Here is a 56910-nt window from a genome sequence, read left to right as displayed (position 1 = left end):
GGCCTGCGGATCGACATAGATGTTGAATTCTGCGGTCGGCGTGACATTGCCGCCTTCGAAGAAACCGCCGCCCATCAGTACGATTTCCTTGATGCGCGGCGCGATCTTCGGCTCACGGATCAGCGCCAGCGCGACATTGGTGAGCGGGCCGAGCGCGCACAGCGTGATCGTGCCGGCCTCTTCCCTCATCAGCGTCTCGACGATGAAGTCGACCGCATATTGGCCCTGCAGCTTCATCTTCGGATCGGGCAGTTGCGGGCCGTTGAGGCCGGTCTTGCCATGCACTTCCTCGGCGGTGACCAGTTCGCGCGCCAACGGGCGGATGGCGCCTGCATAGACCTTGATATCGGGCCGTCCGGCCAGTTCGCAGATTTTCCTGGCGTTCTTTTCGGTCAATTTCAGCGGCACGTTGCCGGCAACAGCAGAGATGCCGACGATCTCCAGCTCGGCGCTGCCCAGCGCCAGCAATATGGCGACGGCATCGTCCTGGCCGGGATCCGTGTCGATGATGATCTTGCGGGTCTGGGGCATTTCATTTCCTTATGCGGGGGAGTCTTTTTGGCGGGGGTGTTCGGCGGCTTGAACTTGGCCGCGGCGCGGACCATATCAAGACCATCGGGAAAAATGCCATCCGGGTTTTTCCAGTTTATGTCGCTCCAAAGAGGACAGTGTAACATGAGCCGAATGACGCCCTTCTCCAGCCCGCTTCTCCTTGGTTTCGATGCCATGGAAAAGACCCTGGAACGACTGGCGAAATCCGGTGACAGTTATCCTCCCTACAACATCGAGCGCCTCAGCGGTGCCGACGGCAAGGCCGAAAGGCTGCGCATTACGCTGGCTGTCGCGGGTTTCGCCGAAAGCGATCTCGATGTCACCACGGAGGAAAACCAGCTGGTCGTGCGCGGCCGTCAAACCGACGACACCGAGCGCGAATTCCTCCACCGCGGCATCGCCGCGCGCCAGTTCCAGCGCTGTTTCGTGCTGGCCGACGGCATGCGGGTGATCGCAGCGGAACTGAAGAACGGCCTTTTGTCGATCGATCTCGATCGGCCGGATACCGAACGGCTGGTACGGAAAATAAATATATCGGTGAAAGACTGATCTTTACCGATGGCTCTCATGCGGGATGGCCTTGAGCGGCGTCCTCGCGCCAAGGAGGCTTGAAATGACCAGAACTGACGAAACCATCATCATGACCAGCGGCGAATTCGCCCATCTCGGCGAAGGCTCGGTCGCTTATCTGCGCAAGGTCTCGAGCGACGAATTGCTCGGCCGCTTCCCCAATCTGGGCGAAATCGCGCCCGGCATGGTGCTGTGGGCGCTGTTTGCCGCCAACGGCCAGCCGATCCTGCTTTCGGATGCGAAGGACCGGGCTTTGGCCGGCGCCATGGAAAACGACCTGACCACTGTCGCCATTCACTAAGGCGACCGCTGGCGGTTGAAATGGAGAGGGCCGCCTTCGGCGGCCCCTGGAAGACTTAATTCCAAAGAACTTCAGGCGGCGTGCGAGGCTTGCGTGTCCGACAGCAGAGCGTGGATGGCGACCGCGTCGCGCGTGCCTCTGATCTTGGCCACCGTGTCGGCGTCGCGCAAAACCCTGGCGATGCGCGACAGTGCCTTGAGGTGATCGGCGCCGGCGCCTTCCGGGGCCAGCAGCAAGAACACCAGATCTACCGGCTGGTCATCCAGGGCCTCGAAATCGACCGGCGTCTCCAGCCGGGCAAAGACACCGGCGATGCGCTTCACCCCGGCGAGCTTCCCGTGCGGAATGGCGATGCCGTTGCCGACGCCGGTGGAGCCCAGCCGTTCGCGCTGCAGGATGGTGTCGAACACTTCGCGCTCCGGAATGCCGGAAATCGCCGCCGCTCTCTCGGACAGCAACTGCAGAAGCTGCTTTTTGGAGTTCGCCTTCAACGCCGGCAAGATCGCCGGAACGTTGAGAAGATCGCTCAGATCCATGTTTGAAATCCCTTATTCGCCTGCCGTCGCCAGTCCTCGCCCCTCGCGCGGCTGGCTATTATCCCTGTGCGACCATTGTCGTCACCTGTGCGACCGTTGTCGTTGTCGTCACGCCTGTGCGACTTTGGTCGTCGACGGGTCGATCCAGCCGATATTTCCGTCCGGCCGCCGATAGACGATGTTGAGGTGGTCGTTTCCGGCGTTGCGGAAGACGAAAACCGGGCTGTCCTTGGTGTCGAGTTCGATAACCGCCGACGCCACCGACATGGTCTGCAGCGTCATGGTTGATTCGGCGACGATGGCCGGGGCGTAGTCCTCCGGAATGTCCTCATCGTCATCGGTCAGCGGCGCCATCACCGTATAGGCGATGTCGGTGATTTCGCCATTTCCACTGCCTGAATTGTGCGATTTCAGACGGCGTTTGTAGCGCCGCAGCCTGGTTTCGAGGCGATCCGCGGCCGCCTCGAAGGCAAGTGTCGGATCCTGGGAATCGCCGGTTGCCTGCAGCGAAGCGCCGGAATCCAGCCTGATCATGCAATCGGCCGAGTAACGCGACCCCGATTTGATGACCGTGACGTGCCCTGAAAAACCGCGATCGAAATATTTTCCAATCGCCTCGCCGACACGATCGGTAATGCGCGTACGCAACGCATCGCCGATATCCATGTGTTTACCCGATATGCGCAATTTCATCTGAAAACTGACCTTCCTTGCTCAGGCTTCAAACTGGCCAGAGTTTATACTCGTGATCCGTGCGCACAAGCTTTGCGGCGTCAACTCGCGCCGATTTTAGATCCGAACTTTCCGGTTGATCACAATCCGCCTTCTTGGCCGTCCCGTGGCCTTCGTCGTGACGGACCATCCGCATGCGGGCCGCGAGCCCGTCTCATGCGGGCGGGCTTCTAGACACTTCATTGCAGCTTGTCAATTAATGCATGTCGCCCAGAAGTGCGCTGCGGTTCTGGGACAACGACATGCATCAAAACAAAGACTTAAAGCGCGTCGTATGAATCCGTTTCAGCGCGATGCGCTTTAAGGTCGGAAAGTTGTGGAATCCAGCCATAGCAAAAGCCCTTGTCGGGCAAGCAGAGCTAGCGCCCCGCGCTCGCCAGAGCGCGCTTTTCACGCCGCCGCTGCACCGACGAGGGAATATTCATACCCTCCCGGTACTTGGCCACCGTGCGCCGGGCAATATCGACGCCGCTTTCCTTCAACATGTCGACGATTGCGTCATCGGACAGCACATCGGCGGGCTTTTCCTCGTCGATCAGCTGCTTGATGCGGTCGCGCACCGCTTCCGAGGAATGCGCATCACCGCCGCCCGACGCCGCGATCGAAGCCGTGAAGAAATAACGCAGCTCGAACACGCCACGCGGCGTCAGCATGTATTTGTTGGCCGTCACCCGGCTGACGGTCGATTCATGCATGCCGATGGCATCGGCCACCGTGCGCAGGTTGAGCGGCCTGAGCTGGCGCACGCCATGGACGAGAAAAGCGTCCTGCTGGCGCACGATTTCCGACGCCACTTTCAGGATCGTCTTTGCCCGCTGGTCGAGGCTGCGCGTCAGCCAGTTGGCATTCTGCAGGCATTCGGCCAGGAAATCCTTCTCCGCCTGATTCTTCGCATGCGGCGAGACCTGGGCGAAATAGATGTGATCGACAAGCACGCGCGGCAGCGTCTCGGCATTGAGCTCGACCGTCCAGCTGCCGTCATTGGCGGCGCGGACTTCGACATCGGCGACGATGGCGTCGCTGGCGCCGCCCGAAAACGCCATGCCCGGGCGCGGGTCGAGCGCGCGGATTTCGGCCAGCATGTCGAGGAGATCCTCCTCGTCGACCCCGCAAAGCCGCTTCAGCGTCTGGAAATCGCGCCGCGCCAGGAGTTCTAGGTTGCCGATCAGCGTCTTCATCGCCGGATCGAGACGATCGCGCATGGCAAGCTGCAGCGACAGGCATTCGGCAAGGTCGCGCGCAAACAGGCCGACCGGCTCGAATGTGTGGCAGGCTGCCAGCACGTTGGCCACCGTCGCCTGATCGGCGCCGAGCCGTTTGGCGATCTCGGCGGGATCGGCGCGCAGATAGCCGGCCTCGTCCAGGCCGTCGGCCAGTTCGGCTGCAATCAGCCTTGCGGCCGGATCGGCAAAGGCAAGTGCGATCTGCTCGCCGACATGCTGGCGCAGCGTGATCGCCGCGGCGGCCATGTCGCCGACGTCGAAGCCTTCGGAAGAACCGGACGAACTATTGCCGGTGGCCGACTTCCACTGCGCCGTCAGGTCCGGGCCGAGCCGCTCGCTGGTGCCGGGATCGTCGGGGAACAGATTTTCCAGCGAGCTGTCGAGCTTGTCGGAGATCGCTTCGGCGCTCCACGCCGTCTCGTTTTCGAACCAGTCGCCATCGGCGGCAGGCTCAGGAGCGGCATCGCCCTTCTGCACCTGGTCGCTTGCGGCGTCATCCTGGGGCTCGGCGCGCTCCAGCAGCGGATTGCGCTCGATCTCGTCGTCGATGAAGTGGTCGAGCTCGACATGGGTGAGCTGCAACAGCCTGATCGACTGCATCAGCTGCGGCGTCATCACCAGCGACTGGGATTGTCGTAGCTGTAGTTTCGCCGCCAACGCCATGGTTCGGTTTCAAACGCCCTTCTGCACCCGGAAGCCTACACATCAGAAGCTGCCGGAAAATGAATTTTTCCGACCTTCCATAGAAACTGGCCCGGCTTTTGCTTGTCAAGGCGAACGATGGCAAAAGGCCCCTACCGAAGCATTATCTCACGCAAAATCGGAGAAAAAAGCCCGGCGGGGCGGCAAAAATCACGTCAGGAAACAAATTTCACGCTCAGAGCGTGAAACCTTCGCCGAGGTAGAGCCGGCGCACATCGGGGTTCGCCACCACCTCGTCGGCACGGCCATGAGTCAGCACCTGGCCGGCATGGATGATGTAGGCGCGGTCGATGAGGCCGAGCGTTTCGCGCACATTGTGGTCGGTAATCAGCACGCCGATGCCGCGCGCCGTTAGATGACGAACCAGCTGCTGGATGTCGGCGACGGCAATCGGGTCGATGCCGGCGAACGGCTCGTCGAGCAGCATGTAGGCCGGGCGCGTCGCCAAAGCTCGGGCGATCTCAAGACGCCGCCGCTCGCCACCCGACAGCGACATGGACGGCGACTTCCGCAGATGGCTGATGTGAAATTCCTCGAGCAGTTCGTCGAGATTGCGCTCGCGCACCTTGCGGTCCTTCTCAACCACTTCGAGCACGGCGCGGATGTTCTGCTCGACATTCAGGCCGCGGAAGATCGAGGCTTCCTGCGGCAAATAGCCGATGCCGAGGCGGGCGCGGCGGTACATCGGCATCGAGGTGACGTCGAAACCGTCGATCTCGATCGTGCCCTCATCGACCGGCACCAAGCCGGTGACCATGTAGAAACAGGTGGTCTTGCCGGCGCCGTTCGGCCCGAGCAGCCCCACGGCCTCGCCGGCGCGCACGCCGATGGTGACACCGCTGACCACCTTGCGGCCCTTGTAGCTCTTGGTCAGACCCTTGGCGATCAGGGTGCCCTTGAACTTCGAGGAATCAACGGTGACTGTGGCCGGTGCTGCAAGTTTACTGGCCGCCCGTCCCGGAAGGCGGGTCAGCAGCGAAGACACGCCAGTCATTCGGGCTTCGGGGCCTCGGATTTCGGTGGCGGCGTCATCGACATGATGACGCGCCCGCCGCAGCCATCGACCTGAGCAAGGCCGCTTTTCATCTGCACGGTGAGCTTGCAGCCCTTGAGGACGTTGGGTCCTTGGGACAAGACGACCTCCTTGCCCGACAGAACTAGTACCTGCGTCTTCATGTCGAACGTGGCGTTGTCGCCGGTGGCGATCTGGTCATTCGACTTGATGTAGACTTTGTTCTTGACCACCAGATGGTCGATATTGGCCGAACCGGTCATCGCCGAAGCGCCGGCGGCAGCACCTTTGGCGGCGTTGGGGTCCTTGACGTAGTAGACCTCCATGCTGCCGGCCTTGAGCAGCGTTGGCCCTTGCGTGACGGTGACGTTGCCGCTGAACAGCGCCATGCTGTCGGCCTGGCGGACCTCAAGTTTGTCGCTCTCGATCTGGATCGGCTGGTCGCCCGACAGTTTGAGCCCGGACTGGCTGCTGGCGCTGGACTGAGCCCAGGACGGCGCCATACCCAGCAACAGCAAGGCCGAAGCTGCGGCGACTAGCCGTGCCGAATTACTGGGACGCATTCGTTTCTCCGCTCTTTGCCTCTGCCGCCTTCATAGTGGCCGGATCGATGTGAACGCTTACCTTGTTCTCGAAAACGATGACCTTGCCATTGTCTTCGACCGACATTGAACCCGCGGTGATCCGCGAGCCGTTACGGCTGACATCGACCGCATCACCTGTCTTCATAGAGCCTTTGCCCATATCGAGGAAGACCGATTTGAAGATGGCAGCGACGCCGTCGGTGGTGGTGACGGTAACGTCGCTGGTCATGTCCATCGTGTTGGCGTTTCTGTTGTAGATCCCGCGCTTGGCGTCGACGGTCGCCACATTGTCGGCCGTCAGCGGCAATTTGGCATGGATGCCTTCGAGTTCGATGATGTCCTGCTTGCCGACATCCTGGATGGCGCGCAAGGCCGTCAGCGAATAGGGCAGCTTGTCCTTGGTGAAGCCGTTGAGCTTCGGATTGGCCATCACCAGCTTGCCATCCGCGAAAGCGGTGCCGTCTGCCTGTATCGAAATGTTGATCGGCGCCGCCAGATAGGAATAGACCGGAAACGCAACCGCGATCCCGGCGGCAAGCACCGGCACGGCAAACTTAAGCACGCGCACGCGGCGCGAGTGGCGCTGGGCGCGGTCGAAGGCGTCGCCGCGCGTGCCCGCTGGCGCCGTGGGCGCCAAGGCCGCATCGGCATTGGTCGGTTCGTTCGATCGCGCAAGCATGACTGACTTCTAATAAACCCTTGTCCGCCAAAACACCTGCTATAGGTGGGTTGCCGGCCCCCGCAAGCAAGCACAAGCGGAGGAAAACCGCAAAAATGTGACGGCCGCTGTTTTACAGACGGAACTCAGGCGACACAATTTCGTCACTTCATAGCAGAAACGAACGCGCCGCGTCATTTTTTCCTGAAATGCCTCCGTCGTGAAGGTCGCTTCGTCGCAGGCCCTTGAGGAAGAGGTAGCCGGGCGCGGACGCTTGCTTTAAAAGCATCGCTTCCCACCGACTGTGAGGCAGACCATGGCACTGAGAGCCGACGACCTGATCGACCGCCGCCGCTTGCGGCGCAAGCTGACCTTCTGGCGCGGCGCCGCCATTGCCGTCGTGGCCCTTGGGGTGATTGCGCTTGCAAGCTGGTTCTATGGCGGCGACCTCGGCGGTTCTTCCGTCGACCACATCGCCAAGGTCAGGATCGAAGGCACAATCACCGAGGACGAGGAACTGATCAAGCGGCTGGAAACCATCCGCACGTCCTCGCAGGTCAAGGGCGTCATCCTGGCGATCGATTCGCCCGGCGGCACCACGGTCGGCGGCGAATCGATCTACGAGGAGGTGCGCAAGCTTGCCGCCGACAAGCCGGTGGTGGCCGAGGTCGGCACGCTGGCCGCATCGGCCGGCTACATGATCGCCAGCGCCAGCGACCATATTGTTGCCCGCAAGACGTCGATCGTCGGCTCGATCGGTGTGCTCATCCAGTATCCCGATGTCAGCGGTCTGATGGACAAGGTCGGCATCAAGCTCGAGGAAGTGAAATCCTCGCCGCTGAAGGCATCGCCCTCGCCCTTCAAGCCGACCAATGAAGACGAGCGAGCCATGGTCCGCAAGCTCATCCTCGACAGCTATGACTGGTTCGTCGGCATCGTCGCCGAGCGCCGCAAAATGACCCGCGATCAGGCACTGGCCCTTGCCGACGGCTCGATCTTCACCGGCCGCCAGGGCCTTGCCAACGGTCTGATCGACGCTGTCGGCGGCGAGAGCGTGGCGATCGACTGGCTGGCGACCAAGGGTGTCGACGCCAAGCTCAAGGTGGTGGAATGGAAGGACACCGAGCGGCGTGGCGGCTTCCTGTTCTCGAAAGCAATAGCGCGCAGCGTCGGCAGCGCGCTCGGCCTGTCGGAGGCCGGCAGCGACGTGCTTCACGAAATTGGCGCGGATCGCTTGTTTCTTGACGGTCTCGTTTCCGTCTGGCACCCTTGATCTGCCGGTTGGGGCGAGTAAAAAAGCAAATAAAATCATCCTGATAATTTGACCGCAGCGCTTTCACGGGGACCTTTCTGATGATCAAATCCGAGCTTGTGCAGATCATTGCCACGCGCAACCCGCATCTTTTCCTGCGCGACGTCGAAAACATCGTGGGAGCGATCTTCGACGAGATCACCGATGCCCTGGCGGAAGGCAATCGGGTCGAGTTGCGTGGCTTCGGCGCTTTTTCGGTGAAAAATCGCCCTGCCCGCACCGGCCGCAACCCGCGCACCGGCGAATCCGTCGAGGTCGAGGAGAAGTGGGTGCCGTTCTTCAAGACCGGCAAGGAATTGCGTGAAAGGCTGAATGGCGGCAAGTAGGCGCGGACCAACGCGCCGGCGTTATCAAGGCCTGCCTTCTCCAGGGAATTTCTATGTTGAACCGCTTCATACTTATCGTGGTCTTCGTGCCGCTCGCCGTCATCCTGATTGCGCTGGCCGTCGCCAACCGCGAGCTGGTCGCCTTCACGCTCGACCCGTTCAACCCCGGCAATCCGAAACTGACGCTGACCTTGCCGCTGTTCATCTTCCTGTTCGTGGCGCTCGCCATCGGCATGGTCGTCGGCAGCCTGGCGACCTGGGTCAAGCAGGGCCGCTACCGCAAGCTGGCGCGCCAGCGCGGGGTCGAGGCCGAGAATTTGCGCCAGGCGGTCAGCCGTATACCCGCCGTGCAGCAGGGCGCGGCCACCGGGCCGGCGCTGCCGAAGCCAACGGCCTGAAGCCGGCGCTTTTATCTTCGCGGAGTTTTGCATGCTGACCATTTCGGCCGACGCTGTCGACCAGGCGCTGACCTTTCCCGGGCTGGTCGAGACATTGCGCGCGGCCTTCCGCGAGGGTGCTGTGCAACCCGTCCGCCATCATCACGGGGTCGAGCGGCCCGACGGTGCCACATCCACGCTGCTTTTGATGCCGGCGTGGACCGACTTCCATGCGGCCGGCACATCGGTCGGGGGTCATATCGGCGTCAAGATCGTCACCGTATCGCCCGACAACAACGCCATCGGCAAACCGGCGGTGATGGGGCTCTACCTCCTGCTCAACGGCACCACCGGCGAGCCCGAAGCGCTGATCGACGGCCAACGGCTGACACAGTGGCGCACCGCTTGCGCCTCGGCGCTGGCCGTCTCCTATCTCGCCCGCGAGGACGCATCGCAGCTTCTGGTGGTCGGCGCCGGCGCGCTGTCGCCGTTCCTCGCCAAGGCGCACTCCGCGGTGCGGCCGATCAAGACCATCCGCATTTGGAACCGCACGCCCGCCAATGCCGAAAAGGTCGCGGCTGATTTGCGCGCGGACGGTTTCAACGCCGAGGCCGCAAGCGATCTCGACGCCGAACTCGCCGAGGCCGACATCGTCTCATCGGCGACGATCACGACGACGCCGCTGGTCAAGGGTGCGCTGCTCAAGCCGGGCGCGCATGTCGATCTGGTCGGCGGCTTCACGCCGACCATGCGCGAGAGCGACGACGACGCGATCGCGCGCCCGCGTCTATGTCGACACCCGCGCCGGCGCCACCAAGGAAGCCGGCGACATCGTCCAGCCGCTCGCCTCCGGCGTGCTGAAGCCGGAAGCCATCGTCGCCGATCTGCATGAGCTGGCGCGCGGGGAAAAACAGGGCCGGCAGAGCCCCACTGAGGTCACGCTGTTCAAGTCGGTCGGCGCCGCGCTTGAGGACCTTGCCGCGGGCATTGCCGTCTACAACGCGCTCAAGCAGTAGCGTCTGCGCCGGTTCTGCGATCGAACTTCCTGATCGCTTCCGCGCTGACCGGGGTGAAGAAGTTCACCAGATTGCCATCGGGATCGCGCAGCAGCAGCGACCGGTTACCCCATGGCATCGTCGTCGGCGTCTGTACGAAATCGCCGATAATTTTCGCCAGCCTGCTGTACTCAGCATCAACATCGGCGACGCGAAACTCGATGATCGCTGAGCGATTGGCGGCCGGCTGCGCCACATCAGTTCCGAACAGGGCCAGCGTGCGGGTGCTGCCGATCGCCAGTGTGCAGGACGGCGTTGCCAGTTCGGCGAAATCGTCTGTGAACCAGGTTGCGGTAAGCCCGGTGATCGTGTCGTAGAATGCCACCAAGGGCTTGATCTGATCGGTAATGATGCGGATCGAGACGAAGTCCATCTTATTCTCCTGGGGCAAGCGCGACGCTATCTGAAGACAATCGCTTGTCGCACAAGGCTGCTGACAACTTGGTGTCAGCAGCCTTGTCACGGTGCCTTGCCGATCCGGCGGCTGGATGCTTCAGCCTGCCTTCATGGCAGCGCCCATCGCCTCGGCGATCAGCGCGAAATCATGCGCCGTAATTTCGAACAGGCCAAAGCGCAGTTGATAACCCCAGTTCGATTTGCCCGCGGTGAAGTCGAGCTGCTCGAGCAGCGGCTTGATCGGCGCCTCCTCGGCCTTGGCCCATTCGACATCCCTGCGGAACGGCGTGAAGCCACCGCCCATGTCGCCCTGATAAGGCTCGCCTTCGCGCACGGTGCCGATTGCCGTGAAGGCCTGCAGGCCGTCCTTCTCGCGCAGAATTGTGGTCGGCGAGTAGTAGATGATGCCGTCGCCGGGCTTGATGCGGCGCAAAGGTGCCGCCTTGCCGTGGTTGACCTGCATGAAGCCGGCCTCGCGGCCGCGCCGGACATGTTCGGCGGAAGCGACCGCGATCCAGTGCGCACTCATTTCTGTTCTCCATTGGCCTGTTCCCCATTGGCCTGTTCTCCGTCGTTCAGCCAGTAGACGCGCAGCCGGTGCTTGTCGGGATCGAGCGCAACGAAGGTGCGGCCGAAGTCCATGTCGGTCGGCGTCTGCAGAACGGTCAAGCCGCGTCCTGCCCAGTCCGTGTAGGCGGCGTCCACCGCATCAGGCCGGTCCAACGCGAAGACGAGCTCCGCACCGCCGCCCGCGGCCGCGGCCGACGGCTCCACCGTGTGGCGCGACCACAGGCCGAGCTTGAAGCCATTGTCGAGCACGAACAGCACGAAGGTCGGCGACGTCTCCACCGGCTGGCGTCCCAGCAGCGCACCGTAGAAGGCGCCGCTCCGCTCCGGACTGTCGACATAAGGATGACGAAATTGGGGGTGTTCATGTCTGCTCTCCAGGGTTTCGATTGGAGGAGCATAGGTGACCCCACTGTCAGATTCTGGCAGCAGCGTCTTGTGGGAGCGTGGAAAGGAGCATTAAGCGCCAGGCTGGCGCTTCGGTGCGTCCAGCGTCGCGCGCCATTCCTTCAGCAGCGCCTGCCGACGACGCGGATAGCGGATATACGTGGTGTTGAGCCCCGACATCCGGTCGGCGCGAAAATGTCTGAAATCCTGCCGCGTCTCGCACCAGGCCACCACCACCCGCACCTTGTCGAAAAAGCCGAGCGCGAATGGCCAGATCAAGCGCTCGGAGGCGGCGCCGCCGGCGTCGCGGTAAAGAAGCCGAGTTTTCTCTCGTTGCGGATCGCCTGGCGCACCAGGCCAAGGTCGATGCTTTCGACAGCATCGCCGTGCGGCCCGACCAAAAGCGCGGTCGCATCGAGGTCCTCGCGCAGATCATCCGGCAGCACAGCGGCGATCTTGGCCAGCGCGTCGGTGGCGGCGGCCGACAGCCGCTTGTCCGGTTGTCTGGCAACCCAACGCGATCCCAGAACGATGGCCTCGATCTCCTCGTCGGTGAACATCAGCGGCGGCAGCATGAAGCCGGGTTTCAGCACATAGCCCAGCCCAGCCTCGCCCTCGATCGGCGCGCCTTGCCCCTGCAGCGTGGCAATGTCGCGGTAGAGCGTTCGGATCGAAACGTCCATCTCGCCGGCAAGCGTGCGACCGCTCACCGGCCGGCGATGCCGGCGCAGGATCTGGATCAAGTCGAGCAGGCGTTCGGAACGGGACATGATTCCAGATTTGCCTGTTTCCTCAGCGAGGTCCACCACCTCAGACATTCGCACGCTGGACCATTTTGTTTGCGCAGCCGGTGACCCTATGTCAAAAGCGGCCTGCCGCCTCCGGAGACGCTCCTGCTTGAAGTCTTTTCGCGACAAACGCCGCGACAACCGTCCGCCCGCAAAGGGCAGGACCGAACACGCGCGGCCGCAGCCGGGCACCGCACCAGTCCGACCCGAAGCCAGACAGCCACGCCACGAAACAAAACCGGACGACCGGTCTGATCCGAAGCCCGCCCCCCGTATCCTGGCGCGTCGCGAAGGCGTCCTGCCCACTGAGCGCCTGCCGGTGATCCTCGAAGTTGCGCCAAATCAGGATTATGCACTGCTCGACAGCGGCGCCGGCGAAAAGCTCGAACAATACGGCCCCTACCGCATCGTGCGGCCCGAGGGACAGGCGATCTGGCAAAAGGCCTTGCCCGCCAGGGACTGGGACCGAGCCGACGCCATCTTCACCGGCGATACCGACGAAGAAGGCATCGGCCGCTGGCGTTTTCCGAAGGTGCCGCTGGGCGAGACCTGGCCGATGAGGCATGACGGCATCGACTATCTCGGCCGCTTCACCTCGTTTCGCCATGTCGGCGTCTTCCCCGAGCAGGCTTCGCACTGGGACCATATGGCCAGCCAGATCGTGGCGGCCAAGCGCCCGGTCAAGGTGCTGAACCTGTTCGGCTATACCGGGCTCGCGTCTCTGGTGGCCGCCCGTGCCGGCGCCGAGGTCACCCATGTCGATGCCTCCAAGAAGGCGGTCGGCTGGGCGCGCGAAAACCAGGAAATGGCCGGTCTCGGCAGCAAGCCGATCCGCTGGATCGTCGACGATGCTGTGAAATTCGCCGAGCGCGAAGAGCGCCGCGGCAGCCGCTACGACATCATCCTGTTCGACCCGCCCGCCTATGGCCGCGGCCCCAAGGGCGAGGTCTGGCAATTGTTCGAGGACCTGCCCGGCCTGACCGATCTTTGCCGCGCGATCCTGACGCCGAAACCGCTCACCGTGGTGCTGACCGCCTATTCCATCCGCGCCTCCTTCTTCGCCATCCATGCCTTGATGCGCGACACCTTTGCCGGCATGGGCGGCACGGTTGAATCAGGCGAACTGATCATCCGCGAGCAGTCCGCCGGGCGGGCGCTGTCGACATCGCTGTTTTCGCGCTGGGTGGCCTGAATGCCCCGGAGACCTGAATGCCCGGGAGTCCCGAATGAATGAGCGGCACATCGGCGCGCCCGGGCAGGTCAAGGAAGTCACCAGCCTTGCCAATCCGCTGATCAAGGACATCAAGGCGCTCGCCCAGAAGAAATTCCGCGACCAGCAGAACGCCTTCATGGCCGAAGGGCTGAAGCTGGTCATCGACGCCCTCGACCTCGGCTGGTCGATCAGGACGCTGGTTTTCGCCAAGGCCGGACGCGGCAATGCGGCGGTCGAAAAGGTGGCGGCGCGCACGGTTGCCGCCGGCGGCACCGTGCTCGAAGTGTCCGAAAAAGTGCTGGTGGCCATCACCCGCCGTGACAATCCGCAAATGGTGGTCGGCGTCTTCCGGCAAAAACTGCTGCCGCTAAGAGACATCCGCGCTCACGACGGCGACGTCTGGGTGGCGCTCGACCGGGTGCGCGATCCCGGCAATCTCGGCACCGTCATCCGCACCGTCGATGCCGTCGGCGCCAAGGGCGTCATCCTGGTCGGCGAGACTACCGATCCTTTTTCTGTCGAGACCGTGCGCGCCACCATGGGCTCGATCTTCGCCGTGCCGGTGACCAAGGCGACGCCGGAAGCATTTCTGGCTTGGCGAAACAGCTTCTCGGGCCTGGTGGTCGGCACCCATCTGAAGGGTGCGGTCGACTACCGCTCGGTCGATTTCTCCCGAGGACCGGTGCTCTTGATGATGGGCAATGAGCAGCAGGGCCTGCCCGACAATCTGGCGGAAAGCTGCGACCGGCTGCTGCGGATTCCGCAGGCCGGCCGCGCCGATTCACTCAATTTGGCGGTCGCCACCGGAATCATGCTGTTCGAGATCCGGCGCGGCGCGCTGAAACTTGCCCCCGAGGACGCCACATCGTGAAATCATGGTCTCCCTATGCGCTGCTGGTGGTGGTGGCAATCGCGCTCGACCAGTGGATAAAGCATCTGATCGAGACCGGCCTCGGCTTCCAGGAAAAGCTCGACATGGTGCCATTCCTGGCGCTGTTTCGCACCTACAATACCGGCATCGCCTTCTCGATGTTCTCGTCCTTCGGCGACACCGGCCTGGTCGTCATCGCGGTCGTGGTCGTTGCCTTTGTGCTTTACCTCGCAACGCGCACCCCCGCCGGCCATGTGCTGGCCCGCATCGGCTTTGCATTGATCATCGGCGGTGCGATCGGCAATCTGATCGACCGCGCCGTCTACGGCCACGTCATCGACTATATATTGTTCCACACGCCGGTATGGTCCTTCGCCGTCTTCAACCTCGCCGATGCCTTCATTTCGGTCGGCGCGGCGCTGGTCGTCTTCGACGAGTTCATAGGCTGGCGGCGCGAGGCCAAGCCGCAAGGCCCAGAAGCCTGACGGCCCGACTCTTTTGACCAATTGACCTCGCCGGACGGTCGCCGCACAGTTCGGCCAGAGCCAGCCAACGCCGACCGCCAGCCTTTGCGAAGCCGAGGAGAAGAGATGCCTGAAACCTTCAAAGCCATCCTCGTTTCGCGCGACGCCGAAAAGAAACAGTCGGTGGAGGTCGTCGATTTCGGCGAAGCCGATCTGATGGAAGGCGACGTAACCGTCGCCGTCGAGGCGACGACGGTCAACTACAAGGACGGGCTGGCCATCACTGGGAAAGCGCCAGTGATCCGCCGCTGGCCGCTGGTGCCGGGCATCGATTTCGCCGGAACCGTCCTCTCCTCATCGCATGCCGACTGGAGCAAGGGCGACAAGGTCATCCTCAATGGCTGGGGCGTCGGCGAGACGCATTTCGGCGCCTATGCCGGGCGCGCCCGCGTCAACGGCGACTGGCTGGTGCCGTTGCCCGACGGCATCAGCGCCCACGATGCGATGGCGGTCGGCACCGCCGGCTATACGGCCATGCTCAGCGTCATGGCGCTGGAGCGGCACGGCATCCTGCCGGATCGCGGCCCGGTGGTGGTGACGGGTGCAGCCGGCGGCGTTGGGTCGGTCGCGGTCTCGATCCTGTCCAGCCTTGGCTATCACGTCATCGCCTCGACCGGCCGCAACGCCGAAAGCTCCTATCTGATCGACCTCGGTGCCGCCGAAGTGATTTCGCGCGAGGAACTCTCCCAGCCGGCCAAGCCGCTGGCCAAGGAGCGCTGGGCCGGCGGCATCGATGCCGTCGGCAGCCACACGCTGGCCAATGTGCTGTCGATGACCGCCTATGGCGGCGCGGTCGCCGCCTGCGGCCTGGCCGGTGGCATGGATCTGCCGTCGAGCGTCGCCCCGTTCATCCTGCGCGGCGTCTCGCTGCTCGGCATCGATTCGGTGATGGCGCCAAAGGCTGTGCGGCTGGAAGCCTGGCGCCGCATCGGCAGCGATCTTGATCTCAAGAAGCTCGCCGGCCTGTCGACGACCATCGGCTTCGACGGCATCATCACCGCCGCCCACGACATCGTCGACGGCAAGATCAGGGGCCGCGTGGTTGTCGATATGTGAGGCTCCCGAAGCATGACCCCGAAGGGATCAGGTTTTCGGAAAAGATCATGCGATGCGGAAAACCGCCAAAAATGCATGACCGCTAAAATTCGAACGATCCGCCGCGCTTTTCCATAATCTCTATCTGGCAAGGATTTCCGCATGATCGCGGAGTCCGCCAGGAAAGAGAAGAGCCGTGCCGAAAGCGTCGACGGGCCGAGTCCGGCGACGGTGAAGCGGCAGCGTGTTGCGCCGCCGCCTCTGGCGCCGGATTTGCCGCGCCCCACGTCCGAGGGCCTGCCGTTCCTGACGGTGGTCGCCAGTGTCGTGCTGGCGGGCCTCTCCCACCTCACCGGTGCGCCGATCTTCATCACCCTCGGCCTGCTGGCGACAGGCCTTGCCGGCGTCGCCATGCACCTGCGCAGCCGGCGCACCGTCCGCCGCGCGGCGGCCTTGCTCGACGAAACCGCGGCCCGTAGCCGCGCCGAAATCGAGACGCTGGCCGACCGTATGTGGGAGATGCAGGAGAGCGAGGAGCGTTTTCGCGGGCTGATCGATGCGCTCGGCGATCTCGTCGTCCACCGCGACCGCGATGGCCACATCGTCTACGCCAACAAGGTTTTCGCCAGCCTCGTCGGAACCGACCAACGCGACCTTGCCGGCAGGACCCTCGCCGAACACGGCATTGATGTCGGCATCGTCCCCGACGCCGCCTTTTCCGATCATGAATGCCTGAGTTCCACCGACGTCTCCATACGCACCCCGAACGGTCCGCGCTGGTTCTCATGGATCGAACTGTCGGTACGCGACAAGGATAGCGGCGCCGTCTCGCACCGGGCGATTGCCCGCGACATCACCGCGCGCAAACGCGCCGAATCCTCGCTGATCACCGCGCGCGAGCGCGCCGAATATGCCAGCCAGGCCAAGTCGCGCTTCCTCGCCACCGTCAGCCATGAGATCCGCACGCCGATGAACGGCATCATGGGCATGGCCAAGCTTCTGGCTGACACCAATCTGTCGCCCGAGCAGCGCACCTATGTCGGCGCTGTCTCGACCTCGGCCAGCGCCCTTTTGGCGCTCATCGAGGATTTGCTCGACTATTCCAAGATAGAGGCCGGCCGTTTCGACCCGGAGCCGCAGCCGACATCGCTGCGCGAAATCGCCGACAACATCGTCGAACTGATGGCAGCGAAAGCCTTCGCCAAGAACATCGGCCTCGGCTGTCATGTCGAGCCCGACGTGCCGCAGATGATCATGGCCGATCCCGGCAGGGTCAGGCAGGTGCTGCTCAACCTGATCGGCAATGCGATCAAGTTCACCGACACCGGCGGCGTGCTGGTCTCGATTGCGCGCGCCCGCACCGATACCAGCGACCGCATCTGCTTCACCGTTACCGACACCGGCCCCGGCCTGCACGAAGACGACATGGAGCGCATCTTCGAGGAATTCGAACAGTCCGACGGCACCTCGACCCGCACCCATGGCGGCGCCGGCCTCGGTCTGGCCATATCAAGGCGCCTGGTCGCCGCCATGGGCGGTGCCATTTCGGTGTCGAGCCGGCTTGGCGAGGGATCGGAATTCGTCTTCGAGATCCCGGCCGCAGGAGCAACCGAAGCACCGCAGAACCGGCAGAACATCCTGGCCGGCCGGCGCGCCGTGATCGTGTCGAAGAACGCCGTCGAGGCCGACGCCATCGCCCGCACCATCCGCGCCCATGGCGGCGCCGTCGACGTCGCCGCAACCGCTTCCCAGGCGACGCCCTTCGCCGAACATTGCGATGTGCTGTTGATCGACGCGGCCCTGGAGGACGGCGACGGCAGACTGCTCAAGCGCCTGCGCCAGAGTGGCTTTGCCGATTGCGAGGCGATCACGCTGATCGCGCCGACCGACCGCGGCATGCTTGGCGAATTCCGCACCAACGGCTACGCCACCTTCCTGGCGAGGCCGGTGCGCGGCGAAACCCTGCTGCGCGTGCTGCTGACCAGTCATGTCCCTGCCTTGCCGCCGCCCAAGCCGGAAAAGACCGGCGCGTCCTCGCTTCGTGCCCACGGCGGGCGCCAGCAAGGTTTGTCGGTGCTGATCGCCGAAGACAACGACATCAACGCCATGCTTGCCCGCGCCACGCTTTTGAAGGCGGGACATCGCGTGAAAGTGGTCGGCAATGGCAAGGCCGCGGTCGAGGCGGTGACCGAAGCCGGGCTGAAAAATCGCTTCGATGTGGTGCTGATGGATTTGCACATGCCGGTCATGGACGGGCTGGACGCGATCGCCGCCATCCGCCGCCACGAGGAGGAAATGGCTGTGCCGCCGGTTCCGATCATGGTGCTTTCGGCCGACAGCCAGGAAAAGACCCGCCACACAGTGCTCGCCCATGGCGCCAGCGGCTTTGTCACCAAGCCGCTCGATCCCGACGCGCTGGTCCATGCCGTCGAGGGCCAGGTGGCCGCCTGAATTCATGTCCCTCAAAAGTGGCCCCGGTTTTGAGAAGACGACATGCACAAAACAAAGACAGAAGCGCGTCGCGTGAATCGTCCCAGCGCGACGCGACGCTGGCGCAATCCTCGCGTCACGTAGGTAGCCGAATGAGGGTTTTCGCCAGCCGACGAAGTATTGCCCGTCGCGCCGTATCACGGTACTGTCACAATCCTGTTGCACCTACACCGTATCCCCGTGCCAAGAGGGATGGCTCGAAGGAGAATCACTCGTGCATACAGTTATGCCGGAATGTGACACTCGGCCCAGCGCAGGCGGCGCTTTGCTCGCCGCGCGGAACGCCGATGCCGTCGCAACAGGCGCACCGCTGGGCCGTATCGGCAATCTCGAAGTGCGGCTTGCCCGCAATGAGGCCGAGATCGCCGCCGCGCAGGAAGTGCGCTACCGGGTGTTTTATGACGAGCTTGGCGCCAGGAAGGACCTGTTCCAGGCGCAGGACCGGCGCGACGCCGACCGCTTCGACCCGCTGTGCGACCATCTGCTGGTGCTTGACACCTCGATCTCCGGCCCCGAGCATCGCCGCATCGTCGGCACTTACCGCCTGCTGCGGCAAGAGATTGCGGCGACCGCCGGCGGCTTCTATTCCGAAGGCGAGTTCGAACTGACCAAGCTGATCGCCCGCCATCCCGGCCAGCGCTTCCTTGAGCTCGGCCGCTCCTGCGTGCTGCCGGAATACCGCTCGAAGCGCACCATCGAGGCGCTGTGGCAAGGCATCTGGGCCTACATCAACCACTATGAGATCGGCGTGATGACCGGTTGTGCCTCGTTCCCCGGCACGGTGCCGGCTGCGCATGCCGAGGCGCTCACCTACCTTGCCCATCACTGCCGAACCAACTCCGCGTGGGATGTGCGGGCGGTCTCCGGCCGCTATTGCTCGATGGATCTGATGCCGATCGAGGCGGTCAACGCCAAGGCGGCGATCGCGGCCATGCCGCCGCTGGTCAAGGGCTATCTGCGCGTCGGCGCCCGCATCGGTGACGGCTGCGTCATCGACCGTGAGTTCTCCACGGTCGATGTGTTCGTGGTGATGCCGGTCAAGGAAATCGGCGCCCGCTACGTCAACTATTATGGCGGGGAAGCGCAGCGCTTTGCGGCGTGAGGCAGTAGGCAGTAGGCGGTAGGCGGTAGGCAGTAGTGAAGCTGCCGGGACTCCTGACTCCTGACTATTCCTACTCACTAATCCCTCTCCCTATGGAATATCCTCCGGTCGCCGTCCCGGGCGGCTCTTGTAGGACGGAAAGGTCCAGCCGAATTTCAGCGCGCCGCCGCGCACCAGGAAAGCCGCGACGAAGCCGGCGACATCCGAGGCGAGCGGCGGCAGGCCGGCGAGATCGCCAAGTGTGTAGAGGCCGGCGCCCGCGAGTGCGGCGGTGACGTAGATTTCGGGCCTGAGCAGCACCGATGGCTCGCCGGCCAGCAGATCGCGCAGGATGCCGCCAAATGTGGCGGTCAACACGCCCATAACAACGGAGACGACCGGCGAGCCGGTGATGGCCAGCCCCTTGGCCGCGCCCATTACGGAAAAGGCCGCCAATCCGATGGCGTCGAGCCAGAGCAGCCATTTCCAGCGGGATTCGACGCGGTGAGCGATGAAGAAAACCAGCACCGCAACCGCCGCGCAAACCAGCACATAGCCGGAGTTGGCGACCCAAAAGACGGGCAGGTTGAGGATGACGTCGCGAAGCGTGCCGCCGCCAATGCCGGTGACGCTGGCCAGAAACAGGAAGCCGATAATGTCGAGCTGCTTGCGCGAAGCCGCCAATGCCCCGGTCGCGGCAAAGACGGCGACGCCGGCATAGTCGAGGAGGTCGATGGGTGTCAGGGACATGAGGTAGTAGGGATTGGGAATTAGGGAAAGTATGAATAACACGAAGCCGCGCGATTGATACGCCTGCCTATTCCCTCTTCCCTCTTCCCTCTTCCCTATTCCCTCTTCCCTATTCCCTATTCCCTACTGCCTACCCTACTCACGCATCCTTCTCGGCCTGCTCGTTCACCGGCCCCGGCTCGACCGGCGCTTCGGTGGCCGCGATCTTGGGGCCGCCCTTGGCGACCCCGACCATGGCCGGCCGCAGCACGCGCTCGCCGATCGAATAGCCCGGCTGCACGACCTGGACGACGGTGTTGGCCGGCACATCGGGATTGGGCACTTCGAACATCGCCTGGTGGAAATTCGGGTCGAACTTCTCACCTTCCGGCTCAAGCTTCTTCACCCCATGCCGTTCCAGCGTCGACAGCATGGCGCGCTCGGTGATCTCGACGCCGTCGATCAGCGCCTTGAAGCCGGCGTCTCCGGCCGCTTTCGCCTCGGCGGGGATAGCATCGAGTGCGCGGCGCAGATTGTCCGACACCGACAGCATGTCGCGGGCGAAATTGGCCACCGCATAGGCGCGCGCATCATGCACGTCGCGGGCGGTGCGGCGGCGCAGATTCTCCATCTCGGCTGCGACGCGCAGCGCGCGGTCCTTCAGCTCCTCGTTTTCCTTCAGCAGCCGCACCAGCGCTTCATAGTCGCCGTCGATGCCGCCTTGCGTGCGCTCGGCCTCGGCCGTTTCGATATCCTCGGGCGCGCGTTCGTCTTTTGTCTGGTCGCTCATCGCCATTTCCCGTCATTCGAATGGTTTGGATTTGCGCCCGATATCGAGGTTTGGCGGCCAAAAATCAAGGGGTAAGCCCAGGAGGACGCCCCACAGCAGGCAATGTTGCGGGCTGCCCGTCGGACTTGGTGCGGGGCGCAAGGACGTTCAAAATTAATTCAAACTTTACCGTAACGGCAGCCTTTGCTTGCCAATACCCCGCTATGGGGAACCATTCAAAGCTTGGAGGAGTTTTGAAACCGACACAGGATTTGAGATCATGGACCGCAATACTGGCAACAGAAGCGAAGAGCTCGCCGCCGACATCAGGCGCCAGTTCGGCACCGAGGCGACGACGCGCTTCTTGCGCACCTTGCCGGCCTTCCGCACCGAGGCCGACATTCCCGCCCGTTTCCGGGACCTGCTCGATCGGCTGGACGGCATAGAAGCCAGCATGGCCGGCGGCCAACGCCGTCAATAGCGATGCAATCGCGCGACAATTACGCGCAGTAATTTCGCGTGAGCTTTTCCTTGCAGCAGCGGGACGCCCCGCCTATGCTTCCTGATGAACATGATTTCCCCCGAGACGGCCGCCAACAGCAAGCGCGCCTGGTTGAAGATCCTGGCGCGCTACAAGAAGCCCGACCGGCGACGCAGCACTCTTGAACTCGCCATCACCCTTATTCCTTTCGTTACGCTGTGGGCGCTGTCTTCGGCAGCCTATTCCTATGGCCACTGGTGGGGCTTGATCCTGATCCTTCCCGCCGCCGGTTTTCTGGTGCGGATCTTCATGATCCAGCACGATTGCGGCCACGGCTCCTTCTTCGCCAACCGCACTGCCGACGACTGGATCGGCCGCGCGCTCGGCGTGCTGACGCTGACCCCTTACGATTGCTGGCGGCGCGCGCACGCCACCCATCACGCCAGCGCCGGCAATCTTGACGAGCGCGGCATGGGCGATATCAGGACGTTGACGGTTGCTGAATACCGCCGGCTGTCTTGGCGGGGACGCCTTGCCTATCGTCTCTACCGCCATCCCCTGGTGATGTTCGGCCTCGGGCCGATCTGGCTGTTCATCTTCGAGCAGAGGCTGCCCGTCGGCATGATGCGCGGCGGCCTGACGCCCTGGGTGTCGTCGATGACCACCAATCTCGGCATCGCGGTTGCGGCAGCGCTGCTTATCTGGCTGGTCGGCCCCGGCGCTTTCCTGATCGTCCATTTGCCGATCGTGATCCTGGCCGGATCGGCCGGCATCTGGCTGTTCTACGTCCAGCACCAGTTCGAGGAGACGGAATGGGCGAAGGACGAAGAGTGGGAATTCCAGCGTGCCGCCCTGCACGGCTCGTCCTATTACGATTTGCCGCCGGTGCTGAACTGGTTCACCGGCAATATCGGCGTCCATCACGTGCACCATCTCTCCGCCAAGGTGCCGGGGTACCGGTTGCAGGAAGTGCTGCGCGACTATCCGGAATTGCGCGGCATCGGCCGCGTCACGCTTCTCGACAGCCTGCGCTGCGTCAAGCTGGCGCTATGGGACGAGAATCGCCGCAAGCTGATCTCGTTTCGCGAAGCGCGGGCCTTGGCCTAAAAGCATTCCAGCAAAGTGAAGCGGTTTTCCCGGGAAAACCGCGCAGCGCTTTCCCTCGGGATCGCATAAAACAAGAAATAAACCGCCGCACCAAAGGGGCGGCTGCATCTCCCAGAAGATCTGCTCAGGTTGCCTTGCGCTCCGCATCAGGACCTTGCAGCCCTGATCACGTCAGCCGCCTTTTCGGCGATCATGATGGTCGCTGCATTGGTGTTGCCGCCGATCAGCGCGGCTTCCTCCCTGGCGGATACTTCCGTCCGGACAGCCAAGAGATCACAGTCTTTGTAAAGACAGGCGAAATTACCGCTGCGTCAGCTGTTGCGAACGCGCCGCCAGGAGTATTTCGGCCCCTTCGGCTCCGACGCTTCGGTCGGCTGATAGTAAAGGCCCAGCCCGCCTGTGCGGCCTTCTTCGAGGCGCTTCAGCAGAACCGGGTTGGAGATTTCGAACTCGTCGAAGCCGAGGCGCAGCATATGCGGCAGCTGGTCGACGAGCACCTGGCCAGTGGCGCGGACCGCGCCCTCGAAATGGTAGCGGCTGCGCAGCAATTCGCCCTTGGAAAACGAGCGGCCGTCGCTGAAGGCCGGGAAGGCCAGCGCCACCAGCGACAGCTGGTCGAGCAGATCCACAATCTTTTCCAGCTGGTCGCCGGGCTGCAGCGCGACGCCAAGCCGCTCCTTGGCCGAGCGCCGCACTTCGGCATCGAGGCCGAGAAATGCCTGCAACGGCAGGATGAAGCGGCCATTGCCCGCCAGTGCATCCGCACTTTCGGCATGTGTCCACTCGTCTTCGCGAAAACCCGTCCGGGTCCAGAGGCGGGTCTCCGCTGTGGTCTGTTCAGTCATAGAAAATTCCTAAAGCCCTAAAAATCGAAAGTCCGCGAAAGCCGGTCCACACCAAACCGGCGGCCTCCGAGCGGAAGCCGCCGTTGCAGGCCAGCCTCACCTGAATATCACCATAGCTTAAAGGGATGCGTCGGTCAGCGACACTTCCAGTCCCGACAGATGGATGCCGCACTCGGTCTTGGCATGACCGGCCCAGCGTCCGCTTCGCGCATCCTCGCCCGGCTGCACCGGCTGCGTGCATGGGAAGCAGCCGATCGACAGATAGCCGTACGCAACCAGCGGATTTTCGCGCAGCGCATGCGCGCGCATGTAGTCAGCCTGGTCGGATGTCGTCCAGTGCGCCAGCGGATTGATGCGTACGCGCGGGCCGACCGCCTCGAACACCGGCAGCGCGGCTCGCGTCGCCGCCTGGAAGCGCTTGCGGCCGGTCAGCCAGGCCCGGAAGGGGGCGACGCCGCGCGCCAGCGGCTCGACCTTGCGCACGTCGCAGCAGGCATCGGTATTGCTCTGGTGCAGATTGCCGGTCGGATCGACCCGCTCGAGCGCCGTGTCTTCGGGCTTGATCACCCTGATGTTGGTCAGCCCGAAATCGGCGACCAGCGCATCGCGATAGCCCAGCGTCTCCTCGAAATGCTTGCCGGTGTCCAGGAAGATGACCGGCAGCGTGCGGTCGACCTTGGCGATCATATGCAGCAGGACGGCGGAATCCGCGCCGAAGGACGACACGGCGGCCATCTCGTCATGAAACAATTCGCTCGCCGCGCGTTCGATGATGTCGAGCGGGCTCAGATGTCCATACAGCGCGTCGAAACCCGCCGCTTTGGCGGCGATGCTGTCGTCGACGTCGACGATGCGGTCAAGCGGCCTTGGTTTCGCCAGCATAGAGCGCCTCCTTGAACGGCGCGGGACCGACACGGCGGTAGGCGTCGATAAAACGTTCACTGGGACCGAGCCGAAGGCCGAGATAGGTGTCGACGATCTGCTCGATGGCGTCGGTGATCTCTTCCGAAGAGAAGCCGCGGCCGATGATTTCGCCAACCGAGGTGTTCTCGTCGGCCGATCCGCCAAGCGTCACCTGGTACAGTTCGGAGCCTTTCTTCTCGACGCCGAGGATACCGATATGGCCGACATGGTGATGTCCGCAGGCATTGATGCAGCCGGAAATCTTCAGCTTCAATTCGCCGATCTCGCGCTGCCGCTCCAGCGAGGCGAAGCGAAGCGAAATCTCCTGCGCGATCGGGATCGAGCGCGCTGTCGCCAGCGCGCAATAATCGAGGCCAGGGCACGCGATGATGTCGCTGATCAGGTTGGAATTGGCCGTCGCCAGACCAATATCGACCAGCGCATCATAGACGGCCTTGAGATCGGCGCGCGCCACATGCGGCAGGATCAGGTTCTGCTCATGGCTGACGCGCAGTTCGTCGAACGCGTATTTCTCGGCGATGTCGGCGACCGCTTCCATCTGGCTGTCCGTGGCATCGCCCGGCACCTCGCCGATGCCTTTCAGCGAAATCGTCACCGCGGCATAGTCGGGATGGCGATGCGTCACGACATTCTGGTCGAGCCAATCCGAGAAGCTTTTGGAATCGAGCCGCGCCAGCTTGATCGCCGCGTCGCCTTCCGGCCGGGCGGTCAGTGCCGGCGGCGCGAAATAGGCGTCGATGGCACGGATGTCGGCTTCTGGCAGCTTCAGCTCGGCGTCCTTCAGCGCCTGCCATTCGGCCTCGACCTGGCGGGTGATTTCCTCGACGCCGGTCTCGTGGACGAGGATCTTGATGCGCGCCTTGTACTTGTTGTCGCGGCGACCATAGAGATTGTACACGCGCAGGATCGCCGTGCAGTAGGACAGCAGGTCGGCTTCCGGCAGGAAGTCGCGGATCTTGCGCGCCACCATCGGCGTGCGGCCCTGGCCGCCACCGACATAGACGGCAAAGCCGAGCTCGCCGGCGGCATTCTTCTTCAGATGCAGACCGATATCATGCGTCTGGATGGCGGCGCGGTCGCGCTCGGCCCCGGTCACCGCGATCTTGAACTTGCGCGGCAGGAACGAGAATTCCGGATGCACCGACGACCATTGCCGCAGGATCTCGGCATAGGGGCGCGGATCGGCGACCTCGTCGGCGGCGGCGCCGGCGAAATGGTCGGCGGTGACGTTGCGGATGCAATTGCCGCTGGTCTGGATGGCATGCATCTCGACGCTGGCGAGATCGGCCAGGATCGCCGGAATGTCGGACAGCGCCGGCCAGTTGAACTGGATGTTCTGGCGCGTGGTGAAGTGGCCGTAGCCCTTGTCGTATTTGCGCGCGATGTGGCCGAGCATGCGCAACTGAGCGCTGTTCAGCGTGCCATAGGGCACCGCGATGCGCAGCATGTAGGCGTGCAGCTGCAGGTAGACGCCGTTCATCAGCCGCAGCGGCCGGAACTGATCCTCGGTGATCTCGCCGGACAGCCGGCGTTCGACCTGGTCGCTGAACTCGGCGACGCGGGCCTGGACAAAATCGTGGTCGAACTCATCGTAGCGGTACATGTTTCGTCTTTCAGGGCGCGTCCGCCCGTATTTTGTTAAGCTGCCCGCGCAGCCTGCTTGCCCAGATCTTCCCGGATGGTCGGGCCGGCGGCGCGGATCTTTTCGCGCAGCCGCACCGGCACGACGATGCCATTGACGACTTCAGCGTCGATCAGATTGACGTCGACAACCTGATTGTTGGCGTTGGCCTTGGCGCCGATTGCTTCCAGCCTGTCCTCTGCCGCTTGGTCATGGGCAAGGTCGGCATGGTCGACCGTCTCGGCCCAGCCGCCATCGGCGTACCAGACGGCGATGCCGTCGGAGAGGCGGTTTGCGGTCAGTATCTTCATGGCTCGACCTCTGCGTCGGCCGCATTGGCGGCGCTCTCATGACTATGTGCCGCGAGCGGCTCGGAACGTTCAAAGTTGGCGCCGGCAACCGCGTCGCCGATGATGGTCATCACCGGACCGGCCAGATCGGCGCGCTCTTCCAGCGACGGCAAATCGGCCAGCGTGCCGTGGAAACGGCGGCGGTTCTGCAAGCTGGCATTCTCGACCACGGCAACCGCCGTGTCCGGCGACAGGCCGGCCTCGATCAGCCGTCCGGCGACTTCGGCGGCGACCGAGCGGCCCATATAGACGGCGACGGTGGCGCCGGAAATGGCGAGCTTGGCCCAATCCGGCAGCGAATTGCCCTTCAGATCATGGCCGGTAGTGAACACCATCGACGAGGAGACGCCGCGCAGCGTCAGCGGCAGCTCGAAATCGGCGGCGGCGGCAAAGGCGGCGGTGACGCCGGGGACGACATCATAGGCGATGCCGGCATCTCGCAGTGCGGCCATCTCCTCGCCGGCGCGGCCGAACACCAGCGGGTCGCCCGACTTCAGCCGCACGACGCGCTTGCCCTGCCTGCCAAGATCGACCAGCAGCGCATTGATCTCGGCCTGGCTCTTGGTGTGGCATCCCTTGCGTTTTCCGACCGGCAGCCGCTCGGCGTCGCGGCGGCCCATGGCGACGATCGCCTCCGGCACCAACGCGTCATAGACGATGACGTCGGCTTCCATCAAAAGCCGATGCGCGCGCAGCGTCAGAATATCCTCAGCACCTGGCCCGGCGCCGACCAGGGCGATATGGCCCGAAGCCGGAGCCTTCGACAGCAACAGATCGGCGGCGGCGTCATGCGCCTGCGAAAGCTCGCCGGCTTCGACGGCGCGCGCCGGTGCACCCTGGAAAAAACTGCTCCAGAACTGGCGGCGGGCGTTGCCTTTCGGCAGCAGCTTTTCGGCGGCACCCCGGAACGAGGCGGCAAGCGCTGCCAGCGGCCCGAGCGACGGCGACAGCATGCGGTCGATGCGGCTGCGCAGCATCTGCGCCAGCACCGGACCCGCGCCTTCCGTGCCGATGGCGATGGCGACCGGGGCGCGGTTGACCAGCGCCGGGGTGAAGAAATCGCACAGCTCCGGCCGGTCGACGGCATTGACCGGAATGCCAAGGCGGCGCGCATCGTCGGCGACGCGGCGGTCGAGCGTCTCGTCGCCACTGGCGGCAAACACCAGGACCGCGCCTTCGAGATGCGCGGCGTCGTAGGGGGCGTCGATACGGATGGCGCCGGTCGTGGCGATGAAGCTCAGCAATTCGGCGTCGGCAACATCGGCGATGATGCGAAGCACAGCACTCGACTGATCAAGTAGCCGCGCCTTGGCCAATGCTTCGACGCCGCCGCCGACGATGGCCACGGCTTCGCCTTCGACCCGCATGAAGACCGGGAACGCGGTGAGCTTGGGATTGGCGTGCGGCATGACGAACAGATTCCGGAACAATTCGGCAGTTTTAGGCGCGGACGCGAAAAAGCTGAAGGAACCCACTCGCGCATCCCCTGACGGGAGGCAATCGCTTTTCCGCAAGCCAAAGGGCCAAGAGAAAAATATTCCACATCCGCATATCAGGCGGATTCAAGCTACTGCCGCAGGCCTTGTTCTGCGGCTCTTTTATCCGGCAGTCGGCCAAGCTGCAAAATTGTTTTTTCTAAATTCTACCAATTTAGTAGATTAAAGCCGTCACCTCGGACATTGCTCCGATGGACGATAGATCGGGCTCGATATGGCTGCGTGCGATCTCGGCGAACGAAGTGGAACGTTCCCGCTTCGCCACGCGTTCTGCCCCTGCCGCAACAGACAATCGTCGGCTGGATTTGAACCTTCAAACAGGAGCCCGCAAATGAGCAAGATCAACCTGAAACATGGCCTTCTGGTCATGGTGGCCGATGGCGAGAAAGCGCTGTTCCTGAAGAACGAGGGCGACAATCTCTATCCGCACCTGCAGCTCTTCCAAGAGATGAACCAGGACAATCCGACAACGCGCGAACAAGGCAGCGACAGTCCCGGCCGCTACAATGACGGCCCCTCCGTGCATCGCAGCACGGTTGAGGAAACCGACTGGCACCGGCAGGGCAAGGAACGCTTTGCCGAAGAGATCGCGGACCGGCTCTACAAGCTCGCCCATCACGGCATCTTCGACGACATCGTGCTGGTCGCGCCACCGCTGGTGCTCGGCACCATGCGCAAGAAATTGCACAAGGAAGTCACCGACAAGGTGCAGGCGGAGATCCCAAAGACACTGACCAACCGCCCGCTGATCGACATCGAGGCCATGCTGCAGGCGGCGTGACGCTCATCGATCATTCGGTATTGGCGCGCGCAGCGGTTTTGCTGCGCGTGCCTTTCGTTTTCGGTGCCTCTGGCCACCAATTTACGTCTTGCGGGTTGCGTCGCCCGCACCCCCTCCACCATATTGCAAAGGCGGCGGCTGCGGGCGGCGCACACCCGACATTTCCCGAAAGGCGCTCCATAGACAATGCCGCATGACACGCCCCTTATCGCCACCATCGTCGCCGGTCTGGGGCTGGCATTCATCTTCGGGGCGCTCGCCAACCGTTTTCGCATCCCGCCGCTGGTCGGCTACCTCGTCGCCGGCGTACTGGTCGGACCGAACACGCCGGGTTTCGTCGCCGATGCCGGTCTTGCCAATGAGTTGGCCGAAATCGGCGTCATCCTGCTCATGTTCGGCGTCGGCCTGCATTTCTCGCTGAAGGATCTTCTCTCCGTCCGCGCCATCGCCGTACCCGGCGCCATCGTCCAGATCGGCTTTGCCACCGCGCTGGGCGCCGGCCTTGCCTGGATGCTCGGCTGGTCGATGGGCGCAGGGCTCGTCTTCGGTCTGGCGCTTTCCGTCGCGTCCACAGTGGTGCTGTTGCGCGCGTTGCAGGAGCGACGGCTGATCGAGACCGAGCGCGGCCGCATCGCCGTCGGCTGGCTGATCGTCGAGGACCTCGCCATGGTGCTGGCGCTGGTGCTTTTGCCGGCGTTGGCCGGCGTGCTCGGCGGCCAGCCGCAGGTCGATGACCATGCGAGCCTTTTGTCGCTGCCGGCCAGCTACGGCATCTGGGGCGTCGTCGGCCTCACGCTCGCCAAGGTCGCCGCCTTCGTCATCGTCATGCTGGTGGTCGGCCGCCGGGTCATTCCGTGGATCCTGCATTACGTCGCCCATACCGGCTCGCGCGAACTGTTCCGGCTGGCGGTGCTGGCGATCGCGCTCGGCGTCGCATTCGGCGCCGCCAAACTGTTCGGCGTCTGGCTGGCGCTCGGTGCCTTCTTCGCCGGCATGATCATGAGCGAATCCGAGCTCAGCCACCGCGCGGCGGAGGAATCACTGCCGCTGCGCGACGCCTTCTCGGTGCTGTTCTTCGTCTCGGTCGGCATGCTGTTCGATCCGTTCAGCCTGATGAGCAATGGCTGGCCGATCCTGGCGACGCTGGCCATCATCGTCATCGGCAAGTCGCTGGCCGCCTTCGTTATCGTCATCGCCTTCCGCTATCCGCTGGGAACCGCCTTGATGATCTCGGCCAGCCTCGCGCAGATCGGCGAATTCTCCTTCATCCTGGCCGAGCTCGGCGTCGGGCTGAAGCTGTTGCCCGAACAGGGACGCGACCTGATCCTGGCAGGCGCCATCCTGTCGATCCTGGTCAATCCGCTGATGTTCCTCGCCCTCGACTGGATGAAGCCATGGCTGGACGCGCGCGCCGCCAAGGCAGCACCACCGGAAGAGGCCAAGCCGGTCGGCCCGGCGACGCAGCCCGGACAAGTGGCCTCGGTGGCCGCCGCGGCAAAAGAGAATGGCCCACCGCCACGCACAACGCTTTCGGGCCACACCATCCTGATCGGCTACGGCCGCGTCGGCAGCCTGGTCGGCGCGGCGCTGAAACAGGCATCGCTGCCCTTCCTGGTCATCGAGGACGCCGACAAGACGCTGGCGAGGCTCAGAGACGACGGCGTCGAAATCGTCTCCGGCAATGCGGCCAATGGGGGCGTGTTTGCCGCCGCCAATCCGCAGGGGGCCAAACGCTTGATCCTTGCCATCCCCAACGCGTTCGAGGCCGGGCAGATCGTGCTCAGGGCACGCGCCGCGAATCCCGGCATCAACGTCATAGCGAGGGCCCATTCCGATGCCGAGGTCGAGCATCTCAAAGGCCTCGGCGCCGACACCGTCATCATGGGCGAACGCGAGATCGCCCGCGGCATCGTGCAAGAAGTGCTGGAGCAAAAGCCGATGCCGCGTCCCGAAGCCATTGAGCCCTCCCCGGCCTGAGGCTTGCCCACAGGCGCGTTGATCACGCCACGAAGGCGGAGCCGCCATTATGCGCGACGCTGGCGAGATACTTTGCCGGCGGCTTGCCGAGCGCTTTCTTGAACATGGTGATGAAGGCGGTGACGGAGGCGTAGCCGAGATCGCCCGAAACCTGCTGCACGCTGGCACCCGAGGCCAGCTCCCGTATGGCCACGATCAGGTGCAATTGCTGGCGCCAGCGGCCGAAGCTCAGGCCGGTCTCCTTCACAATGAGACGGGCGAGGCTGCTTTCTGAGAGCGCGACGCGGTTGGCCCACTCGGCAAGCGTGCTGCGGTCGGCGGGGTCCTGCGCCAATGCTTCGGCGATCCGCCGTAAGCGCGGCTCGGCGGAGATCGGCAGATGCAGTTGCTGGACAGGCATGCGCGGCAGTTCGGAGAGCAGCATCCCAGTCAAAAGCGCGTCCTTCCCGTCGTCTTCCTCCATGCGGTCGGCCAGCTCGATGATCAATTCGCGCAGCAGCGGCGAGATCGACAGCGTGCAGCACCGGTCCGGCAGATCGGCGGCTCCCGGCTCGATATAGACGAAGAAAATCCGCGCATTGGCGGTCGCGATATTGCTGTGTCCCATGCCGCCGGGAATCCACACCCCGCAATGTGGCGGCACCATCCACAGGCCGCTCGGGACGCGGCATGTGACGCCACCGCCGAGCGCGAAGACGAGTTGGCCCTTGCGGTGCCAATGGGTCGCCACTTCCGCTTTGGTTTCGGTGACATCGACGCGAACCGCAATTGCAGGAGCGATCACATCATCGACGTCGAAATTGACCCAGGGGTAGCGGAGAGGCTGTCTCATGATTGACGGCTTTTAGCGACTATTCGCCATGATAGCTAAATTCTTTGATCCGGGAAGTCGATAGGCTCTGGTTCTTGGCTGGCATTTCACAAACCGGCAGGAAGGCTTCCCATGCGCGCCCTGGTCATCTCTCCCGACAGCCCCGCCGGACTGACGTTTGCCGAGGCCAACGAACCTCAACCCCTCGCCAACGAAGCGCTTGTCTGCGTCCACGCAACCTCGTTGAACCGCGGCGAACTGCGCCTGCTCACCATACGCCCAAAAGGCTGGATACCCGGCCAGGACATCGCAGGGATTGTCGAACGGGCGGCAGCCGATGGCTCCGGGCCTGCCGTCGGCGCCCGGGTTGTGGCTTTGGTCGACGAGGCCGGCTGGGCGCAACGGGTCGCCGTTCCGACCGACCGCTTCGCCGTCATCCCGGATGAGGTCAGCTTCGTTTCCGCCGCCACGCTTCCCGTGGCGGGCACGACGGCCCTAAGGGTCTTGCGCCATGGCGGCGACCTCGCGGGACAGCAGGTCCTGATCACCGGCGCGAGCGGTGCGGTCGGCCGTTTCCAGATCCAGCTCGCCCGCGAGCAAGGCGCCGCGGTGACCGCAATCGCCGCTGCCCGGCATGCCGAGGATCTGCGCAGCCTTGGTGCCAAACAGGTTGTCGAGTCGATCGAACTGGCTGAAGGACCATTCTCGCTGATCACCGAGTCGGTCGGCGGCCAAAGCCTAGCACTCGCTATCGAGCGCGTCGCGCCGGGCGGTACCATCGTCATGTTCGGTTCGAGCAGCGGCGAACTCACACCGGTTGGCTTCAGGCAGTTCGTTCCCGGCCACGAGGGTGCGAGGCTTCAGACCTTCGCCTACTACACATCCGGTCCAGCCATTGGCGTGGACATCGCCTCGCTGCTCGCTCTGGTCGCGGCTGGCCGGCTGGAAACCCGCGTGTCCATGACCGTGCCGTGGACAGACATCGCCCAGGCTCTGGACGCCCTGCGACAGCGCAGCTTCAGCGGCAAGGCTGTTCTCACCATCGCCGAATGAGCAGTCTGTCAGTGCTCAGACGTGCTGGCCGCCATTGATGTGGATTTCCGAGCCCGTCACATAGGACGCCTGCTGCGAGCACAGGAAGAAGATGATGTCGGCGACCTCAGCCGTGGCGCCGAGGCGCCTGAGAGGGATCGTCTCGACGATCTTGTCGGTGCCCGGCGACAGGATCGCGGTGTCGATCTCGCCCGGCGCGATCGCATTGACGCGGATGCCGTGCGGGCCGAAATCATGCGCCATCTCGCGCGTCAGCGAACCGAGCGCCGCCTTCGATGTCGCATATGCGGTACCGGCGAAGGGATGCACGCGGGTGCCGGCGATCGAGGTGACGTTGACGATCGAGCCCTTCGCCGCCGCCAATTCCTTGAACAGGCCCCGCGCGAGCATGATCGGCGCGAAGAAATTGACCTGGAACACATCGCGCCAGACATGCATCGGCGTGTCGATCGAATCCATGCGGCTGTTGCCGTCCTTGAGCTTTGGCGAAATGCCGGCATTGTTGACCAGAGCGTGCAATTGCCCGCCATGCGCTTCCAGCCGGTGACGGATCTCCGAGACGGCGATGCCGACATCCTCCTGGTCGGCGAGATCGACCTTGATGTGGTCCTCTGGGCCGGCTGGCCACGGGCAATCCTCGGCAAAAGCCTGGCGCGAACAGGTGATGACCCGCCAGCCCTCACGGGAAAAGCGCTTGACCGTGGCATGGCCGATGCCGCGGCTGGCTCCGGTCAGCACGATGGTTTTTCTGGTGTCGGTCTCAGCCATGTCTGTCACTCCGGCCGGAGATGTAGCCGAATGCCGCGGAGGTGGCGAGAGGCCGAATTGTCACCGCAGCTCTCATATGAGGAACGGATTGCCAGCTAGCCATTGGTTTGAAGCCAGAATGACGAGCCGCTCAGCCGCCGCCGAGAATATCCAGGATTGAGGTTTTCCGCTTCTTGGCCGGGCCGCCGACGCTGCCCGGCGGTACCGGGTGCTTGATCGAGGCCGTGGTGCCGCCGTCGCCCGGCATGTTGAAACCGTCGGCATCGACCGTTTCGGCCGGACGGCGGACCGGTGCTTGTGCCGGTACAGCAGCAGGTGCCGGCGCAGCAGCAGGCTCCGAACGGCTGACGGCCACGGCAGGCAACGGCGCCGCCTGATTGTTATCGACTGACGGAATATCGTCGGGCACGATGGTGTCGGGCGGCGTCGACTTCCAGGTGCCGGGCAGCGGCCGGACCGGCACACCTTCATGCGCGGCCACCATGAACTCGTGCCAGGCCTGTGCCGGCAGCGCGCCACCGGTGACCTTCTTCATCGGCGTGCCGTCATCATTGCCGAACCACACGCCGGTGGTGAGGTTTGCAGTGTAGCCGACGAACCAGGCGTCGCGCGAATTCTGGCTGGTTCCGGTCTTGCCGGCAGACGGCCAGGCGAAGGCCGCCTTCTTCGCCGTGCCGATCTCGACCGTGCCGGTCATCATCGAGTTCATCATGCCGACAATGTTCTGCTTGACGACGCGCGGCGCGCTGTCGCCATTGTCGTCATAGAGCACCTTGCCTTCGGTCGTGGTGATGCGGCGGATGAAATGGATGTCGGGCTTGTAGCCGCCATTGGCGAACGGCACATAGGCCGATGTCAGCTCCAGCGGCGTCACCTCCGAAGTGCCGAGCGCGATCGAGGTGTTGGCGATCAGATCGGACTGAATGCCCATACGGTGCGCCGCCTCGACCACGGCGTCGGGCCCGACTTCCATGGTCAGCTGTGCGGCGACGGAATTCAGCGACTTCGCCAAAGCGGTCGCCAACGTCACCTTGCCGAAATACTTGCCGCCGTAATTGTCCGGTGTCCACTTGCCGATCTTGATCGGTGCGTCGTTGCGCACGCTGTCGGGCGTGCGGCCGGCTTCCAGCGCGGCCATATAGACGAACGGCTTGAACGCCGAGCCCGGCTGGCGGCGTGCTTCGGAGGCGCGGTCGAACTGGCTGGTCGAATAGTCGTAGCCGCCGACCATGGCGCGCACGGCGCCGGAATTGTCGATCGAGACCAGCGCGCCCTGGCTGACATTGAGCTTCTTGCCGCTCTCGTCGATCAGCCGGCGGATCGACTGTTCGGCGAGCTTCTGCAGGTTGAGGTCGACGGTGGTGTCGACGACGATGTCGCTGCGCACGTCACCAATCAAATCGGGCAATTCTTCCATGATGGTGTCGGCGACATAGTTTTCCGAGCCGGTCCAATAGGATGGCGCGCGCGTTGCCGGCGCGCTCATCGCCGAGGCCAGTTCCTTGGCGCTGATCTTGCCTTCGTCGCGCATGGCGGCCAGCACCAGCTGCGAACGCTCCTCCGCCGCCTTCGGATCCCGCGCCGGCGACAGTCGCGACGGCGCCTTCAAGAGGCCGGCGAGAAGGGCCGCCTCCGACAGAGTGACATCGCGCGCGCTCTTGCCGAAATAGCGACGCGAGGCCGCCTCGACGCCATAGGCGCCGGAGCCGAAATAAACCCGGTTGAGGTACATTTCGAGGATCTGGTCCTTGGTATGCTTGTGCTCCAGCCAGAGCGACAGCAGCACTTCCTGCACCTTGCGCTCCAGCGTGCGGTCGGGCTTCAGGAACAGGTTCTTGGCCAGCTGCTGGGTCAGCGTCGAGCCGCCCTGCGAGAAACGCCGGCCCAGAACATTGGTCACCATGGCGCGCGACAGGCCGATCGGGTCGATGCCGAAATGCGAATAGAAGCGGCGATCCTCGATGGCGATGACGGCTTCCGGAATGTAGGGCGACATTTCGTGCAGGCCGACCGCCTCCCCGCCGCTCATGCCGCGGTTGGCAAGCAGTTGCCCGTCGACCGAGACGATCTTGATGTTGGGCGCGCGGTCGGGGATCGACCAGGTGGTGGCCGCCGGCATCTTGGCGCCGTAATAGACGACAATGCCGGCCACCGCGATGCCGCCCCAGATGCAGAGCACGAAGCACCAGTAGAACATCCGCGCCGTCACGCCGAACAGCCCGCGCCGGGGTTTGCCGCGCTTGCCGCGTGACGATGATTTTGCCTTGGAGGTTTTGCGCGCCGAAGATGATTTGCGATTGGCCGGCACGACCCGATCCTCCTCGTTCACCGAAAAACCGGCCGCGGATTTCGCCTTTGGCGATCCCTCGAAGCTGGGTTCGATGCGACTGTCTCTGCGGTTCGCCATGCGTTGCGCTGTCTTCCCGGTGTCAATGGCGCTCGGGTTGGAGGGTAGATGCGGCGGTTTAAGGGCGCGTTAAAGCAGGGTTTATGCACCCTTCTGAAATTCCTTAAGAATTTCTAAAAATCCGCTGCCGCCAACTGGGTCCGAAAGCCGCATCCTCGCGGCCTGTCTGCCGCAAAAGGCAGAGGCCCTGGCTACCCCGAATATTTCAATTCTGCTGGATCGAAATGCCCTTGTCGTCGATCTTCAGTTCGACGCCCTTGGGCTTGGTCTGTTCGTGATAGACATATGCACCGAGCGCGATGACCACGACAACGAGCGCGCCGACAAGGAGATAGAGAGTGTTCTGTTTCACGGCGCGCTCCTTTGGCAGCAATTCCAGGAAAGCACAGGCTTTCTCCTGAGGAATTGCGTTGAATGAAAACTTAGAGCGTCAAGCTCGCTTCAGAACCTTGACCAGCACCAGCAGGATGACGGCGCCGATCGTGGCGTTGATGATGGCAGCCAGAATGCCGCCGCCGATAGCGAAGCCGAGCCTTGGAAATAGCCAGCCGGCGATCAGGGCGCCGATAATGCCGACGATGATGTTGCCGATGAGGCCGAAGCCGAAGCCCGAGACGATGAGGCCGGCGAGCCAGCCGGCAATGGCGCCGATTATGATGAAGATGAGAAGGCTTTCGATGCCCATGACGCGTTCCTCCAGGAAGAGAGGCTACGGAGCGGAAGGCCCCGAATCGGCCTCGATATCAACGACTTCAGGCTATGCGAAAGCAGTTGCACCCGCCAGCGGCGCTCATTGATCGTCGTCATCGTCGCTGGAGACTGGCCGCCAGCTGGTCGGGTCGACCTTTTTCTGGGTATCGCTGTCGGTGTAGACCCACCAGGCGCCGTCGCGATATTGCCCGACGGATTCGCTGACGACGCCGGCGCCGTCCTTCCACAGGACAGTGACCTTGGAGCCATCCGTCGGGGCGGTCGCTATCGGCTTGCGGTCTGCCACGTCATCCCCCTCATTGAGTCGACAGAAACGCCACGACGCGTGTCTGGTTCCAAGGCTGCCGGAAGCGTTATCCGAAGGCCATCAGCTGTGGGCAAAAATATCCTCTTCGTCCCAACCCATCAAATCGAGCTTGGCACGCGTCGGCAGGAAGCGGAAGCAGGCGTCGGCTTCCTTGGTGCGCCCGTCCCGCGCCAGGCGTCCAGCCAGCACCTCGCGCAGACGGTGCAGATAGAGAACGTCGGAAGCGGCATATTCGAGCTGTTCGGGCGACAGGGTCTCGGCCGCCCAGTCCGACGATTGCTGCGCCTTCGACAGGCCGACGCCAAGCAGTTCGAAGCAGATGTCCTTCAAGCCGTGCCGGTCGGTATAAGTGCGGGTCAGCCGCGAGGCGATCTTGGTGCAGAACACCGGCTCCGGCATGACGCCGAAGGCGTTGTACAGCACGGCGAGGTCGAAACGGCCGTAATGGAAAAGCTTGGTGATGCCGCGGTTGCGCAGCAGGCTGACGAGGTTCGGCGCTTTCTTCTGGCCGGGCGCGATCTGGATCACGTCGGCCGAGCCATCGCCGGGCGAAATCTGCACCACGCACAGCCGGTCGCGGTGCGGGTTCAAGCCCAGCGTCTCGGTGTCGATGGCCACCGCGTCGACATTGTAGTGGGCGAGGTCGGGCAGATCGTTCTTGTGGAAGCGGATGTCGGCCATAGTTGTCTCCGGATCGCGGCGTAACTCGTCCTCGCCGCGATCCGCTGAAAAATCAACAAGAAAACTTCCCAGCCTCCTCAGCGCGTCAGCGCATCGAGAATGCGCGCCCAGGAGCGCTGGCCCTTGTGGAAGGAGGTCAGCTCGTATTTCTCGTTGGGCGAGTGGATGCGGTCGTCGTCGAGCCCGAACCCGACCAGCAGCGATTCCATGCCGAGATAGGTCTGGAAGTCGCCGACCACCGGTATCGAGCCTCCGCTGCCGGTCGTCACCGCTGGCTTCGGCCATTCATCCGACAGCGCAGTCTTGGCCTTGGCCAGGAATGGCGAGTCGTAGGAAAGCTGAATTGCCGGCCCGCCGCCATGCGGGTGGAATTCGACCGAACAGTCCCTGGGAATGCGCGCCTTGACGAATTCCCGGAACGCGGCGCGGATCTTCTCGGGGTCCTGCTTGTGGACGAGGCGGAAGGAGATTTTCGACGACGCTTCCGCCGCGATCACCGTCTTGAACCCCTTGCCGGTGTAGCCGCCGATGATGCCGTTGAACTCGGCCGTCGGCCGCGCCCAGGTCAGTTCCATCACCGAGCGGCCTTTTTCGCCCGACGGGATCGAGAGGCCGATCGGTCCGAGGAAGGTTTCGGCGGTCTCGCCCAGAGTTTCCCATGATTTCAGGATCTGCGACGGCGTTTCCTCGACCCCGTCATAGAAGCCGGGAATGGTGATGTGGCCGTTCTCGTCATGGATGTCGGCGAGGATTTTCGCCAGGATGCGGATCGGGTTGGCGGCGGCGCCGCCATAGAGGCCCGAATGCAGGTCGCGATCGGCGGCCTTGACGGTGACCTCCTCGCCGACCATTCCGCGCAGCGAAACGCAGATCGACGGCGTTTCGCGGTCCCACATGCCGGTGTCGCAGACCAGAGCGAAATCGGCCTTGAGCTCATCGGCATTGGCCTCGAGGAACGGCTTCAGCGACGGCGAACCGGACTCCTCCTCGCCCTCGAACAGGATGGTGATGCGGCAGGGCAGATTGCCATGCACCTGCTTCCAGGCGCGGCAGGCCTCGACGAAGGTCATCAGCTGCCCCTTGTCGTCGGCCGAGCCACGGCCGGTGATTACCTTGTGACCGGGCTCGATCTCCTTGACCGCCGGCGCAAACGGGTCGTTCTCCCAAAGCTCGATCGGATCGACCGGCTGCACGTCGTAATGGCCATAAAACAGCACATGCGGCGAACCGGCGGGGCCTTCATGGTGCGCAACCACCATCGGGTGTCCCGGCGTGTCGCGCACCGAAGCGTCGAAGCCGATCAGCTTGAGGTCCGCCACCAGCCATTCGGCGGCCTTGCGGCAGTCGGCGGTATAGTCTGAATCGGTGGAGATCGACTTGATGCGGAGCAGGCCGAACAGGCGCTCCAGGCTCTGGTCGAGATTTTTGTCGAGACGGTCGAGGACGGAGGAAATGGTGGACATTACTGCGGGCCTTTCTTTTCGGTGCCGGGACCGTAAAGGCAGCGCATCAAAACGAAAAGCCCGCGATCGTTGGACCACGGACCGTAAACACTTGTCAGAAGGCAAAAAAGAACCGCCGTGGTGGAGGGGAACCACGGCGGTCTTTTACTCGAAACGATGCGGCAGCCCGGAGAGGGGGGATAGGCTGCCGCAATTGTCCGGGATAGGCGGGGGACGGGCCTTGCTCCGGACTCGGCGAAAACTGCCGATGACCTTTATTTGTGTCTCGGATCGTGGCGTTTCAAGGGCACAAAAATTACACTTTTGTAACATAGCCGTGAGCGCCGAGGCAAACAGCAGCAGGACCTATCGGCAGGCAGGCTCTGTCAGCATGTCGCCGCAACACCTGTTGGAAGCCCGCCTTTGCCATGGACCGCGCCGTCCTGCCGCGCTATCCCTGCCGGCATGAAAAAAGGCGACCATCTCTTCCTTATCGACGGCTCCGGCTACATCTTTCGCGCCTATCATGCGCTGCCGCCGCTGACCCGCAAATCCGATGGGCTGCCGGTCGGCGCGGTCTCCGGCTTCTGCAACATGTTGTGGAAGCTGATGCAGGACGCCCGCAACACCGATGTAGGCATCGTGCCGACGCATTTAGCGGTCATTTTCGATTATTCGTCGAAAACCTTCCGCAATGATCTTTACCCGGAATACAAGGCCAACCGCAACGCACCGCCCGAAGACCTGATCCCGCAATTCGGTCTGATCCGCCAGGCAACCGTGGCCTTCAACCTGCCTTGCATCGAGATCGAAGGCTACGAGGCCGACGACCTCATCGCCACTTATGCCAGGCTGGCGTGCGAGGCCGGCGGCGACACCACTATCATCTCCTCTGACAAGGATCTGATGCAGCTGGTCGGACCCACGGTCGGCATGTACGACCCGATGAAGGACCGCCAGATCGGCATCCCCGAAGTCATCGAGAAATGGGGCGTGCCGCCGGAAAAGATGATAGACCTGCAGGCGCTGACCGGCGACTCCGTCGACAATGTGCCGGGCGTACCCGGCATCGGGCCGAAAACGGCGGCGCAGCTTCTGGAACAGTTCGGCGACCTTGACGGGCTGCTCGCCCGGGCCAGCGAGATCAAGCAGGACAAGAGGCGCGAATCCATCATCGCCAATGCCGACAAGGCGCGCATATCGCGCCAGCTGGTGACGCTGAAGAACGACGTGCCGGTGACCGACGGGCTCGACGATTTCGTGCTGCATGCGCCGGATGGGCCGAAGCTGATCGGCTTTCTCAAAACCATGGAATTCACCTCGCTGACCCGCCGTGTGGCCGAGGCGACCAGCACCGAAGCCGGCGATGTGCAGGCTGTCGCCGTCACCGTCGAGCGCGCCGACACCGCGCACGGCCCCGATGTCGGCTCCGGCACACCGGTGCCTGCGGCAACACAGGATGAAGCCAAATCCGAAACCGCAAGGGCCGGGGACGCGCCTTCGCTGCTTGCCGCACTTCGCCTGGAAACGGCCGCCGCGGCCAAAATCGATCCTGCCGCCTATGTCGCCATCCGCGACACGGCAACGCTCAAGACCTGGCTGGCCCAAGCCAAGGAGACCGGAACCGTCGCCTTCGACACCGAAACCACGTCTTCCGATCCGATGCTGGCCGACCTCATCGGTTTCTCCCTGGCGATCGGCCCCGGCCGCGCCGCCTATGTGCCGCTCGCCCACAAGAGCGGCGCTGGCGACCTGCTCGGCGGCGGCACGCTGGAGAACCAGATTCCGGTCCGCGAGGCGCTGGCGCTGCTGAAGCCGTTGCTGGAAGACAAATCGGTGCTCAAGATCGCCCAGGACGCCAAATACGACATCGTCGTCATGAGCCGCCACGGCATCGATATCGCACCCTTCGACGACACGATGTTGATTTCCTATGTGCTCGACGCCGGCACCGGCCACCACACTTTGTCCTCGCTTGCCGACAAATGGCTCGGCCATGCCACGACGCCGCTCAAGGATCTCGCCGGTTCCGGCAGAAGCTCGGTCGGGTTCGAGCAGGTCGACATCGACCGGGCGACCGCCTACGCCGCCGGCCATGCCGACGTAGCGCTGCGGCTATGGCAGGTGCTGAAGCCGCGACTTGCCGCCAAGGGCCTGGTTTCGGTCTATGAGCGGCTGGAACGGCCGCTGGTGCCGGTGCTGGCGCGGATGGAACAGCGCGGCATCTCGGTCGACCGCCAGATCCTGTCGCGGCTCTCCGGCGAGCTGGCGCAAGGCGCTGCACGGCTGGAGGAGGAGATCTACGGCCTTGTCGGCGAGCGCATCAACATCGGGTCGCCAAAGCAACTCGGCGACATCCTGTTCGGCCGCATGGGCCTGCCCGGCGGCTCCAAGACCAAGACCGGGCAATGGTCGACCTCCGCGCAGCTTCTGGAAGACCTCGCCGCCGAAGGCCACGAACTGCCGCGCAAGATCGTCGACTGGCGCCAGCTGACCAAGCTGAAATCGACCTACACCGACGCGCTGCCCGGCTTCATCCATCCCGACACCAGGCGCGTGCACACATCGTATGCGCTGGCCGCAACGACGACGGGCCGGCTGTCCTCCTCCGATCCCAATCTGCAGAACATCCCGGTGCGCACCGCGGAGGGACGCAAGATCAGGACGGCCTTCATCGCCGACAAGGGCCAGAAACTGGTCTCGGCCGACTACAGCCAGATCGAACTGCGCGTGCTTGCCCACGTCGCCGAGATCCCGCAGTTGAAGCAGGCCTTCGCCAATGGCGCCGACATCCACGCCATCACCGCCTCGGAAATGTTCAACGTGCCGGTCGAAGGCATGCCTTCCGAAGTGCGCCGCCGCGCCAAGGCGATCAATTTCGGCATCATCTACGGCATCTCGGCCTTTGGGCTGGCCAACCAGCTGTCGATCCCGCGCGAGGAGGCCGGCGCCTACATCAAGAAATACTTCGAGCGTTTCCCCGGCATCCGCGACTATATCGAGGCAACAAAAGCCTATGCCCGCGAGCATGGCTTCGTCGAAACCATCTTCGGCCGCCGCATCCACTATCCTGAGATCCGGTCGTCAAACCCGTCGATCCGTGCCTTCAACGAGCGCGCCTCGATCAACGCCAGGCTGCAAGGCACCGCTGCCGATATCATCCGCCGCGCCATGGTGCATATGGACGAGGCGCTGGAAAAGGCCGGCCTGTCCGCCCGCATGCTCTTGCAGGTGCATGACGAATTGATCTTCGAGACGGTTGAAGCGGAAGTCGAGGCGACGATCCCCGTGGTGCGCAGGGTGATGGAGAACGCGCCGATGCCGGCCATCTCGATGTCGGTGCCGCTGCATGTCGATGCCCGCGCAGCGAACAACTGGGACGAGGCGCATTAGCGCCGGATACGCCGCGATCCTTCACACCCCCCTCTGCCCTGCCGGGCATCTCCCCCGCAAGGGGGGAGATCAGCCGCCACTTCCGGTTTCGCCAATCTCCGACGTTGCTGCAATGGGCGCAGCGCTTGAACTGCCAATCTCCCCCCTTGCGGGGGAGATGTCCGGCAGGACAGAGGGGGTGCTGTCCCGCCAGCGTCGAAACGTTAGGCAGCCTCAGCCAGGCACTTGGCACACGTCCCTCGAAACTCGATCACCGCCTTCTTCGCAGCAAACCCGGTCGAGCGCACCCATTCGTCCAGCCGATGGTCGACGTCATGGTCGGACATCTCCATCACCTGCCCGCATGTGTCGCAGATAGCGAAGGCTGTCATCGAATGCGTATGGTCGTGCGGTTCGGCGCAGGCGACGAAGGAGTTGAGGCTTTCCAACCGGTGCACGAAGCCTGACTTCACCAGGCTGTCGAGCGCCCGGTAAACCTGTAGCGGCGCGCGGAAACCGCGCTCGCGCAGCTGGTCGAGAAGCGTATAGGCGCTGAGCGGTCCGCTGGCGGCCTCGAGCTTTTCGAGCACGCTCAGCTGATTCTTCGTCAGCACATCCCTTGCCGCCATGATCCCGTTTTCCGATCGTTTAGAGCATGATGCCGAAAAGTGTGGAGCGGTTCTCGGACGACATCGTTCCATCTGTTTGATCCAGCGCCGCTCGCAAATCATTTCTGCCATGCGACGGTCTCAATTCTCTTGAGATAGCGATGAAGCAGGCTTTTTGCCACTGTTTCCGTTATCGCCATCGACACCATGACCACCACCGCCGATTGACGGCACCGACCACATTCAAAATACTGACAAGATTCGCGACGAAAGGTGCCGCACTTGCAAATTCGATCGGGCTTGGGGAAGCAATTATGATCAAACTGACACGACGGACGCTGCTCGTCGGCACGTCGGCGCTTGTGGCTGCCGGTACGGTTTCGTTCCGCGCTCTCGCCGCCTCGCGCACCTATCACGCGCTGCTGGTTGCCTGCACCGACTATCCGAACCTGCCGCAGAAGAACTGGCTGATCGGGCCGAAGAACGATGCCGGCCTGGTGCGCGACTATCTCCTGAAGAACACGCCCGATCCGGTGAAGTTCTCGGCCGAGAATGTGATCCTGCTCGCCAAGGACGTCGAAGGCGCCAACGGCCCGCCGACGCATGCGGCGATCAAGGCCGCCCTTGCCGACCTCGCCGGCAAGGTGCAACGCGACGATTTCGTCTATCTGCATCTGTCGGGCCACGGCGCCCAGCAGCCGCAAGCCAAGGCCGGTGACGAGACCGACGGCCTCGACGAGATTTTCCTGCCGTCCGATATCGACAAATGGATCAACCGCGAAGAGGGCGTGCCGAACGCGCTGGTCGACAACGAGGTCGGCGCCGCACTCGACGCCATCCGCGACAAGGGCGCCTTTGTCTGGGTGGTGTTCGACTGCTGCCATTCGGGCACCGCGACGCGCGCCGCGGAAGTCGATGACGAACTGGAGCGCAAGGTCGAGTTCGCCGACCTCGTCGGCGGCGACAACGCGGCGAGAGCAGCGGCGGTGAAGGCCTATGACGACATCTCGGCAAGCGCATCGCGCGGTTTCGACGAGAATGGCGGCCGCAAGCCGGCCTTCAACCTGACGCCGACCGGCGCAGAGCCGATCGCCAGGGGCAAGCTGGTCGCCTTCTATGCCGCGCAGACGGTCGAGACGACGCCGGAAATGCCGCTGCCCAAGGGCACGCCCGACGCGCCGCGCTTCGGCCTGTTCACCTTCACCATCCTGTCGAAATTGGCCGAGAACCCCAACGTCACCTATCGCCAGCTCGGCCAGGCCGTGCTGCAGCAATATTCGGCCGACGGCCGCACAAGGCCGACGCCCCTGTTCGAGGGCGAACTGGACGCCCGCGTGTTCGGCACCGACAAGACCGACGCCGTCATGCAATGGCCGATTGCCGTCAAGGACGGCGATGTCGCGATCGGCGCCGGGCTGCTGCAGGGTCTGACCCCCGGCAGCAAGCTCGCCATTTTGCCTTCGGCGCTGTCGAAGCTCTCCGACGCCGTCGGCTATCTCGAAGTGAAATTGGCAAAAAACCTCGAAAGCCAGCTCGCACCGGTCGAATTCGACGGCAAGCCGGCGCTTGCGCCGACGGCGGTGCCCGCCGGCGCCTATGCGCGCGTTGCCGAACTCGCAGTCGACTACAAGCTGCTGGTGGCAAAGCCGGCGCCGACCGCAGGGCTCGATAAAGAAACCGAGCTGGTCAATTCGGTTCTGGACGAATTGGTGGCGAAGCCGAAGTCCGGCTTCCACATCGCGCTGGTCGAGCCCGGCAAGAGCGCCGATCTGCGGCTTGCGGTGCTGCGCGAAAAATCCATGGACGGCGCTGCCGCCAACGCCAGCGACGAACCGGCGCTGTGGTTCCTGCCGGCGTCCGGCGACATCAGCTTGAAGGACGGCAGCAAGCCGCCGCGCATCGTCATCCATCAGGATGGCCGCGACAAGCTTGCGGAAAACACAGCCAAGAACCTGACCACGATCTTCCGCGCCACCGGCCTGTCGCGGCTCGCCGCGGCGTCCGACTACCGGCCGGACGAGGTCAGCGTCCAGTTCCTGATCAAGCGCCAGGACAGCGATGTGCTGGAGCCGATCGAATCCTCGACGGTGCCGCGCGTTTCGCCGGGCGATCAGGTACACATTGCGGCCAAGAACGGGTCCGACGAGTTCGTCGACATCAACGTGCTCTACATCGGCAGCGACTATTCGATCACCCATATCGTCGCCGAGCGGCTGGCGCCGATCAACCAGCAGGCCGATCAGGGCCTGAAGGAAGGGCTGCTCGCCTTCACCGACACCAGCTTCGGCATGGAGCGCATGATTGCCGTGCTGACCGAGGCGCCGCCGCAGAGCGAGAAAGAGGATCTGAGCTTTCTTGCCCAGGAAGGCGTGCGCGCCGTGACGCGTGCCGCATCGGGAACGCCTGGTTTTTCCGACATGCTGGCCGACATCGGCATGGCGCCGGCGACGCGCTCGGTGATGCGGCTTGCCGACAAGAGCGGTCCCAAAGGCGCGGTGATGATCTTCCCGATGGAGACGGTGCCCCGCGCCTGACCTGACATCGCTTCGCCGGCTCTTGCCGGCGTGATATATGAACATTCCCGGCTCGCGACACTTCTATGCGCCGCGGCTGGATGCAACAGATGAGGACATCAGTGACTATCCCCGTGCTCTCCTGGCATGCAGCGACGGTCGGCCTTGCCGGTAGCCTGTTGCTGGTTGCCAGCGCCTCGGCGGACGAGAATTGCGGCCTGTGCGCCAAGCAGATCGTCACCAATTCCGAGCTCGCCACCTGCTTTCTCGACCAGTACGACCAGATCGCCAAGACCGGCAGCACGGCCGTTGTCGTCGATCTCTCCAGCTGCGCCTCGCGCGGCGTGGTCGAGCCCTTGCCGTCACCCAGCAAGGCGGCTGCCGAACCGGACGTGCAGTTCATGATTTCGCGCACGCAGCTCGATTGCCTGAAAAAGAAGCTGGAGACACCCGGCATCGTGCTCGACCCCACCGCCACCATCCAACTGGACAGCTGCGGATGAAAAAGCCGGGGGGCACTGCAACGCAGAAATCGCCGGCCACATCGGCGCCTCCGCCGGCCAAGAAGCCGGCGACCTTGCCCGAAACCACCGAAGGCTTTCCGTGGCCGAGCAGTCACGAGATCAAGAAGGAAGCCAACCCCTTCACCGACCGCGACTGGCGCATGCTGATCTACGCCTGGTCGGGTCTCGCCGTGCGCCTGGCGATCATCTTCACCCTGGCCTTCTCGGTCTTCCAGTTTCTCGCAAACCAGGAACAGAAGCGCGTCGAGCAGACGATGTCGCTGGTCGAGCTTTGGGAAAGCAAGGATTTTCAGCAGGCGCAGCGCGCGCTCAAGGAGCGCCTCTCGTCGCTCAACGCCAAATACGACAATCTGCTCAGCGCCACGCCGTCGCCGACCGAGGAACAGGTCTTCCGGCAACGCATTGGCATTGAGGCGATGACTGCCGGCGGCGGCACCATGCCGATCGCCGATTTCAACGACAATTTTGATCGCATCGTCTATTTCCTCAATCGTCTCTCCATCTGTGTTGAGGGCAAACTCTGTTCGCGCGATGTCGCCGATGCCTATTTCCGCGACTATGCGGTGTCGTTCTGGAGCTATTTTGCCGGCTACATCGAAAAAGAACGCAAGGCCGGTTCCGCCAATTATGCCCAGGCGATCGAGAATTATGTGGGTCACGGGTCGCCGCCGCCCGCCGACTCCAAATAGCGGCGCAACAAGGTGCCGGGCAGCTCCCATCCCTTGCGTGCTATCCGGTGGCTAATCCTGGTCGGTCTTCTGGCGTTAACGTCAACCGCCGGTGCCGAGGACCTCGATTTCCATCTCGATCTCAACACCGGCGGCCACAGCGCCAGGGTCACCGATCTTGCCTTCACGCCGGACGGCGAGGGACTGGTCTCGGCGTCCGATGACAAGGCCATCCGCATCTGGGACTGGCAGAGCGGGGTGACGCTCCGCACCATTCGCGGCTATCTTGGCAATGGCAATGACGGCAAGGTCTTTGCGATTGCCGTGTCGCCGGATGGCAAGACGATCGCCGCCGGCGGTTATTTCGGCGCCGGCATCGGCGACAAGCCCCCTTATGGCGATATCAGGCTGTTCGATTTCGCCACCGGCAAGATCAAAACCGTGCTCAAGGCCGCCGACTATGCCATCTATGATGTCGCCTTTTCACCCGACGGAAACACGCTCGCCGCCGGCGGTGGCGATGGTTTCGTCTACCTCTGGCGGGCGGACGACAAATCCGCGTCGGGCTGGACGCTGGCGGAAAAACTCGATGCCGATTCCTGGCGTGTGGAAAAGCTCGCCTTCGCCGCTGCGGGAACCCGGCTGGCAGCGACGACCACCGACAATGGCATCCGGCTCTGGGACGTCGCCAAGGCCGAGGAAATTCCTTTGCCCGCCGAGGCCGAGCCGCTGCGCGATGTCGGCGTCGCCGCACTCGCCGTGTCATTGGATGGCAGCCTGTTCGCCACCGGCAGCAAGGACGGCGACGTCCAGCTCTGGCAGGCCAGCACCGGCAAATTCGTCCGCGCCATGCCGAAGCAGGATTTCCAGATCGGCGCTCTGAGCTTCGCCACGGGTTCGCGGCTTGTGGCGTCATGCAGCTATCGCTGCGCCGACAAGCATCGCTCGGTGGTCTGGGATACCGACAGCGGCGAGCAACTGCTCGACTATAACGGCCATGACGGCACGGTCTTTGCTGGCGCCGGCAATGCCGACGGCTCGCTGGTGGCGACAGCCGGCGGCACCCGCAACGCCATCCAGGTCTGGAACCCCATGACCGGCGAGCGCAAGGCGCTGCTGCAAGGGGTCGGCGAACCGGTGACGGCGATCGGGATCGATGCGGCGAGCAGCTCCATCGGTTGGGGCAACACCAACCCCTGCCCTGAACGCGTGTCCTGTCCCGAGCTGCAGGGCACGCTGGACAAGGTGCTGGCGCTACCGACGGCCGAGCGGTTCTTCGAGGACCCGGAGGCGTTGGCGGAACAGGGCGCCTATGCCCGCGCGGCACTGACCGACGGTGAGTGGTCGCTTCGCGCCGTCCCCGGCGGCAAGGACGGCCTGGAGAATGCCGTGCTCGAAATCGCGAGCGGCGGAAAGGTGATGCACAGCATCGAGAATGCCGCCACCAATGGCTTCCTCCATTCGGCTTACACGCTGATCGGCAATGGGCTTGGCCTGATCACCGGCGGCAGCGACGGCACGCTGTTGGAATACAAAACCGCGACCGCCGAGGTATCGGGTGAATTCACCGGCCACACCGGCGAGATCAACGCCATGGTTGCCGTCGAGAAGGAAGGGCTGTTGGTCACCGGCAGCGCCGACCAGACCGTGCGGCTGTGGAATTTGAAGAGCCACAAACTGATCGTGTCGATGTTCTTCGCCGGCTCCGAATGGATCGCCTGGATGCCGCAGGGCTACTATTATTCCTCCGCCGATGGCGACAAGTTGATCGGCTGGCACGTCAATCAGGGCCGCGACCACGAAGGGCGTTTCATCAGCGCCGGCCAGCTGAAGAAATATCTCTGGAGCCCGGAAATGGTGCGCCGGGCCATCATCCTGCGCAGCGCCGAACAGGCGGTCCAGGAAATGCGCCCCGGCGTCGACCGCCAGCTGGAAAAGCTGCTCGAGCGCAAACCGCCGGAATTCGGCATCAAGCTTGCCGCCGACCAGAGCAACGTCCGCGAGGGCTATGTCGCCGTCGAGATTTCGGGCGCGCAGGAAGCCGGCGCCGATGTCGCCGGATTTTCGATCCTGTCGAACAGCCGCAATGTCGGCGATGTCACCGCACGGTCAATCGATGGTGGCAAGAGCACCATCGTCGAAGTGCCGGTCGAGAATGGCGAAAATACCATTCGCATCACCGGCACCAACGAGTTCGGCTATCTGACCGAGCGCAGTGTCACAGCACTTGGCAGGAAAACCGAAAAGCCCGCCAACAAGGGCAAGCTCTACGTCGCCGTGATCGGCGTCGACAAATATCCTTTCCTCACCGATGCATGCGCCGGCCACGCCTGCGATCTGCGCTATCCCGTCGATGACGCCACCGAATTCCTCAAGGTGATCTCGCAGAAATCCGCGCCCTTGTTTTCGGCGATGGAGACGCTGGTTCTGGTCAACCGCGAAGCGCTGGATGAGGCGCCCGATTCCGGCAAGGACGTGTTCAAGGTCGCCAGCGCCGACACCATCCTGGAACCGGATTCCGACACCATCGGCGACCAGCTCGCCGACTTCCTCGACAGACCCGGCGAGAACGACACCACCATCATTTTCGTCGCCGGTCACGGCATCAACATCGACGAAGACTATTATTTCATCCCCACGGACGGCCGCAAACAGGATGCCGACCGCTGGAAGCGCTCCTCGCTGGTCGACTGGGGCGACATCCAGAAATCGGTTGAGCGGGCCAAGGGCATGCGCTTCATGCTGCTCGACACCTGCCACGCCGCCAACGCCTTCAACCCGCGCCTGGAAAAAGACGCGCAGGACGCACGCATCGTCGTCTTCTCGGCCACCGCTGCCAACAACACCGCCGCCGAAATGCCCGAGCTCGGCCATGGCGTTTTCACCTATTCGATCCTCGAAGGCCTGCGCGGCCGGGCCAAGACCTCCGACGGCGGCGTGACGCTGTTCGGCCTCGCCGACTATATTTCGCGCGAAGTGCTGCGGCTGACCGCGTCCAAGCAGAAGCCGTTCTACTATGTCGGCGGCGTGGAGAACATTGTGCTGGCTGAGCCGTGAGAGGTCGGCACCCAGGCACCCACCTCTGGCCTGCCGGCCATCTCCCCCGCAAGAGGGGAGATCAGTCTCTTCATTGCTGGAGATCTATTTTCAAGGTTGATGATTGGCGAAAGTCGAGGCGACATCCAATCTCCCACCTTGCGGGGGAGATGTCCGGCAGGACAGCGGGGGGTGCCTGGGCACGGACCAGCATTCTGGTCTTTGCCACCGCCTTGCTTATCCTCTCAGTGCTTCAAGCGTCTGCCGCCCCCATCACCTGCCCGCCCGGCGACACAAACTTCCCGTCCTTCTACTCCGACCCCACACTCTTCACCGACGCCATCGCCGCCGTCGCCAGAATCGAGCCGTCCAACCAACGCCTCACCGGCATCACAGTCCCCCACCACCTGCTCGTCGCAGATCTCGTCGCACTCGGTTTCCACGCCGCGTCCGGCTTCCGCTACAAGCGCATCGTCATCCTGTCGCCGGACCATTTCCACGAGACGCAGAAACTCTTCGCCACGACGCCGCGCGGTTTTGAAACAGTGCTCGGTCCAGTCCAGGCCGACACGGAAGCCGTGCACCTTCTGGAAGCGAACAGCGACATGGTCGAAGACTCCTGCCTGTTCGCCAGGGAGCATGGCGTGCAGGCCATGCTGCCCTTCCTGCACCATTATTTTCCCGAGGCAACCATCGTGCCGGTGGCGATGTCGGTCAAAGCCAAGCGAGCCGACTGGGACCGGCTGGCGCAGGCGCTGAAAGCGATCGTCGACAAGGACACGCTGATCGTCGAATCCACCGATTTCTCGCATTATCTGCCGCAGCACGAAGCCAGGCGTTTCGACCAGCAGACGCTGAACATGCTCGCCGCCGGTTCGCTCGACGGCATCGCGGCGCTGCGCCAGCCGGATCACGCCGATTCGGTCGGTGCGCTCTATATCCAGACCAGGCTGCAGCGCGAACTGTCCGGTGCTGCGCCGCTGGTCGTCGCCAACGAGAACTCGCAGGCGCATTCAAGCGACTATGTCGAGCGCACCACCAGCTATGTCGTGGCGCTGTTCGGCGCCTTCGGCCCCGGCTTCAACAATCCTGCCCGTCCCGACGACAAGCTCTACTATTTCGCGGGCGACGTGAATTTCGGCCGCGCCATGAAGAAGATCCTGGTCCGCGACGGTGTTGCCGAGAAGATCGTCGAAAGCGTGCTGGCCCTGACCCGCTCGCGGCCGCTGATCGTCAATCTCGAAGGCGTGATCCTGCCCAACGTCCCTGAAGCGATCGACGACATGACGCTGGCCATGCCCGCAGACCTCGCCATCGACATGCTCAAGAAATTGCATGTCGCCGCTGTCAGCCTTGCCAACAATCACGCCTATGACCTCGGCCCGCCAGGCTATGCCGAGACGCTGGCCGCTCTGGACGCCGCCGGCATCACCCATTTCGGCCAGGGCGAGACGCTGGCGCTTGCCGATCTCGACCTGGTCGGGCTGACCGACATCGATACCAACGGCTCCAGGAACACCGACCTTTTGACGCCCGCTCTGCTCGACCGGCTGCTGCACGACAATGCGCAGCGGCCAGTGGTCGCCTTCGTCCATTGGGGCCGCGAGTACAAGACCGAGCCATCGCCGCGCGAGGAGATGCTTGCCGACCAGATGCGGCTGCGCGGTGTCACGGCAATCGTCGGCGGCCATCCGCATGTATCGAGCGAGGCGATCCTGCCGCTCGGCGGCGGCGATGTTGCGGAGATCTATTCGCTCGGCAATTTCCTGTTCGACCAGAAGGCCGAACGATCGTCCGGGTCGATGCTGGAACTCAGGGTGTTCAGCCAGGGCACGATCTTTGCCCGGCTGATCCCGCTGCCCAATTATTTCGAGATGGGCTCGAAATAACGCGATTCCCGAAAGGACGTGACAGGACCTCAACAGCCTTGCAGATCTTCCGGCAGATAGCAGACCGCCGGCTTGGTGCTGGTTTCAAACAGCGACTGCTTCGGCCTGAAATAGAAGAACGTGGCCGGCTTGCTCTCGCGTGTGCTGCCATCGGCGAAATGGGCGGCGATGCTGAAGCGATGGATCGACGACATTGACGACCACATTTTCAGCCGTGCCGTGTAGGCGCTGAGATTCTTGTTGCCGCGCACCGGCATGGGGATGCTGTAATCGGTCTTGCCGATCGGAAATTCGATGTTCTGGTAGCGCAGCGCTTCGGGCGACGCGCCGCCGCCATCGCCGCATTCGGCGAGCGATTCTGGGACCTCGATGCTGACCAGCGAGACGATGACGCGAAACGGCTCGCTCTGCTGGTAGACAGCGCCCTGATCGTCCGCCCAGGAATAATCGAGCTTGCCAATCCCGGTCACGCTCATTTTCTCGACGCTGCCGCTGATGTAATCGGCAACGTCGCCGAACTTGACCTTGTTGGCCACCTGGGCGCGGCAGACATCCAGGCTGTCCCTTGACGGGCAGGTGAAGCGCTCGGTCTCGAGCGTGGTTGTGTCGACGCCGGCTTCAATCAGCACGTTCTTGATCGAGACGTCGACGCCGTCGCCGAAAGTGCCGATGTCCTTCGTGAACGTGCGGCTCGGCTCGCCGGTCGCGTTGTCCTCCTCGTCGGTCCTGGTGAACTGGATCGACATCTTCATGTCTTTCACGTCGCCCCAGCCATTGTTGACGATCGAGAAGTCGGGGCGGAAGCCGACGCAGCCATAATGCTCGCTGATCGACAGCATCGGCTTGCGGTAGGCCTCGCTCGCGGCCACCTTCATTTCCAGGCTGTCGATCTTGACCCTCGACCGGTCGGTGGTCTTGAGGTCGACTTCGGCGAAGGCCGGCGCCGTCTCCCAGTCCATGCCTTCATAGACATTGCCGGTACGAATCTCTCCGGTGCCGTTCCAGGCATCGTTGTACTGGTCCGACACCGGATAGATCGCGATGTCTTCGTCGCCCACGAGATGCTGGTACTGCATGTCGGCCTGCTGCGTCATGCGCTGGTCGACGGCAATGCCGATCTCGACCTTGTCGGCGGAACCGCCGCCGGTCTGCGCCTTGAGCAACCCGCCCACTCTGGCATCGGCCAGCACATCGGGGCGCGCACCGCCGATCTCCTTGCCCATCGCCCATTGCGACCAGTAGACGGTGCCGCCGGCCAACCGGGTGCGTCCCTTGCCGTCCTTCAGCCCATCGGCAAAAGAGCCGACGAATATCTTGCCTGTCTTCGTCTCCAGCCTGCCCTCGCCATTCGGCACACCGGCCCTGAATTGCCCTTCATAGCGATTGCCGTCGGCATCGACATGGATCGCATGGCCGTCGAGCTGGCCGGCGACCCAACGGCCGTCGAGAATCTCGCCTGAACGCAGCTCCAGCCGGCCTTGTCCATCGGGGCGGCCATTCCTGATCTCGCCGAAATAGCTGGAATAGATCGTCTTGGGGTCGTAGCTCGCCGAGCCGCGTACGCGCCAGACCAGCCTGCCCTTGCCGTTGACGGTGCCGTCGGCTGCGACGGTGCGGTCCGGCGACACGCCGGCTGCCGGCTCCCAGGTGAAATCAAGACCCAATTCCGGGTGGGAATCCCAGACCCGTACATTCTTGCGCAGCACCGAACGTGTTTCGCTTTTATAGAGGATTTGCACCCGCTCGGCCCAGGCGCCATCGGGTGTGGCACCGCCTTGATCGGCCATAGCGGAAAAGCATGTCAGTGCGGCCAGCATGGATGCAGCCGCCATCGCTTTGACCCCGAAGAGCATTCTTGCCCGCGCCATCTTACCCAACCCCTTGGATCGCCTAGCGTAAGCACCGCTGCAACACAGTGCAAGGGAGGTGTTTCGATACAAAAAACCGGCGGCAGGAACGTCCCGCCGCCGGTTTGCTAATGCTGGTTCTCGCCGCTGTTTGCCGGCGAAAGATCGGGCCTTATTTGTACAGGCTGTTGATCCACGCCACGTTGGCAGCGTTCAGGCGCACCGCTGTGTTGGCGTTGGGGCTTTCGGCCACGTTCACGCCGGTGACGACGCGCTGCTTGGCGCCATTGTCATAGGCGTAGACCGAGCTGCCGCTCGACCCCGGATAGGTGTCGCAGTCGTACTGGAAATACTCCGCGCCGATGTTTTCGGCTTTCACTTCGCAGGTCGCCTTCCACATCGTACCCATCGGCTTGTCGCCGGGGTAGCCAACGATGTTGGCGGTGAAATCGCCGAGGTTCTCATAGTTGGCATAACCCAGCCAGCCGAGATTGGTGCCGACATCCTGCTTCAGCGTGATGATGCCGAGGTCCCACGGAATGACCGAGCCGTAGTAACCCTGATAATTGTCGATGAAGCCCTGCAGGATATAGACGCTTTCGTAGCTGAAAGCGCCAAACGGTGCATCGTCGGCGGTGTTGCCGTTGAGCGACGGCACGAAGATGACGTCGTCGAGCCAAGCCTTGTCTTCATTGCTGTAGAGGCAATGCGCGGCGGTGAGCACCGTGCGCGGACCGATCAGGGTTCCCGAGCAGCTGCCATAACCGCTCTTGGCTTTGCCTTCGATATAGCCGATCGCGGTGAACGGGTAGGTCTTGGTGTTCTTGATCTGCTCGCGATCGTCGGCCCCGAACACCTGGCGGCCGGCTTCGTCGCCGCCCGTCAATCCGGTCTTGTCGGCGTTCGGTGTGTTGGCGGGCGCGTTCAATTCCTTGATGACAAGGTCCTTCAGCGTCTCGCCTGCATCGATCTTGATGTCCTTGCCATCGGCGGAACGTCCGACGATGCCATAGGATTTGACCGCCGTGCCCTCGTCGGTCAGCGGCGCTGCCCGGCTGGCTTCATCTTCGGTCAGTTTCGGCGGAGCGATCGGCTTTGCACGGCCGGGCTGGTAGTCGCCCGTTCCGAGATCGCGCATGCTTTCGCCATTGCCGGCATTCGCTGAGCCGGGATCGGCGGCGAAGGCAGGCATCGTCCACAGTGCGGTGGATAGCAGTGCGGACGCAATGATAGTGCTTGTCAGTTTCGTCATGGTGAGACTCTCCCAAAAGTCAGCAAGGAGTGGAGCAAAATACAGAAATATTGTCGAGATCGTGGTGGAGTTAAAAAATTAGTTTGGTTACCCGCCCGTATCGGATCATCGGTCCGGGCGGCCTCGTTAAAGCCCTCCGCCAAACGCACCCGCGTCGATATACTGCCTAAAATAATCCAACATTGGCAATGACAAATCGCTTCCACGTAGCCCGTGGGGGGCTATAGGGTTTGGGTGGGCTCTGCCCGATGGGGCACGATTAGCAAAAGTGGTATTTCGGTTTTATGACCGCGCGGATGTCGTTCGTTCTGGCAGAAGGCGATCGAGGTACCGCTACCGCTTCTGTTGGTTATGCGTCATGGCGGCATGGCTCGGCAATTTTCATCTCAGGAGGGTTTCAAGGTGAACATTATCCATCGGTTCAGGCCGCTTGCCGCTGCATCGCTGCTCGGCATCGCGGCCGCTTTCCCCGCCGTCAACGCGCTCTATGCAGCCGACGACGCCGTCAGGCCGGAAGCGGCGGTCTCGCCGATGCAGCGCGTTGCCGAAGCCCGGGACAAGGCCAAGGCCGAGAACCCCGACGGCGCCGACCGCGTCTATGGCGGCAAGGAAGCCGACAAAGGGGCCTATCCGTTCCAGGTGGCGCTGCTGACCAGCGCCCGGCTGGATCCCAGCCCGGCCTCGCAGCCAAACGCGCAATTCTGCGGCGGCAGCCTGATCGCGCCGCAATGGGTGCTGACGGCGGCGCACTGCCTCAACGACAAGGGCCGACCGATTTCGCCCGATACGGTGACCGTGCTGACCGGCGCCACCGATCTTACCGAAGGCAAGCGCTACAAGGTGGTCGAGGTTATCGTCAACGAGGGCTACAGCGAACAGACGCTGGACAATGATCTCGGCCTGCTCCGGCTGGCGGAGCCCGCCGACGCGCCGGTCATCAAGATCACCAATGAGCCGACGCCAGACAGCGGCAAGACCACGGTCATCGGCTGGGGCAAGATGCAGGACGGCACCTTCCCGACCGCGCTGATGGTGGCCGATCTCGATCTCGAGCCGAGCGCTGCCTGCAACAGCGGCATCAAGTCGATCTATGCGCATGACCTGAAGGCGGCACTTGGCGATCTCTCCCACCGGATGCGTTATTCGGAAAAGGGCATCGATGCCGCCGCCAATGCGATCGCCGCCGATATGTCGGATCCGCTGACCAAGAACATGATCTGCGCCGGCACCGACAGCGGCGAACGCGACGCCTGCAACGGCGACAGCGGCGGTCCGCTGTTCATGACCGGCGCCAGCGGTCCCGTCCAGGTCGGCGTCGTCTCCTGGGGCGAAGGTCCGTCCGACGGCACCGCCGCTTGCGGCCACAAGAATGCCTATGGCATCTACACGCGATTGGCCAACTATACCGGTTGGATCGAAGCCAAGATGAAGACCCCGGCTCCGGCAGCCGCGGCGGCCCCCAAGGCCGGTCTCGGCACGGCCAAGAAGCCCTGAACGAGCCCGAAGCTTGATTAACGCAAAACGGCGGGATCTTTCCCGCCGTTTTGATTCATGTCCGGTGCCGGCTGTTCCGCTTACTTCCGTGGCGGTCCCTTGCGCTCGGCCGACGCCGCCCACAGATTGATGTCGGACTCGCGTGCGTAAGTGTCGATTTCGGCGAGCTCGGCATCGCTGAACTCGAGCACCTTGAGCGCGCCGACGCAGTCCTCGACCTGTTCGGGCCGGCTGGCGCCGATCAGCGCCGAGGTGACCCGGCCCTTGCGCAGCACCCAGGCTAGCGCCATCTGCGCCAGCGTCTGGCCACGCTTGCCGGCGATCGCGTTCAGCGCCTGGATATTGGCGATGGTCTTTTCGTTGATGAAGGCGGGCCGCAGCGACTTGCCTTGGCTGGCGCGGCTACCCTCGGGGATGCCGCCGAGATATTTGTCGGTCAGCATGCCTTGCGCCAGCGGCGAGAACACGATCGATCCGACACCGAGCCCTTCCAGCGTATCGAGCAGTCCGTCCTCTTCGACCCAGCGGTTGAGCATCGAATAGCTCGGCTGATGGATGATGCAGGGCGTACCGAGCTGCTTCAATATGTCGGCCGCCTCGCGCGTGCGCTGCGAATTGTAGGACGAGATGCCGGCATAGAGCGCCTTGCCGGAACGCACCGCATGGTCGAGCGCGCCCATCGTTTCCTCAAGCGGCGTATCCGGATCGAAGCGGTGCGAATAGAAGATGTCGACATAGTCGAGCCCCATCCGCTTCAGGCTCTGGTCGAGGCTCGCCAGCACATATTTGCGGCTGCCCCATTCGCCGTAAGGCCCTGCCCACATCTCATAGCCGGCCTTGGTCGAGATGATCAGCTCGTCGCGATAGCTGGCGAAGTCGGTGCGCAATATCTCGCCGAAGGCGATCTCGGCCGAGCCCGGCGGCGGACCGTAATTGTTGGCGAGATCGAAATGGGTGATGCCGAGATCGAAGGCCTTGCGCGCGATCGCCTGCTTGGTCTTGTGCGGCGTGTCGTTGCCGAAATTGTGCCACAGGCCGAGCGAGATCGCCGGCAGTTTCAGGCCGGATCGCCCACATCTGTTGTAGAGCATTTTCTCATAGCGGTGTTCAGCCGGCTGCCAGCGCATGGGTACAGATCCTGGATTGTATGGGTGT

53 protein-coding genes and 2 pseudogenes (1 of these 55 only partly in view) are annotated in these 56910 nt (G+C 63.4%); 24 read left to right on the top strand and 31 right to left on the bottom strand.

Going from position 1 to position 56910, the window contains the following annotated elements:
• Positions 1-531, bottom strand: partial view of a nucleoside hydrolase gene (locus tag NKI61_RS13775; protein WP_352839784.1) — the 5' portion only. 411 nt of this gene lie to the left of the window's left edge; 531 of the gene's 942 nt are visible here — the first part of the coding sequence; its start codon is at positions 529-531; the stop codon falls past the left edge of the window.
• Between the two features lie 144 nt (positions 532-675).
• On the opposite strand from NKI61_RS13775, the gene NKI61_RS13770 reads away from it, so the two are divergent.
• Complete coding sequence (locus NKI61_RS13770; RefSeq protein WP_023669741.1) at positions 676-1101, top strand: Hsp20 family protein; 426 nt, start codon at positions 676-678, stop codon at positions 1099-1101.
• 64 nt (positions 1102-1165) lie between these two features.
• Positions 1166-1423 (top strand): BQ00720 family protein, encoded by a 258-nt coding sequence (locus NKI61_RS13765; RefSeq protein ID WP_023686566.1) that lies wholly within the window; start codon positions 1166-1168, stop codon positions 1421-1423.
• Between the two features lie 71 nt (positions 1424-1494).
• Here the strand turns inward: NKI61_RS13765 and ptsN are convergent, their stop codons facing one another.
• The 6 genes from ptsN to lptC all read right to left on the bottom strand — a co-directional run bounded on the left by ptsN (position 1495) and on the right by lptC (position 6891).
• Complete coding sequence (gene ptsN / locus NKI61_RS13760) at positions 1495-1959, bottom strand: PTS IIA-like nitrogen regulatory protein PtsN (protein WP_023669743.1); 465 nt, start codon at positions 1957-1959, stop codon at positions 1495-1497.
• 108 nt (positions 1960-2067) lie between these two features.
• Positions 2068-2652 carry a ribosome hibernation-promoting factor, HPF/YfiA family gene (hpf, locus tag NKI61_RS13755; RefSeq protein WP_023747046.1) on the bottom strand — a complete coding sequence of 195 codons (585 nt, stop codon included), beginning with the start codon at positions 2650-2652 and terminating at the stop codon, positions 2068-2070.
• Positions 2653-3050: 398 nt separating this feature from the next.
• On the bottom strand, positions 3051-4577 hold the full coding sequence (rpoN, locus tag NKI61_RS13750; RefSeq protein ID WP_023814706.1) for an RNA polymerase factor sigma-54: 1527 nt from the start codon (positions 4575-4577) through the stop codon (positions 3051-3053).
• Between the two features lie 214 nt (positions 4578-4791).
• A complete protein-coding gene (gene lptB / locus NKI61_RS13745; protein ID WP_023669746.1) occupies positions 4792-5610 on the bottom strand; it encodes an LPS export ABC transporter ATP-binding protein in 819 nt (272 codons plus the stop codon).
• Positions 5607-6191 (bottom strand): LptA/OstA family protein, encoded by a 585-nt coding sequence (locus NKI61_RS13740; protein ID WP_023683069.1) that lies wholly within the window; start codon positions 6189-6191, stop codon positions 5607-5609. Before NKI61_RS13740 ends, lptB begins: the two co-directional genes overlap by 4 nt.
• Entirely contained in the window at positions 6178-6891 is a 714-nt protein-coding gene (gene lptC, locus NKI61_RS13735; RefSeq protein ID WP_023669748.1) for an LPS export ABC transporter periplasmic protein LptC, read from the bottom strand. Before lptC ends, NKI61_RS13740 begins: the two co-directional genes overlap by 14 nt.
• Positions 6892-7186: 295 nt before the next feature.
• Between lptC and sppA the strand changes: the two genes are divergently transcribed.
• The 4 genes and pseudogenes from sppA to lhpI all read left to right on the top strand — a co-directional run bounded on the left by sppA (position 7187) and on the right by lhpI (position 9901).
• A complete protein-coding gene (gene sppA, locus NKI61_RS13730) occupies positions 7187-8143 on the top strand; it encodes a signal peptide peptidase SppA (protein WP_023820573.1) in 957 nt (318 codons plus the stop codon).
• Between the two features lie 80 nt (positions 8144-8223).
• Entirely contained in the window at positions 8224-8508 is a 285-nt protein-coding gene (locus NKI61_RS13725) for an integration host factor subunit beta (protein ID WP_006200394.1), read from the top strand.
• Between the two features lie 53 nt (positions 8509-8561).
• Positions 8562-8906, top strand: coding sequence for a lipopolysaccharide assembly protein LapA domain-containing protein (locus NKI61_RS13720; protein ID WP_023691965.1), 345 nt, complete (start codon positions 8562-8564; stop codon positions 8904-8906).
• A gap of 31 nt (positions 8907-8937) precedes the next feature.
• A pseudogene (gene lhpI / locus NKI61_RS13715) lies at positions 8938-9901 on the top strand (bifunctional Delta(1)-pyrroline-2-carboxylate/Delta(1)-piperideine-2-carboxylate reductase).
• Here the strand turns inward: lhpI and NKI61_RS13710 are convergent.
• From NKI61_RS13710 to NKI61_RS13695, 4 genes and pseudogenes are all read right to left on the bottom strand, one after another.
• Positions 9891-10313: a VOC family protein gene (locus tag NKI61_RS13710; protein ID WP_023714120.1), complete on the bottom strand. Its 423-nt coding sequence runs from the start codon at positions 10311-10313 to the stop codon at positions 9891-9893. The pseudogene lhpI and the gene NKI61_RS13710 overlap by 11 nt on opposite strands.
• Positions 10314-10433: 120 nt before the next feature.
• Complete coding sequence (locus tag NKI61_RS13705) at positions 10434-10865, bottom strand: EVE domain-containing protein (protein WP_023714121.1); 432 nt, start codon at positions 10863-10865, stop codon at positions 10434-10436.
• Entirely contained in the window at positions 10862-11185 is a 324-nt protein-coding gene (locus NKI61_RS13700; RefSeq protein ID WP_502899896.1) for a VOC family protein, read from the bottom strand. The genes NKI61_RS13705 and NKI61_RS13700 overlap by 4 nt, the downstream gene beginning before the upstream one ends.
• Positions 11186-11362: 177 nt before the next feature.
• A pseudogene (locus NKI61_RS13695) lies at positions 11363-12060 on the bottom strand (helix-turn-helix transcriptional regulator).
• A 127-nt stretch (positions 12061-12187) separates the two neighbouring features.
• Between NKI61_RS13695 and NKI61_RS13690 the strand changes: the two are divergent.
• The 6 genes from NKI61_RS13690 (at position 12188) to olsB (ending at position 19313) form a co-directional block, all read left to right on the top strand.
• Positions 12188-13270 carry an RsmD family RNA methyltransferase gene (locus NKI61_RS13690; protein ID WP_352839782.1) on the top strand — a complete coding sequence of 361 codons (1083 nt, stop codon included), beginning with the start codon at positions 12188-12190 and terminating at the stop codon, positions 13268-13270.
• Positions 13271-13304: 34 nt separating this feature from the next.
• The gene (locus NKI61_RS13685) at positions 13305-14162 is read left to right on the top strand and encodes a TrmH family RNA methyltransferase (RefSeq protein WP_023733590.1); all 858 of its coding nucleotides are present in this window, start codon (positions 13305-13307) and stop codon (positions 14160-14162) included.
• A complete protein-coding gene (gene lspA / locus NKI61_RS13680) occupies positions 14159-14647 on the top strand; it encodes a signal peptidase II (protein ID WP_023712332.1) in 489 nt (162 codons plus the stop codon). Before NKI61_RS13685 ends, lspA begins: the two co-directional genes overlap by 4 nt.
• Positions 14648-14752: 105 nt before the next feature.
• Positions 14753-15742 carry an acrylyl-CoA reductase (NADPH) gene (acuI, locus tag NKI61_RS13675; protein WP_352839781.1) on the top strand — a complete coding sequence of 330 codons (990 nt, stop codon included), beginning with the start codon at positions 14753-14755 and terminating at the stop codon, positions 15740-15742.
• Positions 15743-15883: 141 nt separating this feature from the next.
• Positions 15884-18172, top strand: coding sequence for a response regulator (locus tag NKI61_RS13670; protein ID WP_352839780.1), 2289 nt, complete (start codon positions 15884-15886; stop codon positions 18170-18172).
• A gap of 265 nt (positions 18173-18437) precedes the next feature.
• Positions 18438-19313, top strand: coding sequence for a l-ornithine N(alpha)-acyltransferase (gene olsB, locus NKI61_RS13665; RefSeq protein ID WP_023683057.1), 876 nt, complete (start codon positions 18438-18440; stop codon positions 19311-19313).
• 90 nt (positions 19314-19403) lie between these two features.
• Here the strand turns inward: olsB and NKI61_RS13660 are convergent, their stop codons facing one another.
• Both NKI61_RS13660 and grpE read right to left on the bottom strand, forming a co-directional pair.
• Positions 19404-20036 (bottom strand): trimeric intracellular cation channel family protein, encoded by a 633-nt coding sequence (locus tag NKI61_RS13660; protein ID WP_023744087.1) that lies wholly within the window; start codon positions 20034-20036, stop codon positions 19404-19406.
• Positions 20037-20181: 145 nt separating this feature from the next.
• Positions 20182-20811, bottom strand: coding sequence for a nucleotide exchange factor GrpE (grpE, locus tag NKI61_RS13655; protein WP_023691975.1), 630 nt, complete (start codon positions 20809-20811; stop codon positions 20182-20184).
• A gap of 259 nt (positions 20812-21070) precedes the next feature.
• On the opposite strand from grpE, the gene NKI61_RS13650 reads away from it, so the two are divergent.
• Positions 21071-21271, top strand: a complete 201-nt coding sequence (locus NKI61_RS13650) for a hypothetical protein (protein ID WP_023669766.1) — start codon at positions 21071-21073, stop codon at positions 21269-21271.
• An 84-nt stretch (positions 21272-21355) separates the two neighbouring features.
• Complete coding sequence (locus NKI61_RS13645) at positions 21356-22378, top strand: fatty acid desaturase (protein WP_352460464.1); 1023 nt, start codon at positions 21356-21358, stop codon at positions 22376-22378.
• Between the two features lie 146 nt (positions 22379-22524).
• On the opposite strand, the gene NKI61_RS13640 is transcribed toward NKI61_RS13645, so the two are convergent.
• The 6 genes from NKI61_RS13640 to cysG all read right to left on the bottom strand — a co-directional run bounded on the left by NKI61_RS13640 (position 22525) and on the right by cysG (position 27527).
• A complete protein-coding gene (locus tag NKI61_RS13640; protein WP_023728539.1) occupies positions 22525-22647 on the bottom strand; it encodes a hypothetical protein in 123 nt (40 codons plus the stop codon).
• 42 nt (positions 22648-22689) lie between these two features.
• Positions 22690-23223 carry a DUF934 domain-containing protein gene (locus NKI61_RS13635; protein ID WP_352460462.1) on the bottom strand — a complete coding sequence of 178 codons (534 nt, stop codon included), beginning with the start codon at positions 23221-23223 and terminating at the stop codon, positions 22690-22692.
• A 117-nt stretch (positions 23224-23340) separates the two neighbouring features.
• The gene (locus tag NKI61_RS13630) at positions 23341-24105 is read right to left on the bottom strand and encodes a phosphoadenylyl-sulfate reductase (RefSeq protein WP_352839779.1); all 765 of its coding nucleotides are present in this window, start codon (positions 24103-24105) and stop codon (positions 23341-23343) included.
• Complete coding sequence (locus tag NKI61_RS13625) at positions 24080-25750, bottom strand: nitrite/sulfite reductase (RefSeq protein ID WP_352839777.1); 1671 nt, start codon at positions 25748-25750, stop codon at positions 24080-24082. The genes NKI61_RS13630 and NKI61_RS13625 overlap by 26 nt, the downstream gene beginning before the upstream one ends.
• Before the next feature lie 35 nt (positions 25751-25785).
• Positions 25786-26079, bottom strand: a complete 294-nt coding sequence (locus tag NKI61_RS13620; protein ID WP_023691980.1) for a DUF2849 domain-containing protein — start codon at positions 26077-26079, stop codon at positions 25786-25788.
• Positions 26076-27527, bottom strand: coding sequence for a siroheme synthase CysG (cysG, locus tag NKI61_RS13615; RefSeq protein WP_352839776.1), 1452 nt, complete (start codon positions 27525-27527; stop codon positions 26076-26078). The genes NKI61_RS13620 and cysG overlap by 4 nt, the downstream gene beginning before the upstream one ends.
• Before the next feature lie 418 nt (positions 27528-27945).
• On the opposite strand from cysG, the gene NKI61_RS13610 reads away from it, so the two are divergent.
• Positions 27946-28395: a baeRF12 domain-containing protein gene (locus NKI61_RS13610; RefSeq protein ID WP_352839775.1), complete on the top strand. Its 450-nt coding sequence runs from the start codon at positions 27946-27948 to the stop codon at positions 28393-28395.
• Between the two features lie 186 nt (positions 28396-28581).
• The gene (locus NKI61_RS13605) at positions 28582-30372 is read left to right on the top strand and encodes a cation:proton antiporter domain-containing protein (protein WP_352839774.1); all 1791 of its coding nucleotides are present in this window, start codon (positions 28582-28584) and stop codon (positions 30370-30372) included.
• Between the two features lie 22 nt (positions 30373-30394).
• Here NKI61_RS13605 and NKI61_RS13600 read toward each other — a convergent pair whose 3' ends face one another.
• Entirely contained in the window at positions 30395-31204 is an 810-nt protein-coding gene (locus NKI61_RS13600) for an AraC family transcriptional regulator (protein WP_023733593.1), read from the bottom strand.
• 111 nt (positions 31205-31315) lie between these two features.
• Between NKI61_RS13600 and NKI61_RS13595 the strand changes: the two genes are divergently transcribed.
• Positions 31316-32236, top strand: coding sequence for a zinc-binding dehydrogenase (locus NKI61_RS13595; protein WP_023733594.1), 921 nt, complete (start codon positions 31316-31318; stop codon positions 32234-32236).
• Between the two features lie 15 nt (positions 32237-32251).
• Here NKI61_RS13595 and NKI61_RS13590 read toward each other — a convergent pair whose 3' ends face one another.
• The 7 genes from NKI61_RS13590 to NKI61_RS13560 form a co-directional block, all read right to left on the bottom strand.
• Positions 32252-33004 carry an SDR family NAD(P)-dependent oxidoreductase gene (locus NKI61_RS13590; RefSeq protein WP_023733595.1) on the bottom strand — a complete coding sequence of 251 codons (753 nt, stop codon included), beginning with the start codon at positions 33002-33004 and terminating at the stop codon, positions 32252-32254.
• 130 nt (positions 33005-33134) lie between these two features.
• Positions 33135-35411, bottom strand: a complete 2277-nt coding sequence (locus tag NKI61_RS13585; protein ID WP_023740824.1) for a transglycosylase domain-containing protein — start codon at positions 35409-35411, stop codon at positions 33135-33137.
• Positions 35412-35616: 205 nt separating this feature from the next.
• Positions 35617-35763: a hypothetical protein gene (locus NKI61_RS13580; protein WP_023686592.1), complete on the bottom strand. Its 147-nt coding sequence runs from the start codon at positions 35761-35763 to the stop codon at positions 35617-35619.
• 78 nt (positions 35764-35841) lie between these two features.
• Positions 35842-36096, bottom strand: a complete 255-nt coding sequence (locus tag NKI61_RS13575; RefSeq protein ID WP_023704219.1) for a GlsB/YeaQ/YmgE family stress response membrane protein — start codon at positions 36094-36096, stop codon at positions 35842-35844.
• Between the two features lie 105 nt (positions 36097-36201).
• Complete coding sequence (locus tag NKI61_RS13570) at positions 36202-36408, bottom strand: hypothetical protein (RefSeq protein ID WP_023683046.1); 207 nt, start codon at positions 36406-36408, stop codon at positions 36202-36204.
• Between the two features lie 81 nt (positions 36409-36489).
• Positions 36490-37110 (bottom strand): ribonuclease D, encoded by a 621-nt coding sequence (locus tag NKI61_RS13565; protein WP_031245915.1) that lies wholly within the window; start codon positions 37108-37110, stop codon positions 36490-36492.
• A gap of 77 nt (positions 37111-37187) precedes the next feature.
• Positions 37188-38573 carry a M20/M25/M40 family metallo-hydrolase gene (locus NKI61_RS13560; protein WP_023698187.1) on the bottom strand — a complete coding sequence of 462 codons (1386 nt, stop codon included), beginning with the start codon at positions 38571-38573 and terminating at the stop codon, positions 37188-37190.
• 444 nt (positions 38574-39017) lie between these two features.
• Here NKI61_RS13560 and polA point away from each other — a divergent pair, with 444 nt between their 5' ends.
• Entirely contained in the window at positions 39018-41945 is a 2928-nt protein-coding gene (polA, locus tag NKI61_RS13555) for a DNA polymerase I (protein WP_023700122.1), read from the top strand.
• A gap of 203 nt (positions 41946-42148) precedes the next feature.
• Here polA and NKI61_RS13550 read toward each other — a convergent pair whose 3' ends face one another.
• On the bottom strand, positions 42149-42553 hold the full coding sequence (locus NKI61_RS13550) for a Fur family transcriptional regulator (protein WP_023669789.1): 405 nt from the start codon (positions 42551-42553) through the stop codon (positions 42149-42151).
• Positions 42554-42846: 293 nt separating this feature from the next.
• Between NKI61_RS13550 and NKI61_RS13545 the strand changes: the two genes are divergently transcribed.
• From NKI61_RS13545 to amrB, 5 genes are all read left to right on the top strand, one after another.
• On the top strand, positions 42847-45066 hold the full coding sequence (locus tag NKI61_RS13545) for a caspase family protein (protein WP_023704223.1): 2220 nt from the start codon (positions 42847-42849) through the stop codon (positions 45064-45066).
• Between the two features lie 101 nt (positions 45067-45167).
• On the top strand, positions 45168-45548 hold the full coding sequence (locus NKI61_RS13540; RefSeq protein WP_352839773.1) for a hypothetical protein: 381 nt from the start codon (positions 45168-45170) through the stop codon (positions 45546-45548).
• Complete coding sequence (locus NKI61_RS13535) at positions 45545-46258, top strand: DUF4760 domain-containing protein (protein ID WP_023804601.1); 714 nt, start codon at positions 45545-45547, stop codon at positions 46256-46258. The genes NKI61_RS13540 and NKI61_RS13535 overlap by 4 nt, the downstream gene beginning before the upstream one ends.
• Before the next feature lie 12 nt (positions 46259-46270).
• The gene (locus NKI61_RS13530) at positions 46271-49294 is read left to right on the top strand and encodes a hypothetical protein (protein ID WP_352839772.1); all 3024 of its coding nucleotides are present in this window, start codon (positions 46271-46273) and stop codon (positions 49292-49294) included.
• A 149-nt stretch (positions 49295-49443) separates the two neighbouring features.
• Complete coding sequence (gene amrB / locus NKI61_RS13525) at positions 49444-51162, top strand: AmmeMemoRadiSam system protein B (protein ID WP_352839771.1); 1719 nt, start codon at positions 49444-49446, stop codon at positions 51160-51162.
• Positions 51163-51191: 29 nt separating this feature from the next.
• Here amrB and NKI61_RS13520 read toward each other — a convergent pair whose 3' ends face one another.
• Both NKI61_RS13520 and NKI61_RS13515 read right to left on the bottom strand, forming a co-directional pair.
• Positions 51192-52994 carry an MORN repeat-containing protein gene (locus tag NKI61_RS13520; protein ID WP_352839769.1) on the bottom strand — a complete coding sequence of 601 codons (1803 nt, stop codon included), beginning with the start codon at positions 52992-52994 and terminating at the stop codon, positions 51192-51194.
• Positions 52995-53181: 187 nt separating this feature from the next.
• The gene (locus NKI61_RS13515; RefSeq protein ID WP_023733608.1) at positions 53182-54261 is read right to left on the bottom strand and encodes a trypsin-like serine peptidase; all 1080 of its coding nucleotides are present in this window, start codon (positions 54259-54261) and stop codon (positions 53182-53184) included.
• 402 nt (positions 54262-54663) lie between these two features.
• Between NKI61_RS13515 and NKI61_RS13510 the strand changes: the two genes are divergently transcribed.
• Positions 54664-55755 carry a S1 family serine peptidase gene (locus NKI61_RS13510; RefSeq protein WP_023714131.1) on the top strand — a complete coding sequence of 364 codons (1092 nt, stop codon included), beginning with the start codon at positions 54664-54666 and terminating at the stop codon, positions 55753-55755.
• Between the two features lie 80 nt (positions 55756-55835).
• On the opposite strand, the gene mgrA is transcribed toward NKI61_RS13510, so the two are convergent.
• Positions 55836-56882: an L-glyceraldehyde 3-phosphate reductase gene (mgrA, locus tag NKI61_RS13505; protein ID WP_023683033.1), complete on the bottom strand. Its 1047-nt coding sequence runs from the start codon at positions 56880-56882 to the stop codon at positions 55836-55838.
• Positions 56883-56910 lie beyond the last annotated feature (28 nt).

It is taken from the genome of Mesorhizobium sp. M0514, assembly GCF_040321145.1.
Lineage (GTDB): Bacteria > Pseudomonadota > Alphaproteobacteria > Rhizobiales > Rhizobiaceae > Mesorhizobium.
Note: the sequence above shows the minus strand (reverse complement) of the source record. Positions and strands in the feature narration are given on the sequence as shown.

Bases quoted from the DNA above. Each gene is read 5' to 3' on its own strand.
- NKI61_RS13620 (WP_023691980.1), bottom strand. From the start codon at position 26,079: ATGAAGATACTGACCGCAAACCGCCTCTCCGACGGCATCGCCGTCTGG.
- NKI61_RS13630 (WP_352839779.1), bottom strand. From the start codon at position 24,105: ATGCTGGCGAAACCAAGGCCGCTTGACCGCATCGTCGACGTCGACGAC.
- NKI61_RS13590 (WP_023733595.1), bottom strand. From the start codon at position 33,004: ATGGCTGAGACCGACACCAGAAAAACCATCGTGCTGACCGGAGCCAGC.
- NKI61_RS13710 (WP_023714120.1), bottom strand. From the start codon at position 10,313: ATGGACTTCGTCTCGATCCGCATCATTACCGATCAGATCAAGCCCTTG.
- NKI61_RS13645 (WP_352460464.1), top strand. From the start codon at position 21,356: ATGAACATGATTTCCCCCGAGACGGCCGCCAACAGCAAGCGCGCCTGG.
- NKI61_RS13605 (WP_352839774.1), top strand. From the start codon at position 28,582: ATGCCGCATGACACGCCCCTTATCGCCACCATCGTCGCCGGTCTGGGG.
- sppA (WP_023820573.1), top strand. From the start codon at position 7,187: ATGGCACTGAGAGCCGACGACCTGATCGACCGCCGCCGCTTGCGGCGC.
- NKI61_RS13650 (WP_023669766.1), top strand. From the start codon at position 21,071: ATGGACCGCAATACTGGCAACAGAAGCGAAGAGCTCGCCGCCGACATC.
- NKI61_RS13600 (WP_023733593.1), bottom strand. From the start codon at position 31,204: ATGAGACAGCCTCTCCGCTACCCCTGGGTCAATTTCGACGTCGATGAT.
- NKI61_RS13685 (WP_023733590.1), top strand. From the start codon at position 13,305: ATGAATGAGCGGCACATCGGCGCGCCCGGGCAGGTCAAGGAAGTCACC.
- rpoN (WP_023814706.1), bottom strand. From the start codon at position 4,577: ATGGCGTTGGCGGCGAAACTACAGCTACGACAATCCCAGTCGCTGGTG.
- lptC (WP_023669748.1), bottom strand. From the start codon at position 6,891: ATGCTTGCGCGATCGAACGAACCGACCAATGCCGATGCGGCCTTGGCG.
- NKI61_RS13705 (WP_023714121.1), bottom strand. From the start codon at position 10,865: ATGAGTGCGCACTGGATCGCGGTCGCTTCCGCCGAACATGTCCGGCGC.
- NKI61_RS13565 (WP_031245915.1), bottom strand. From the start codon at position 37,110: ATGGCCGACATCCGCTTCCACAAGAACGATCTGCCCGACCTCGCCCAC.
- NKI61_RS13560 (WP_023698187.1), bottom strand. From the start codon at position 38,573: ATGTCCACCATTTCCTCCGTCCTCGACCGTCTCGACAAAAATCTCGAC.
- NKI61_RS13515 (WP_023733608.1), bottom strand. From the start codon at position 54,261: ATGACGAAACTGACAAGCACTATCATTGCGTCCGCACTGCTATCCACC.
- NKI61_RS13720 (WP_023691965.1), top strand. From the start codon at position 8,562: ATGTTGAACCGCTTCATACTTATCGTGGTCTTCGTGCCGCTCGCCGTC.
- lptB (WP_023669746.1), bottom strand. From the start codon at position 5,610: ATGACTGGCGTGTCTTCGCTGCTGACCCGCCTTCCGGGACGGGCGGCC.
- amrB (WP_352839771.1), top strand. From the start codon at position 49,444: ATGTCCGGCAGGACAGCGGGGGGTGCCTGGGCACGGACCAGCATTCTG.
- hpf (WP_023747046.1), bottom strand. From the start codon at position 2,652: ATGAAATTGCGCATATCGGGTAAACACATGGATATCGGCGATGCGTTG.
- grpE (WP_023691975.1), bottom strand. From the start codon at position 20,811: ATGAGCGACCAGACAAAAGACGAACGCGCGCCCGAGGATATCGAAACG.
- mgrA (WP_023683033.1), bottom strand. From the start codon at position 56,882: ATGCGCTGGCAGCCGGCTGAACACCGCTATGAGAAAATGCTCTACAAC.
- NKI61_RS13770 (WP_023669741.1), top strand. From the start codon at position 676: ATGAGCCGAATGACGCCCTTCTCCAGCCCGCTTCTCCTTGGTTTCGAT.
- NKI61_RS13550 (WP_023669789.1), bottom strand. From the start codon at position 42,553: ATGGCGGCAAGGGATGTGCTGACGAAGAATCAGCTGAGCGTGCTCGAA.
- NKI61_RS13535 (WP_023804601.1), top strand. From the start codon at position 45,545: ATGAAAAAGCCGGGGGGCACTGCAACGCAGAAATCGCCGGCCACATCG.
- NKI61_RS13520 (WP_352839769.1), bottom strand. From the start codon at position 52,994: ATGGCGGCTGCATCCATGCTGGCCGCACTGACATGCTTTTCCGCTATG.
- NKI61_RS13725 (WP_006200394.1), top strand. From the start codon at position 8,224: ATGATCAAATCCGAGCTTGTGCAGATCATTGCCACGCGCAACCCGCAT.
- NKI61_RS13765 (WP_023686566.1), top strand. From the start codon at position 1,166: ATGACCAGAACTGACGAAACCATCATCATGACCAGCGGCGAATTCGCC.
- ptsN (WP_023669743.1), bottom strand. From the start codon at position 1,959: ATGGATCTGAGCGATCTTCTCAACGTTCCGGCGATCTTGCCGGCGTTG.
- NKI61_RS13595 (WP_023733594.1), top strand. From the start codon at position 31,316: ATGCGCGCCCTGGTCATCTCTCCCGACAGCCCCGCCGGACTGACGTTT.
- NKI61_RS13585 (WP_023740824.1), bottom strand. From the start codon at position 35,411: ATGGCGAACCGCAGAGACAGTCGCATCGAACCCAGCTTCGAGGGATCG.
- acuI (WP_352839781.1), top strand. From the start codon at position 14,753: ATGCCTGAAACCTTCAAAGCCATCCTCGTTTCGCGCGACGCCGAAAAG.
- cysG (WP_352839776.1), bottom strand. From the start codon at position 27,527: ATGCCGCACGCCAATCCCAAGCTCACCGCGTTCCCGGTCTTCATGCGG.
- NKI61_RS13625 (WP_352839777.1), bottom strand. From the start codon at position 25,750: ATGTACCGCTACGATGAGTTCGACCACGATTTTGTCCAGGCCCGCGTC.
- NKI61_RS13670 (WP_352839780.1), top strand. From the start codon at position 15,884: ATGATCGCGGAGTCCGCCAGGAAAGAGAAGAGCCGTGCCGAAAGCGTC.
- NKI61_RS13740 (WP_023683069.1), bottom strand. From the start codon at position 6,191: ATGCGTCCCAGTAATTCGGCACGGCTAGTCGCCGCAGCTTCGGCCTTG.
- NKI61_RS13610 (WP_352839775.1), top strand. From the start codon at position 27,946: ATGAGCAAGATCAACCTGAAACATGGCCTTCTGGTCATGGTGGCCGAT.
- NKI61_RS13635 (WP_352460462.1), bottom strand. From the start codon at position 23,223: ATGACTGAACAGACCACAGCGGAGACCCGCCTCTGGACCCGGACGGGT.
- NKI61_RS13545 (WP_023704223.1), top strand. From the start codon at position 42,847: ATGATCAAACTGACACGACGGACGCTGCTCGTCGGCACGTCGGCGCTT.
- NKI61_RS13575 (WP_023704219.1), bottom strand. From the start codon at position 36,096: ATGGGCATCGAAAGCCTTCTCATCTTCATCATAATCGGCGCCATTGCC.
- polA (WP_023700122.1), top strand. From the start codon at position 39,018: ATGAAAAAAGGCGACCATCTCTTCCTTATCGACGGCTCCGGCTACATC.
- olsB (WP_023683057.1), top strand. From the start codon at position 18,438: ATGCCGGAATGTGACACTCGGCCCAGCGCAGGCGGCGCTTTGCTCGCC.